50 protein-coding genes and 1 pseudogene (2 of these 51 only partly in view) are annotated in these 56456 nt (G+C 74.5%); 29 read left to right on the plus strand and 22 right to left on the minus strand.

The genetic code is table 11. The features are described 5' to 3' along the window. From ABIE39_RS11290 to ABIE39_RS11300, 3 genes are all read left to right on the plus strand, one after another. Nucleotides 1-135, plus strand: the 3' portion of a protein-coding gene (locus ABIE39_RS11290; RefSeq protein WP_354051779.1) for a hypothetical protein. Its footprint begins 561 nt before the window's first position; the window shows 135 of its 696 coding nt (coding positions 562-696); its start codon lies beyond the left edge, outside the window; the stop codon is at nucleotides 133-135. A 170-nt stretch (nucleotides 136-305) separates the two neighbouring features. Then, the gene (locus ABIE39_RS11295; protein ID WP_354051781.1) at nucleotides 306-2312 is read left to right on the plus strand and encodes a sensor histidine kinase; all 2007 of its coding nucleotides are present in this window, start codon (nucleotides 306-308) and stop codon (nucleotides 2310-2312) included. Beyond that, a complete protein-coding gene (locus tag ABIE39_RS11300; protein WP_354051783.1) occupies nucleotides 2309-2980 on the plus strand; it encodes a response regulator in 672 nt (223 codons plus the stop codon). The genes ABIE39_RS11295 and ABIE39_RS11300 overlap by 4 nt, the downstream gene beginning before the upstream one ends. A gap of 8 nt (nucleotides 2981-2988) precedes the next feature. Here ABIE39_RS11300 and ABIE39_RS11305 read toward each other — a convergent pair whose 3' ends face one another. Beyond that, the gene (locus tag ABIE39_RS11305) at nucleotides 2989-3366 is read right to left on the minus strand and encodes a VOC family protein (RefSeq protein WP_085386846.1); all 378 of its coding nucleotides are present in this window, start codon (nucleotides 3364-3366) and stop codon (nucleotides 2989-2991) included. 88 nt (nucleotides 3367-3454) lie between these two features. Beyond that, nucleotides 3455-3898, minus strand: a complete 444-nt coding sequence (locus ABIE39_RS11310; protein WP_354051785.1) for an acetyltransferase — start codon at nucleotides 3896-3898, stop codon at nucleotides 3455-3457. Between the two features lie 165 nt (nucleotides 3899-4063). Here ABIE39_RS11310 and arsB point away from each other — a divergent pair, with 165 nt between their 5' ends. The 3 genes from arsB to ABIE39_RS11325 are packed head-to-tail and all read left to right on the plus strand — an operon-like array spanning nucleotide 4064 to nucleotide 6634. Further along, nucleotides 4064-5170, plus strand: coding sequence for an ACR3 family arsenite efflux transporter (gene arsB / locus ABIE39_RS11315; RefSeq protein ID WP_175008840.1), 1107 nt, complete (start codon nucleotides 4064-4066; stop codon nucleotides 5168-5170). Continuing rightward, entirely contained in the window at nucleotides 5167-6183 is a 1017-nt protein-coding gene (locus ABIE39_RS11320; RefSeq protein ID WP_354051786.1) for a metalloregulator ArsR/SmtB family transcription factor, read from the plus strand. The genes arsB and ABIE39_RS11320 overlap by 4 nt, the downstream gene beginning before the upstream one ends. Nucleotides 6184-6199: 16 nt before the next feature. Further along, complete coding sequence (locus tag ABIE39_RS11325; protein ID WP_209827891.1) at nucleotides 6200-6634, plus strand: arsenate reductase ArsC; 435 nt, start codon at nucleotides 6200-6202, stop codon at nucleotides 6632-6634. A 50-nt stretch (nucleotides 6635-6684) separates the two neighbouring features. On the opposite strand, the gene ABIE39_RS11330 is transcribed toward ABIE39_RS11325, so the two are convergent. Next, the gene (locus ABIE39_RS11330) at nucleotides 6685-8103 is read right to left on the minus strand and encodes an FAD-dependent oxidoreductase (RefSeq protein ID WP_354051855.1); all 1419 of its coding nucleotides are present in this window, start codon (nucleotides 8101-8103) and stop codon (nucleotides 6685-6687) included. Between the two features lie 83 nt (nucleotides 8104-8186). On the opposite strand from ABIE39_RS11330, the gene ABIE39_RS11335 reads away from it, so the two are divergent. Then, nucleotides 8187-8552, plus strand: coding sequence for a metalloregulator ArsR/SmtB family transcription factor (locus tag ABIE39_RS11335; RefSeq protein WP_114552814.1), 366 nt, complete (start codon nucleotides 8187-8189; stop codon nucleotides 8550-8552). A 97-nt stretch (nucleotides 8553-8649) separates the two neighbouring features. Here ABIE39_RS11335 and ABIE39_RS11340 read toward each other — a convergent pair whose 3' ends face one another. Next, the gene (locus ABIE39_RS11340) at nucleotides 8650-8943 is read right to left on the minus strand and encodes a hypothetical protein (protein WP_175008842.1); all 294 of its coding nucleotides are present in this window, start codon (nucleotides 8941-8943) and stop codon (nucleotides 8650-8652) included. A 118-nt stretch (nucleotides 8944-9061) separates the two neighbouring features. Here ABIE39_RS11340 and ABIE39_RS11345 point away from each other — a divergent pair, with 118 nt between their 5' ends. The 3 genes from ABIE39_RS11345 to ABIE39_RS11355 all read left to right on the plus strand — a co-directional run bounded on the left by ABIE39_RS11345 (nucleotide 9062) and on the right by ABIE39_RS11355 (nucleotide 12506). Next, nucleotides 9062-10075: a 5'-3' exonuclease gene (locus ABIE39_RS11345; RefSeq protein ID WP_354051788.1), complete on the plus strand. Its 1014-nt coding sequence runs from the start codon at nucleotides 9062-9064 to the stop codon at nucleotides 10073-10075. A gap of 127 nt (nucleotides 10076-10202) precedes the next feature. Next, on the plus strand, nucleotides 10203-11000 hold the full coding sequence (locus ABIE39_RS11350; protein WP_354051790.1) for an alpha/beta hydrolase: 798 nt from the start codon (nucleotides 10203-10205) through the stop codon (nucleotides 10998-11000). A 120-nt stretch (nucleotides 11001-11120) separates the two neighbouring features. After that, complete coding sequence (locus tag ABIE39_RS11355) at nucleotides 11121-12506, plus strand: FAD-binding oxidoreductase (protein WP_209827885.1); 1386 nt, start codon at nucleotides 11121-11123, stop codon at nucleotides 12504-12506. 39 nt (nucleotides 12507-12545) lie between these two features. On the opposite strand, the gene ABIE39_RS11360 is transcribed toward ABIE39_RS11355, so the two are convergent. Further along, on the minus strand, nucleotides 12546-13121 hold the full coding sequence (locus ABIE39_RS11360) for a DUF4240 domain-containing protein (protein WP_175008845.1): 576 nt from the start codon (nucleotides 13119-13121) through the stop codon (nucleotides 12546-12548). A gap of 62 nt (nucleotides 13122-13183) precedes the next feature. Between ABIE39_RS11360 and ABIE39_RS11365 the strand changes: the two genes are divergently transcribed. After that, the gene (locus tag ABIE39_RS11365) at nucleotides 13184-13747 is read left to right on the plus strand and encodes a hypothetical protein (RefSeq protein WP_175008846.1); all 564 of its coding nucleotides are present in this window, start codon (nucleotides 13184-13186) and stop codon (nucleotides 13745-13747) included. Nucleotides 13748-13758: 11 nt separating this feature from the next. On the opposite strand, the gene ABIE39_RS11370 is transcribed toward ABIE39_RS11365, so the two are convergent. Continuing rightward, nucleotides 13759-15492, minus strand: coding sequence for an acyl-CoA dehydrogenase family protein (locus tag ABIE39_RS11370; protein WP_354051792.1), 1734 nt, complete (start codon nucleotides 15490-15492; stop codon nucleotides 13759-13761). A gap of 84 nt (nucleotides 15493-15576) precedes the next feature. After that, nucleotides 15577-16257 carry a TetR family transcriptional regulator gene (locus tag ABIE39_RS11375; RefSeq protein WP_175008847.1) on the minus strand — a complete coding sequence of 227 codons (681 nt, stop codon included), beginning with the start codon at nucleotides 16255-16257 and terminating at the stop codon, nucleotides 15577-15579. A 142-nt stretch (nucleotides 16258-16399) separates the two neighbouring features. Here ABIE39_RS11375 and ABIE39_RS11380 point away from each other — a divergent pair, with 142 nt between their 5' ends. Beyond that, a complete protein-coding gene (locus tag ABIE39_RS11380; protein ID WP_175008848.1) occupies nucleotides 16400-17965 on the plus strand; it encodes an AMP-binding protein in 1566 nt (521 codons plus the stop codon). 12 nt (nucleotides 17966-17977) lie between these two features. Here the strand turns inward: ABIE39_RS11380 and ABIE39_RS11385 are convergent, their stop codons facing one another. Further along, on the minus strand, nucleotides 17978-18439 hold the full coding sequence (locus tag ABIE39_RS11385; RefSeq protein WP_021482652.1) for an Lrp/AsnC family transcriptional regulator: 462 nt from the start codon (nucleotides 18437-18439) through the stop codon (nucleotides 17978-17980). A gap of 191 nt (nucleotides 18440-18630) precedes the next feature. Between ABIE39_RS11385 and ABIE39_RS11390 the strand changes: the two genes are divergently transcribed. From ABIE39_RS11390 to ABIE39_RS11400, 3 genes are all read left to right on the plus strand, one after another. Continuing rightward, nucleotides 18631-20067 (plus strand): NAD(P)/FAD-dependent oxidoreductase, encoded by a 1437-nt coding sequence (locus ABIE39_RS11390; RefSeq protein ID WP_354051794.1) that lies wholly within the window; start codon nucleotides 18631-18633, stop codon nucleotides 20065-20067. A 106-nt stretch (nucleotides 20068-20173) separates the two neighbouring features. Then, complete coding sequence (locus ABIE39_RS11395) at nucleotides 20174-20899, plus strand: HEAT repeat domain-containing protein (RefSeq protein ID WP_209827877.1); 726 nt, start codon at nucleotides 20174-20176, stop codon at nucleotides 20897-20899. Between the two features lie 120 nt (nucleotides 20900-21019). Continuing rightward, nucleotides 21020-21655 (plus strand): sugar O-acetyltransferase, encoded by a 636-nt coding sequence (locus tag ABIE39_RS11400; RefSeq protein WP_354051796.1) that lies wholly within the window; start codon nucleotides 21020-21022, stop codon nucleotides 21653-21655. A 423-nt stretch (nucleotides 21656-22078) separates the two neighbouring features. Here ABIE39_RS11400 and ABIE39_RS11405 read toward each other — a convergent pair whose 3' ends face one another. From ABIE39_RS11405 to ABIE39_RS11430, 6 genes are all read right to left on the minus strand, one after another. Next, nucleotides 22079-24982, minus strand: coding sequence for a hypothetical protein (locus ABIE39_RS11405; protein ID WP_354051798.1), 2904 nt, complete (start codon nucleotides 24980-24982; stop codon nucleotides 22079-22081). 102 nt (nucleotides 24983-25084) lie between these two features. Beyond that, entirely contained in the window at nucleotides 25085-26425 is a 1341-nt protein-coding gene (locus ABIE39_RS11410; RefSeq protein ID WP_175008855.1) for an extracellular solute-binding protein, read from the minus strand. 98 nt (nucleotides 26426-26523) lie between these two features. After that, nucleotides 26524-27477 (minus strand): carbohydrate ABC transporter permease, encoded by a 954-nt coding sequence (locus tag ABIE39_RS11415; protein WP_209827869.1) that lies wholly within the window; start codon nucleotides 27475-27477, stop codon nucleotides 26524-26526. Between the two features lie 7 nt (nucleotides 27478-27484). Continuing rightward, nucleotides 27485-28420 carry an ABC transporter permease subunit gene (locus ABIE39_RS11420; protein WP_175008856.1) on the minus strand — a complete coding sequence of 312 codons (936 nt, stop codon included), beginning with the start codon at nucleotides 28418-28420 and terminating at the stop codon, nucleotides 27485-27487. Then, nucleotides 28417-30603 (minus strand): alpha-galactosidase, encoded by a 2187-nt coding sequence (locus ABIE39_RS11425; RefSeq protein ID WP_502914858.1) that lies wholly within the window; start codon nucleotides 30601-30603, stop codon nucleotides 28417-28419. The genes ABIE39_RS11420 and ABIE39_RS11425 overlap by 4 nt, the downstream gene beginning before the upstream one ends. 280 nt (nucleotides 30604-30883) lie before the next feature. Next, nucleotides 30884-31900, minus strand: a complete 1017-nt coding sequence (locus tag ABIE39_RS11430; RefSeq protein WP_175008857.1) for a substrate-binding domain-containing protein — start codon at nucleotides 31898-31900, stop codon at nucleotides 30884-30886. Nucleotides 31901-31986: 86 nt separating this feature from the next. On the opposite strand from ABIE39_RS11430, the gene ABIE39_RS11435 reads away from it, so the two are divergent. Then, complete coding sequence (locus tag ABIE39_RS11435) at nucleotides 31987-32322, plus strand: YnfA family protein (RefSeq protein ID WP_053369133.1); 336 nt, start codon at nucleotides 31987-31989, stop codon at nucleotides 32320-32322. Between the two features lie 57 nt (nucleotides 32323-32379). Here ABIE39_RS11435 and ABIE39_RS11440 read toward each other — a convergent pair whose 3' ends face one another. After that, complete coding sequence (locus ABIE39_RS11440; protein ID WP_175008858.1) at nucleotides 32380-32811, minus strand: MerR family transcriptional regulator; 432 nt, start codon at nucleotides 32809-32811, stop codon at nucleotides 32380-32382. 66 nt (nucleotides 32812-32877) lie between these two features. Between ABIE39_RS11440 and ABIE39_RS11445 the strand changes: the two genes are divergently transcribed. From ABIE39_RS11445 to ABIE39_RS11465, 5 genes are all read left to right on the plus strand, one after another. After that, a complete protein-coding gene (locus tag ABIE39_RS11445) occupies nucleotides 32878-34122 on the plus strand; it encodes an MFS transporter (protein WP_175008859.1) in 1245 nt (414 codons plus the stop codon). A gap of 132 nt (nucleotides 34123-34254) precedes the next feature. After that, complete coding sequence (locus ABIE39_RS11450; RefSeq protein ID WP_354051802.1) at nucleotides 34255-35394, plus strand: RDD family protein; 1140 nt, start codon at nucleotides 34255-34257, stop codon at nucleotides 35392-35394. Nucleotides 35395-35640: 246 nt separating this feature from the next. Then, the gene (locus ABIE39_RS11455) at nucleotides 35641-35886 is read left to right on the plus strand and encodes a hypothetical protein (RefSeq protein WP_209827859.1); all 246 of its coding nucleotides are present in this window, start codon (nucleotides 35641-35643) and stop codon (nucleotides 35884-35886) included. A gap of 43 nt (nucleotides 35887-35929) precedes the next feature. Beyond that, the gene (locus ABIE39_RS11460; RefSeq protein WP_354051804.1) at nucleotides 35930-36712 is read left to right on the plus strand and encodes a deoxyribonuclease IV; all 783 of its coding nucleotides are present in this window, start codon (nucleotides 35930-35932) and stop codon (nucleotides 36710-36712) included. A 3-nt stretch (nucleotides 36713-36715) separates the two neighbouring features. After that, the gene (locus ABIE39_RS11465; protein ID WP_209827855.1) at nucleotides 36716-37129 is read left to right on the plus strand and encodes a VOC family protein; all 414 of its coding nucleotides are present in this window, start codon (nucleotides 36716-36718) and stop codon (nucleotides 37127-37129) included. Nucleotides 37130-37205: 76 nt separating this feature from the next. Here ABIE39_RS11465 and ABIE39_RS11470 read toward each other — a convergent pair whose 3' ends face one another. Then, nucleotides 37206-37772: a COG4315 family predicted lipoprotein gene (locus ABIE39_RS11470; protein WP_354051806.1), complete on the minus strand. Its 567-nt coding sequence runs from the start codon at nucleotides 37770-37772 to the stop codon at nucleotides 37206-37208. A gap of 246 nt (nucleotides 37773-38018) precedes the next feature. Between ABIE39_RS11470 and ABIE39_RS11475 the strand changes: the two genes are divergently transcribed. The 5 genes from ABIE39_RS11475 (at nucleotide 38019) to ABIE39_RS11495 (ending at nucleotide 41492) form a co-directional block, all read left to right on the plus strand. Then, nucleotides 38019-38705 (plus strand): YceI family protein, encoded by a 687-nt coding sequence (locus tag ABIE39_RS11475; RefSeq protein ID WP_354051808.1) that lies wholly within the window; start codon nucleotides 38019-38021, stop codon nucleotides 38703-38705. 20 nt (nucleotides 38706-38725) lie between these two features. After that, entirely contained in the window at nucleotides 38726-39232 is a 507-nt protein-coding gene (locus ABIE39_RS11480) for a sigma-70 family RNA polymerase sigma factor (protein ID WP_269467723.1), read from the plus strand. Next, a complete protein-coding gene (locus tag ABIE39_RS11485) occupies nucleotides 39229-39948 on the plus strand; it encodes an anti-sigma factor family protein (RefSeq protein WP_354051810.1) in 720 nt (239 codons plus the stop codon). Before ABIE39_RS11480 ends, ABIE39_RS11485 begins: the two co-directional genes overlap by 4 nt. A 176-nt stretch (nucleotides 39949-40124) precedes the next feature. Beyond that, a complete protein-coding gene (locus tag ABIE39_RS11490) occupies nucleotides 40125-41243 on the plus strand; it encodes a glycosyltransferase family 2 protein (protein WP_354051812.1) in 1119 nt (372 codons plus the stop codon). An 84-nt stretch (nucleotides 41244-41327) separates the two neighbouring features. Further along, a complete protein-coding gene (locus ABIE39_RS11495) occupies nucleotides 41328-41492 on the plus strand; it encodes a hypothetical protein (RefSeq protein WP_158097153.1) in 165 nt (54 codons plus the stop codon). A gap of 72 nt (nucleotides 41493-41564) precedes the next feature. Here ABIE39_RS11495 and ABIE39_RS11500 read toward each other — a convergent pair whose 3' ends face one another. Next, entirely contained in the window at nucleotides 41565-49148 is a 7584-nt protein-coding gene (locus ABIE39_RS11500) for a CLIPPER-2 domain-containing protein (protein WP_354051814.1), read from the minus strand. Nucleotides 49149-49538: 390 nt separating this feature from the next. Between ABIE39_RS11500 and ABIE39_RS11505 the strand changes: the two genes are divergently transcribed. Beyond that, nucleotides 49539-51272 (plus strand): helix-turn-helix transcriptional regulator, encoded by a 1734-nt coding sequence (locus ABIE39_RS11505; RefSeq protein WP_354051816.1) that lies wholly within the window; start codon nucleotides 49539-49541, stop codon nucleotides 51270-51272. Here the strand turns inward: ABIE39_RS11505 and ABIE39_RS11510 are convergent. Beyond that, on the minus strand, nucleotides 51188-52006 hold the full coding sequence (locus ABIE39_RS11510) for a MerR family transcriptional regulator (RefSeq protein ID WP_354051818.1): 819 nt from the start codon (nucleotides 52004-52006) through the stop codon (nucleotides 51188-51190). The two genes, ABIE39_RS11505 and ABIE39_RS11510, sit on opposite strands and share 85 nt — an antisense overlap. 47 nt (nucleotides 52007-52053) lie before the next feature. Further along, nucleotides 52054-53925, minus strand: a complete 1872-nt coding sequence (locus ABIE39_RS11515; protein WP_354051819.1) for a cation:proton antiporter — start codon at nucleotides 53923-53925, stop codon at nucleotides 52054-52056. A gap of 190 nt (nucleotides 53926-54115) precedes the next feature. Here ABIE39_RS11515 and ABIE39_RS11520 point away from each other — a divergent pair, with 190 nt between their 5' ends. After that, nucleotides 54116-54631: a mycothiol transferase gene (locus tag ABIE39_RS11520; RefSeq protein ID WP_354051821.1), complete on the plus strand. Its 516-nt coding sequence runs from the start codon at nucleotides 54116-54118 to the stop codon at nucleotides 54629-54631. Nucleotides 54632-54922: 291 nt separating this feature from the next. On the opposite strand, the gene ABIE39_RS11525 is transcribed toward ABIE39_RS11520, so the two are convergent. After that, nucleotides 54923-55222, minus strand: a complete 300-nt coding sequence (locus ABIE39_RS11525; RefSeq protein WP_354051823.1) for a hypothetical protein — start codon at nucleotides 55220-55222, stop codon at nucleotides 54923-54925. 30 nt (nucleotides 55223-55252) lie between these two features. After that, nucleotides 55253-55533, minus strand: a pseudogene (locus ABIE39_RS11530) (dsRBD fold-containing protein). Nucleotides 55534-55867: 334 nt separating this feature from the next. Between ABIE39_RS11530 and ABIE39_RS11535 the strand changes: the two are divergent. Beyond that, nucleotides 55868-56128, plus strand: coding sequence for a helix-turn-helix domain-containing protein (locus ABIE39_RS11535; RefSeq protein ID WP_354051825.1), 261 nt, complete (start codon nucleotides 55868-55870; stop codon nucleotides 56126-56128). Between the two features lie 60 nt (nucleotides 56129-56188). Here ABIE39_RS11535 and ABIE39_RS11540 read toward each other — a convergent pair whose 3' ends face one another. Next, a protein-coding gene (locus ABIE39_RS11540; RefSeq protein ID WP_354051826.1) for a hypothetical protein crosses the window boundary here: on the minus strand, nucleotides 56189-56456 show its 3' portion. The gene runs 191 nt beyond the window's last position; the window shows 268 of its 459 coding nt (coding positions 192-459); the start codon falls outside the window, past its right edge — the gene reads right to left on this strand; it ends in the stop codon at nucleotides 56189-56191.

Consider the following 56456-nt stretch of genomic DNA (forward strand, 5'->3'; position numbering starts at 1 on the left):
GGCGTCGTCGGGTTCGTGCTCGGCGGGCTCGCGCTCCTCACGGGCGTGTCGCCGCTGCAGTACATGGCGGGGTTCGTCGGCCCGATCTGGCTCCTCGTCACCGCGCTCGGCTTCGCCCTCGGGGACCGGCGCTGAGCGCGACGCGCGAGATCGGCGACGCGCGACGAGATCGGCGGGTCCGGTCGGGATCGGCGGTCTGGACCGCCGATCCGGTACGGGACCGCCGATCTCGCCGTCGTCCGCGGCCGGGTGATCTCCCGCCCGGGCCCTTCTCGCCGCGCGTGCCGCGGCCCTACCGTGGGCCCGTGGCCGAGCCCGGGCCCGGCCGCGCCGGGATGCCCCGCACGGGCTGGACGATCGGCGTCCTCGCCTGGGTGCTCGGCGTGTCCGCGCTCGCCCTCCAGCTCACGTCCGGCGTCCCGCTGCTGCTGGGCGACCTCCTGTTCGTCGTCGTCGACGCGACGGTCGCGCTCGTCTACGGCACGGTGGCTGCGGTGGTCCTCGTGCGGCGGCCGCACGTCGTCGGGTGGCTCGTGGCGCTCGCCGCGATCGGCGGCGGGGTCGCGGCCCTGGGCGGCGGGTGGCGCAGCTACGCGTCGACCCACCCCGGCCTGCCCCCGCTCACACCGCTCGCGGACGCCTACGGGTGGGCGTGGGTGCCGGGGACGGTCGGGCTCTTCGTCCTCGTGCCGTGGTTCGTGCGCGGCGGGCGGCTCGGCGCGGGCGCGTGGTGCGGGGTCGCGGGCGGCGTCGCGTCCGTCGCGTTCTTCCTCCTCGCTCCGTCCGACGACCCGCGCCCCGCGATCGGCGGCGTCGTCGTCATGGGGCTCGTCACCGCGGGCGCGACGGCGTGGCGCCGGCTCCGGGGGCCGGTCGAGGAGCGCCGCGGGCTGGGCCTCCTCGCGCTCGGGACCGCGCTCATGGCGCTGTCGTTCCTCCCGCTCCTCGGCACCTGGGCCAGCTCCGACGTGCTCCTCGCGCTCCCCCTCACGCACCTCGCGTGCCAGGCGCTGTTCCCCGCCGCGATCCTCGTGTGCGTGCTGCGCAACCGGCTGTGGGGCATCGACCTCGTGCTGTCGCGCGCGACCGTCGCCGCGATGCTCGCCGTCGGCCTCGCCGTCGTCTACGCGGTGGTGGTCGTGCTCGCGACGACCGTCGTCGACGGCCCCGCCGCGCAGGTCGTCGCGGCGGTCGGGGTCGCGCTCGCGGTGCAGCCCCTGCACACGTGGTTGCGGCACCGCGTGCGCACGCTCGTCTACGGGGAGGGCAACGACCCGGGCCGGGCGGCGCTGAGCGTCGGCCGGCACCTGTCGTCCGCGTCGACGGCCGACGACCTCGTCGTGAGCCTCGCCGTCGGCGTGCGCGAGGCGCTGCGCCTGGAGAGCGTGACGATCGAGCGGTCCGCGCCCGGCCCGACGGCGGACGGCACCCCCGCGGGCACCCCACCGTGGGCAGGCCCCGAGGACCGTCCGGCGGGGGACGCCGTCATGCTCCCCGTGGAGCACGGCGGCCGGGTGCTCGGCCGCGTCCACGTCGTCGCGCGGGCCGGCGAGCGGCTCGACGCCCGGACGCGCGACGCGCTCGAGCAGCTCCTGCCCGTGCTCGGTGCCGGTCTCGCGCTCGCCCGGGGCGCGCACGAGCTCGAGGAGGCGCGCGACGCCACGACCCGCGCGCGCCTCGCCGAGCGGCGCGTGATCCGCCGGGAGCTGCACGACGGCGTCGGGCCGTGGCTCGTGGGCCTGCGCCTCGGGCTCCAGGGCGCGCGGAACACGCTGCGGACCGACCCCGAGGCCGCGGCCGCGGTGCTGGACGCCCTGGGGGTCGAGGTCGCGCAGCGCGTCGACGACGTGCGCGCGCTGTCGCGCAGCCTCCTGCCGCCGTCGCTCGACGAGCACGGTCTGGAGGTCGCGCTCGGCGAGCTCGCGGGGCGGCAGGCCCTCGGCGGGTTCGTCGTGGACGTGCGCTGCGACCCGTGCGTCGGCCTCGACCCGCGCGTCGCCGCGGCCGCGTACGCCATCGCGAGCGAGAGCGTCGTCAACGCCGCCCGCCACTCCGGGGCACAGGAGTGCCGCCTGACGGTCCGGCTCGGGGACGGCGTGCTGGTCGTCACGTGCGAGGACGACGGGCGGGGCGTCGCGCCGGACGCGGTCGCCGGCGTCGGCTCCCGGTCGCTGCGGGAGCGGGCCGACGAGCTCGGCGGGCGGCTCGACGTCGCCGCGCTGCGGGCCGACGGCGAGCGCCCGGGCACGCGGGTCCGCGCCACCCTCCCGCTGGTCCCGGTCGGGGCGCTCGCGCGCGGGGCGGCGTCGTGATCCGGGTCGCGGTCGTCGACGACCACCCCGTGTTCCGGCTCGGCATGGCCGCGCTGCTCGACTCGTTCGACGGCGTGCGCGTCGTGGGGAGCGCGGCGTCGGCGGCCGAGGCGCGGTCGCTGCTCGGTCTCGGCCCCGGTGGCACCGGGGGCGCCGAGGCGCGGGCGGCCGACGTCGTGCTCCTGGACCTCGACCTCGGCGACGGGTCGGGCGTGGACGTGACCCGCGACCTCGTGCGCGCGGACCCGGCCGCGCGCGTGCTGGTCGTGACGATGCACGAGGACGCGGACGCCGTCGTCGCGGCCGTGCGCGCCGGGGCGCGCGGGTTCCTCGTGAAGTCCGCGAGCCCGGCGGAGGTCGAGCGCGCCGTCCGTGCGGTGGCCGACGGCGCGATGATCCTCTCCCCCTCCGTCGCGGACCGGGCGATGGCGTACGTCGTGGGCGGGCGCTCGGCCGTGCGCGCGCCGTTCCCGCAGCTCACCGACCGCGAGCGCGAGGTGCTCGACCTCGTCGCCGCCGGGCTCGACAACGCGTCGATCTCCCGGCGGCTCGTGCTCAGCCCCAAGACCGTGCGCAACCACGTCGCGAACGTCCTCGCCAAGCTCGCCGTCCGGGACCGCGCCGCCGCGATCGTGCGGGCACGCGAGGAGGGGCTGGGCGGCGGCTGACGCTGAGGTCAGGCCTCGTCGTCCTGGATGACCGACAGCACGTTGCCCGCCGGGTCGGTGAACCACGCGATGAGCGGGCCGCCGCCGCGGAAGACGAAGTCGTCGTCCGTCTCGACGGGCGTGCCCGCGTAGCGCTCGAACGGCACGCCGCGCTCGCGGAGCGCGGCGACCGTGCCCGGCACGTCGGCGACCGGGAAGTTCAGCACCGTGAACGACGCCGGGGTGTGGGCGTCGCCCTTCGGGTAGACGAGCACGCGCGCACCGCCGCCGATCTCGAGCCAGAGCATGTCGTCCCCGCTGACGGTGAGGCCGAGGTCGTCGGCGTAGAACCGCCGCGCCGCGTCGACGTCGTCGACCGAGAACCCGCTGAACGCCGTGTCGAGCATGTCTCCTCCTGGGGTCGCGCGGGCCGGTGCCCGCTCTCCCCAGGGTCGACCGCCCGCGGCCCGCGGGCTCATCGGTCGCGTGACGGCGTCAGGCCTCGCGACGCAGGTGCAGCAGCGGGAACGGGCGCCCCTGGTCGTCCGTCTCGGACCTCCCGGTGACCTCGAACCCGAGCGCCCGGTAGAAGGCCAGCGCGCCCGGGTTCTGCTCGTTGACGTCGAGCTCGACGACCGGGAGGCCGCGCCCGACCGCGTCGAGCAGCGCGCGGCCGGTCCCTCGCCCGTGCAGCGCGGGGTCCACGAACAGCATCTCGACCCGGTGCCCGACGGTCCCGGCGAACCCGACCACCCGGCCGTCGACCTCCGCGACCGTCAGGTCGACGGCGCCCAGGTACTCGTCCCGCACCGCGGTCTCGAGCTCGCGCACGTCGTCGGGTCCGAGGAAGTCGTGGGTCGCCTCGACGGCGCGCCGCCAGACGCCGACCAGCGCGTCCGTGTCGTCGGGGCGGGCGGGGCGGAGGACGTGGTCGGTCACGGCACGAGCATGCCAGTGCCACGGCGCAGGGTGCTCCGAGAGCTGAGCGAGCCCCTCCTGCGCAGGAGGGACGCTTGGCACCTGCATCGAGACCTGTCAATATAGAAGCATGTCGATGCAACCACGGTGCCTCCGGATCGCTGCCCCCGACGGTCCGGCACTCCCGTGAGCACCCCCGGCACGGCACCGCGGGCGCGGCTGTCGGCGCTCGACCGGTGGCTGCCGCTGTGGATCGGGCTGGCGATGCTCGTCGGCCTGGCCCTCGGCAGGTTCGTCCCCGCCGTGTCCGACGCGCTCGCCGCGCTGGAGGTCGGCGGGATCTCCCTCCCGATCGCCGTCGGCCTGCTGGTGATGATGTACCCGGTGCTGGCCAAGGTCCGCTACGAGCGGGTGGGTGCGGTCACCGGCGACAAGCGGCTCCTGGCGTCCTCGCTGGTCCTGAACTGGCTGGTCGGGCCGGCGCTGATGTTCGCCCTGGCGTGGGCCTTCCTGCCGGACCTGCCCGAGTACCGCACCGGGCTGATCGTCGTCGGCCTGGCCCGGTGCATCGCCATGGTCGTGATCTGGAACGACCTGGCGTGCGGGGACCGGGAGGCGGCGGCGGTGCTCGTCGCCATCAACTCCGTGTTCCAGGTCGTCGCCTTCTCGTTGCTCGGCTACTTCTACCTCACGGTGCTGCCCGCGTGGCTGGGCCTGGACACCCAGGGCCTGGACGTGTCGGTGGGGCAGATCGCGCTCAACGTGCTCGTGTTCCTCGGCGTTCCGCTGGCCGCCGGGTTCGCCTCGCGCCTGGTCGGGGAGCGCGCCCAGGGCCGCGCCTGGTACGAGGACCGGTTCCTCCCGGTGATCGGACCCTGGGCGTTGTACGGGCTGCTGTTCACGATCGTGCTGCTGTTCGCCCTGCAGGGCGAGGCCGTCACCTCCCACCCGCTCGACGTCGCCCGCATCGCGCTGCCGCTCCTGGTGTACTTCGCCGTCATGTGGGGCATCGGGGTCGTGACCGGCAAGGCCCTGGGCCTGGGGTACGCGCGCACCACGACGCTGGCGTTCACCGCGGCGGGCAACAACTTCGAGCTCGCGATCGCCGTCGCGATCGGCACCTTCGGCGCCACCTCGGGACAGGCCCTGGCGGGCGTCGTCGGCCCGCTCATCGAGGTCCCCGTCCTGGTCGGTCTCGTCTACGTCTCGCTGTGGGTCGCGCGCCGCTGGTTCGCCGTCGACCCCTCCGCCGCGGCGGATCGGGCACCCGAGCCGGAAGAGGTGCGGTCGTGACCGCTCGCAGCCTGCCCTTGACCGTCCGTGACCCCGACTGCACGCCGCAGGTCGACGCGCACGCGATCGGGGCCGAGGTCGCGGGCGCGGTCGCGGTCGCGCTCAAGGCCCTCGCCGAGCCGCTGCGGCTGCGGATGCTGTCGTTCGTGGCGACCTCGCCGACCGGGGAGGCGTGCGTGTGCGACCTCGCCGCCCTGACGGACGTGTCCCAGCCGACCGTGTCGCACCACCTGAAGGTGCTGCGCGACGTCGGCGTGCTGGCCTCGGAGCGGCGCGGCACCTGGGTCTGGTACCGCATCACGCCCGGGTACAAGGCCGCGGTGTCCACCCTGCTGGAGTCGTTCGCCCCGGCCGCGCTCGAGGCGCTCGTCGCCCCGCACGAGCTCACGGGCCTGGAGGACGTCGATGCCGCCCTCGACCACCTCGCGACCGACCTCACCGTCCGCCACCCCGACCTCGCGGCGGGCGTGGTGCTGGCCACCGTGCGCGAGTCCTACACGGCGCTGGCCCGCTCGGCCACGGTGTCCGCGCACCTGCTCACCCTGACCGACCGGTTCGCCCGCCAGCGCCTGGCCGACCTCACCCGCGAGGCCGGCGCACGCCCGCAGGTGCTGTTCGTCTGCGTCGCCAACGCCGGGCGCTCCCAGCTCGCCGCCGCCCTGGTCCGCCGCTACGCCGGCGACCGGGTCGTCGTGCGCTCGGCCGGCTCGACGCCGGCATCGGACGTGCACCCCGCCGTGCAACCCGAGCTCGCCGCGCTCGGCACCACCGAGGGCGAGGCCTACCCCAAGCCGCTGACCGACGACGCGGTCCGCGCAGCCGACGTCGTGATCACGATGGGCTGCGGCGACGTGTGCCCGGTCCTGCCCAGCACCCGGTACGAGGACTGGCTCGTGGGCGACCCGGCCCTGGCCTCCCCGGCCGGGGTCGCCGCGATCCGCGACGAGCTCGACACCCGCGTGCGCGCACTGCTCGCCGAGCTCATGCCCGACCTCGACCTGCCCGCACCCTGAGCCACCGGAGACCACCATGACCGACACCGCTTCGAAGCCGTCCGCCCTGTTCGTCTGCGTCCACAACGCCGGCCGCTCCCAGATGGCCGCCGGGTACCTGCGTGCCCTGTCCGGCGGCGCCGTTGAGGTCCGCTCTGCCGGGTCCGCCCCGGCCGACCAGGTCAACCCCGTCGCCGTCGAGGCCATGCTCGAGGAGGGCATCGACCTCCGCGCCGAGCAGCCCAAGGTCCTCACGACGGACGCGGTCCAGGCGTCCGACGTCGTGATCACCATGGGCTGCGGCGACGCGTGCCCGATCTTCCCCGGCAAGCGCTACGAGGACTGGGCCCTGGCCGACCCCGCCGGGCAGGGCATCGAGTCCGTGCGCCAGATCCGCGACGAGATCCGCAGGCGCGTGCTGACCCTGCTCGACGAGCTCGGTGTCGCCCCGGTCCGCCTCTCGCAGAGCTGAGGGGTCGGCCGAGCGCCGGTCCCGCACAGGAGCGACGCGAGGCCTGTCGCTCACGGGTGGTCTGCGTCGCCCGAGCGGCCGTGCACGACGCCGGTCGCGAACCCGACCCCGGCCGGTGCCCCGACCCCGAGGACGACCGGCTGCGGCGCCGCCGGCGCGGTGCCGCAGCACGACCCGCTCGTGCCCGCGCCGTCCGCCTCCAGGGCGAGGTCGGTCGAGCAGACCCCGGTCGCAGGGAGGTCCAGCTCGACCGCGTCGGCCGCAGCCCGGTCCCCTGCCAGCGCCGCCGCGATCGAGCGCACCTGCTCGTAGCCGGTGGCGAGCAGGAACGTCGGAGCGCGTCCGTAGGACTTCATGCCCGCGAGGTAGAACCCGTCGTCCGGGTGGGACAGCACCTGCTCGCCGTGCGGCGGCACGGTGCCGCAGGAGTGCTGGTTCGGGTCGACGAGCGGAGCGAGCGCCGCGGGTGCCTCCACGACCGGGTCCAGATCGAGGCGCACCTCGCGCAGCATGTCCAGGTCCGGCCGGAAGCCGGTCGCGTCGACGATCTGGTGCACCTCGAGGCTCAGCGCCCCGTCGCGCGCTGTCCCCAGCACCTGGACGGTTCCGGCACCGGGGACGAGCCGTTCGATCGAGACGCGCGTGAGCAGCGTCAGGCGCCCAGCCTCCACGGCGGCCCGCAGGCGCGTGCCGAGCATGCCTCGCGCGGGAAGCTCGTCGTCGGCGCCACCACCGAACAGGCGCCGCGCGGACCCACCGCGGATCGCCCACGTGATCGTGGTGCCCGGCTCGGACTCGGAGAGCTCGACGAGGTTCAGGAGCGTGTTCGCCGCGGAGTGGCCCATCCCGACGACGAGGGTGTCCCGGCCTGCGAACCGGTCGCGCCGGGCGCCGAGCACGTCCGGGAGAGGTCCGGTGACGAACGCAGCCGACTCCTCCTCGCCCACGGCCGGAAGACCCGAGACCCCCAGCGGGTTCGACCTCGAGAACGTCCCCGACGCGTCGATCACCGCGCGGGCCAGCACGTCGGTCACCGTGCCGCCACCGTCCACCGTCCGCACCCGGTACCCGCGCCGCTCCCGCCCGAGGGAGCGCGTCTTGTCCGCACCGTCGCGGGCGACCGACACCGCTCGCGTGCCGGTACGCAGGCGCGGCGCGATCTGCGGCGTCGCGGCCAGCGGAACCAGGTAGCGCCCCACGAGCTCCCCGCCGGTGGGGAGCGCGTCCGGATCCGGCTCCGCCCACCCCGTCGCCTCCAGCAGGCGCCGTGCGGCGGCGTCGACGTCATAGCGCCACGGCGAGAACAACCGCACGTGGCCCCACGACGCCACGGCCGCACCCGGCCCGTCGCCCGCCTCGAGCACGACCGTCTCCAGCCCGCGCTCCAGCAGGTGGGCCGCCGCGGCCAGTCCCACCGGACCCGCACCGATCACCACGACCGGGAGCTCGTCCCGCACCACCTCGACCATGACCACCCCTCGCATTGATGATTATCGATGCGAGCATCGTGGACCACCCATCGATGGGTGTCAATGTGTGGCAGGATGGGCCCATGACGACGGCCACGCTGCCCCCGGCGCTCCCGCGCGGCGCACCGGGCTGCTGCGGGCCGTCCGTCACCCGGGCGGCAGACCCCGACGCCGCGCGCGAGCTCGCGCGCACCTTCAAGGCCCTGGCGGACGCGACGCGAGTCCAGCTCCTCGCGATCGTCGCCGCCCAGGAGGGCCACGAGGCATGCGTGTGCGACCTCACCGAGCCGGTCGGCCTCTCCCAGCCGACCGTCAGCCACCACCTCAAGATCCTGGTCGACGCCGGTCTGCTGACCCGCGAGCAGCGCGGCCGCTGGGCGTACTACTCGCTCGTCCCGGGCGCCCTCGCCCGCGTCGCACGGTCGCTCACGGAGACCGCGGGGAGCTGAGCGCCGCTCTCGCCGCGCACTCCCGTCGTCCTGCGGACCGGGCGCTGGCGGCGTGAGGACGTCGGCCCGCAGCCGGTCGAGGGCTGACCGCCACCCGTCAGGACCGTCGCCCGCGCAGCGCGACGACGGGCCCCGAGAAGAGCGCGATGCCCAGGACGAACCCGACGTCGTACCAGTTCCCGTTGTTGTCGACCTCGTAGATGCTCACCGTGTCCGTGAAGAGGGACACGATGAACGTGACCGGCAGGATCGTCCCCTGCCACAGACCCCACCAGAAGCCGTAGCCGCCGGGGTTCGCCTCCAGGTTCGGCCCGGCCGCGCAGGCTCCCAGGAGCAGGAGCACCCCGAGAGCCAGGACCGCACCGGCACCCCGTCGTGTCGTCGTGGACATGACGCTCACCTCCGGCACCAGTGAACCGCGCGCGGGGAGGGACGGCGACAGCAGGGTCGGCGATGTGCCGCACCGCGCCCACGGGCGGCGCGTCGGTGGGGTGCGGCAGGATGAGGCCATGAGCCCGAGCACGGACGACGACGCCCCCTCGACCAGCACCGCGCCGGGCGGGGAGCTCCTGCTCCTCGACACCGCGAGCCTGTACTTCCGGGCGTTCTTCGGGGTGCCGGACTCGGTCAAGGCGCCGGACGGCACGCCCGTCAACGCGGTGCGCGGCCTTCTCGACATGATCGCGACGCTCGTCACCGACCGTCGTCCGACGCGCCTCGTCGCGTGCTGGGACGAGGACTGGCGGCCGGCCTTCCGGGTCGAGGCCATCCCGTCCTACAAGGCGCACCGTGTCGCGGAGCTCGTCCCGGGCACGACGGGCGTGGAGGAGGTCCCCGAGAAGCTCGTCGCCCAGGTGCCGGTGATCGTCGACGTGCTCGCGGCGCTGGGGATCGCGCGCGTCGGGGCGGCGGGCTACGAGGCGGACGACGTCATCGGCACGCTCACCGCGCGCGAGGTCGCACGCCGAGCAGCGGCGGGCGCCGCGCCGGACCCGTCGGGGCGGGCGGCGGTCGAGGTCGTCACGGGCGACCGCGACCTGTTCCAGCTCGTGGACGACGCCGCGGGCGTGCGCGTGCTCTACCCGACGAAGGGCGTGAAGAACCTCGACGTCGTCGACCAGGCGCGCCTGCGCGAGCGGTACGGCGTCGCGACGGGTGCGGCCTACGCGGACATGGCGGTGCTGCGCGGCGACCCGAGCGACGGCCTGCCGGGCGTCCCCGGCATCGGCGAGAAGACGGCGGTCGCCCTCCTCGAGAAGTACGGCGACCTCGCGGGCGTGCTCGCCGCGCGCGAGGCCGGCGACCCCGGGCTGACCGCGACCCAGCGCCGTCGGCTCGAGGAGGCGGCGTCCTACCTGAGGGTGGCCCCGCTCGTCGTGCGCGTCGCCCCCGACGCTCCGGTGGGCGAGGTCAGCGATGCCCTGCCCCGCACCCCCGCGGACCCCGACGCGCTCGCCGAGCTCACCGAGCGGTGGGGACTCGGGACGTCCGTCCGGCGGCTCGTGGACGCCCTGGGCGGCTGACGCCCGACGGCTGCTGACACCTGACGACGCCGCGCCGGGACGCAACGGACGAGGGCGCCACGACCGGGGCGGCAGACTGGGTGCGCCGCGGCACCGCGGCGCACCCGACCCCGCCTGGAGGCGATCCGTGGCTCTCGTCCGTTGCAGCTTCTACTCCGACGTGCTCGAGGTGAGCACGTCGATGACCGTCGTGCTCCCCCAGGCCACGTCGACCCAGATCGGCATGGCCGGGTCGGCGAGCGCCCGCGCCGAGGGCACCCCGGTGCTCTACCTGCTGCACGGCATGAGCGATGACGAGACCATCTGGACGCGCCGGACGTCGATCGAGCGGTACGTCGCCGACCGCGGGCTGGCCGTCGTGATGCCGCGCGTGGAGCGCAGCTTCTACGCCGACGAGGTCCACGGGCACCGGTACTGGACGTTCCTGTCCGAGGAGCTGCCGAGCCTCGTCGACCAGTTCTTCCGCGTGTCGACGCGCCGAGAGGACACGTTCGTCGCGGGGCTGTCGATGGGCGGGTACGGCGCGTTCCGCTGGGCGCTGCGGCACCCCGGGCGCTTCGCGGCGGCGGCGAGCCTGTCCGGGGTGCTCGACCTCGCCGACGAGTCGTACCGCGAGCGGCGGCTGCCGGACATCGAGCGCGTGTTCGGCGACCGCGAGATCGCGGGGTCGGACGACGACCTGCTGGCCCTGCTGCGCCGCGCCGCCGCCGAGGGCCGCACGGCCGACCTCCCCGACCTGTTCCTCGCGTGCGGGACGGAGGACTTCCTCGTCGACGGCAACCGGGCGTTCGAGCGGGTGGCCGATGAGTCCGGCGTGCCGCTGCGGTCGGAGTTCTCGCCCGGGACGCACGAGTGGGGCTTCTGGGACCGCACGATCCAGGTCGTCCTCGACTGGCTGCCGCTGGCCGGGACGCCACGAACCTGACGCGGCGCCCTCCCTACCCCTCGGGCATGTCACAGACCGTGCCCGCGCGTCGTCGTCCAGGTGACCTGACCGCACCTCCGGCCGTGCAGCGCGCACACCGCGACGAAGGGGACCAGCACCATGACCGCCTCCACCACGTTCTCGCCCACCGACGTCGCCGCGCTGCGGGACCGCGTCACGGGACGCGTCCTCGCGCGCGGCGACCTGCCCGACGGCGGCCCGACCGCCGCGGAGGCCGTCGCCGCGCACAGCACGCTCGTCGCGCACGACCCCGACGTCGCCGTGCTCGCGGAGACGGAGGCCGACGTCGTCGAGGCCGTGCGGTTCGCGGCCCACCACGGGTTGCCCGTGCGGTCGCACGCGACGGGCCACGGCGAGTCGTCTCCGATCACGGACGGCCTCGTGCTCGGGACGAGCGGCCTCGCAGGCGTCGAGGTCGACCCGGCGACGCGGATCGCGCGCATCGGTGCCGGGACGCGCTGGAGCGCGGTCGTCGACGCGGCGGCGGAGCACGGGCTCGCGCCCGTCACGGGGTCGTCGACCTCCGTCGGGGTCGTCGGGTACACGCTCGGCGGCGGGTACGGGCCCCTGACGCGCAGCCACGGCCTCACCTCGGACCGAGTGCGCGGCTTCCGGGTCGTGCTCGCCGACGGGTCCGTCGTCGAGGCGGGTCCGGACACCGAGCCGGACCTCTTCTGGGCGCTGCGCGGCGGGAAGGGCGGGCTCGGCGTCGTGACGCGGCTCGACCTCGAGCTCGTGCCGCTGCGCACGCTGTACGCGGGGTCGCTCACGTTCGACGCCCCGCACGTCGAGGAGGTCCTGCGCGGCTGGGCGGCATGGACCGCGACCGCGCCCGACGACGTCACCACCTCGGTCGCTGTGCTCGCCCTCCCGGACCTCCCGTTCGTCCCGGAGCACCTGCGCGGCCGCACGGTGCTCGCCCTGCGCTTCGCCTACCCGGGCGACGCCGCGGAGGGCGAGCGCCTCGCCGCGCCGCTGCGGGCCCTCGCGCCGGCCCTCGCCGACACGGTCGGCGAGCTGCCCGTGACGGCCGTCGCGACGATCCACGCGGACCCGGAGGACGCCGGGCCGTCGTGGGTCTACGGCGCGGGCCTGCGCGAGGTCGACGGCGAGTTCCTCGACCGGTTCCTCGCCGAGCTCGGGCCAGGCAGCGGGTCGCCGTTCGTCGCGGCCGAGCTGCGGCACGTCGGCGGCGCCGGGGCGCGCGACGTCGAGGGCGGGTCCGCCGCGGGCGGCCGCACCGCCGGGTTCCTGCTGAGCCTCGTGGGCGTCAACCCGCCGCGGCTGCCCGACATGGCCGCCGCCGCGGCCTCGTTCGCGCAGTGGTCGCAGCCGTGGGCCGCGACGGAGACGAACATCAACTTCCTGCCCGGGCCCTGGACGGACGAGACGCTCGCCCGCGCGTGGTCGCCCGAGACCGCGGGGCGCCTCGCGTCGGTCCGCTCGGCGTACGACCCGACGAGCCTGTTCGCCTGGCGCGTGTGACCCGGCCCGCCCCCGGCCCCCCGGGGGCGGACCCTCCCGTCACACGGCGAACAGGGCGGTGAGCCGCGGGAGGCGGCGCGCGTTCTCCTCGTCGTCGTCGAAGTCCCACTGCTCGCCGACGGGTTCGGCGAGGGCGCGGCCCGACGACGTCCGCTCCCGAGCCGTGTAGTACGCCTCGTCGTCCTCGCCGGTCGCGCGGGACCACGCGTCCCCCACGAGCGAGTCCAGCGACTCGAACCCGAACCAGGGCGACCCGGCGTCGGCCATCGCGGCGACGACGGGGTGGTCGGCGAGCGTGTCCGGGTCGGCCAGGGTGCGCTCGAACGTCGCGCGCCCCGCGAGGACGAGCCCGTCGCGGAAGTCCATGAAGGCGTCGTCGCTGCACCCGCCCTCGACGAGGTAGGCCGCGCCCCAGACCGGCCACGCGTAGGCGTCGCGCGCCACGGCCCCCGCGACGTCGGCGAACGCCAGGATCTCGTCGGCGGTGAGCCGCTCGACGAGGAGGTCGGTGAGGGCGCCGGGCAGCGGGTCGTCCTCCGCACCGCGGTCGTCGGCACCCGCGCCCGCCCGCTCGCGCGCCGTCTCGACGACGCTCCAGAAGGTCTCTCGGTCCATGGCGCGGACGGTACGGCGCGGCACCCACAGGCCCATCGCGGCCGATCCCCTAACCTCAGCCCATGACGACGCACAGCTCCGGGTCCGGCCGGGGCTCCGACCTGCCCCTTCCGTTCGCCGCGACCTCGACCGAGGGCATGGCCGCACGGTGGGTTCGGTGGGTCGCGGCGGCCGGGCCCTGGCGCACCCCCCTTGCCGATCCGACCGGCGAGGACGCCGCGAGGAACCAACCGCGCGACGTCTGGTTCCTCGCAGGCACGACCGGCGGCGTCGAACGCCGGCACATCACCGTGCCCGCACAGACGCCCCTCTTCGGGCCGGCGTTCTGCATGTGGTCGAGCGACGTGCTGGGCCGTGACGACCTGCCGGACGCCTACGGCTCCGTGACCGTGGACGGTGAGCCCCGTCCCACGACGCCCACCGGGACGCCGTCGCCCTTCGACGTCCGGGGCGTCTGGCTGAACCCGGTCACCCGGACGCGACGAACCGTCCCCCTGTCCGTGTGGGGCGTGTGGGCGGAGATCCCGCCGCTGGCGCCCGGGCGGCACGAGATCGTCCTCGACGGCGGCGACGGTCACGGGTTCACGGTCGGCGTGCACTTCACCGTCGACGTGACGCGCGACTGACCCCGTCCGGCTCACCTCCCGGTGTGCCGCGCGAGGATCGCGTGCGCGTCGGTGCCGCGGGGCAGGACGCCGTACCCGTGGCCGCGGTCCTCGCCGAGCCGCGCGGCGACGAACGCGTCGGCCATGCCCGACGGCGCGTGCCGCACCACGAGCGACGCCTGGAGCGCGAGGGCGAGCGACTCCACGACGCGGCGGGCCTGCGCCTGCTGCGCCCCGGCGTCGGCCCCCGCGACCTCCGCGAGCAGGCGGCGGGTGCGCACGACGTGCGCGTCGAGGACGGGGTGCGCGCCCGCCGTCGTGGCGAGCTCCGCCTCGAACGCCGCGACGGACGCGGGCTCGCGGCCCATGGCGCGGAGCACGTCGAGCGCGATGACGTTGCCCGACCCCTCCCAGATCGCCATGACCGGCTGCTCGCGGTAGCGGCGCGCGAGCGGGAACGCCTCGGTGTACCCGTTGCCGCCGAGGCACTCCATCGCCTCGTACGCGTGGTGCGGCCCGCGCTTGCACACCCAGTACTTGCTCACGGCCGTCGCGAGGCGGCGGAACGCGCGGTCGTGCTCGGACTCGCCGTCGTGCGCGGCGGCGAGGCGCACCGACGTGAGCGTCGCGGCCTCGGACTCGAGCGCGAGGTCCGCGAGCACCGCGGTCATCGCGGGCTGGTCCACGAGCGCCGCACCGAACGCGCTCCGGTGCCGCGCGTGCCACAGGGCCTCGGTGACCGCCTGGCGCATGCCCGCGGCCGAGCCGTGCACGCAGTCCAGCCGCGTGCGCGACACCATCTCGATGATCGTCCGCACACCCCGGCCCGGCTCCCCGACGAGGAACCCGACGGTGCCGTCGAGCTCGATCTCCGACGACGCGTTCGACCGGTTGCCCAGCTTCTCCTTGAGGCGCTGGATGCGAAAGACGTTGCGCGTGCCGTCCTCCAGCACGCGCGGCACGAGGAAGCACGACGGCGCCCCCTCGCCCGGTGCGCCCGGCACCTGCGCGAGCACGAGGAACGCGTCGGACATCGGCGCCGAGCAGAACCACTTGTGCCCGGTCAGCAGGTAGGCGCCGTCCGCCCCGGCGGGCACCGCCGTCGTCGCGTTCGCGCGCACGTCCGAGCCGCCCTGCTTCTCCGTCATCGCCATGCCGACGAGCACGCCGGGCTTGCTCCCCGGGGCTGCGAGGGCGCCGTCGTACCCGCGGGAGAGCAGGCGCGGCTCCCAGACCGCGGCGAGCGACGGCGCGTGCCGCAGCGAGGGCACCGCCGCGTGCGTCATGGAGACCGGGCACGCGTGGCCCGGCTCGACCTGCGCGAACAGCGAGAACACCGCACCCCGCACGACGTTCGCCCCCGGCCCGGGCTCCGCCCACGCGCTCGTGTGCGCGCCGTGCGCGACAGCCGCCCCGATCACCTCGTGGTACGCGGGGTGGTACTCGACCTCGTCGATGCGGTGGCCCCGGCGGTCGTGCGTGCGCAGCACGGGCTCGTGGACGTTCGCGAGCTCGGCCGCGCGCTGGAGGTCGCCCGTCCCGACGAGCGCGCCGACCTCGACGAGCCGGTCCTCGCCCCACGCGCCGCCGTACGCGTGCACCGCCTCGCGCAGCACGGGGTGTTCGAGGTACTCGTTGACCCCCTCGCGCTCGGGCGGCTGGTTGGTCACGCGGTGGGTCGTGCTGGGTGCCGGGCGCGAGACGGCGCCGGCGGCGGTCCCTGCGGCCCGGCTGGGGGCGTCGCTGCGGGTGTCGGTCGGGGTCACGGTGTCCTCCTGCGGCTCTGCGGGTGGCTCGGTCGGTGCGGCGGTGCTCGGGGTGCTCTCGGACGGGCGGGCGGGCGGGGCGGGTCAGGCGGGAGCGGGCGCCACCGCCCGCGCGCCCACGGCCCCCAGGCAGAAGCGCTGGATCGTGGCCACGACGGCGTCCCGCTCGCCCGAGGTCGGAGCGGGGCCCGCGGTCCGAACGTCGCGGGCCGCGGCGAGCGGGGACAGCGGGCCGGTGAGCGACTCGCCGATCGCGCCGACGAGCGCGGTCGCGACGACGTCGACGTCCTGGTCGGGGATCTCGCCCGCCGCGACGCCGTCGCGCACGACGTCCGCGAACGTCGTCGCGTAGGCGCGGCGGTACTCGAGGCGCGCGGCGTCCACGGCCGGGTCGACGGGCTCGAGCAGGAGCGCCCACGCGAGCGTCGGGCCGCGCAGCGCGCGCCGCGCGAACGTGTCGACGGCGCGGCCGAGGCGCGCCGCGGTGCCGCCGCCCGGCGGGTCGTCGGGGCGCGCGGCGGCGGCCGCGCGCACCGCGTCGAGCTCGACGTCGGCCGCCTGGCGGAACACCGCGACGAGCAGGTCGGCCTTCGTCGGGAAGTACGAGTAGACGCCGCCGGTGCTCACCCCGGCGCGCGCCGCGAGCGCCTGCACGCTCGCGCCGGCGAACCCGTGCGCGGCGACGATCGTCCGCGCCGCGTCCAGCAGGGCGTCACGCTTGCGCTCGCGCGCGGCGCGCGTCGCCGGGGTCTCGCGGTAGGCCACGGGCCCTCCCTCGCCGTCGGGTGAACCGCCTCGGGGCGGCTTCCACGAAGAATTGAAGCATGATTCAATTCATCGCGGTACCGGCCCGCCGGGCCGGGCGGGCGTCGACGAGGACGCCGCGCACGACGTCGAGGAGGACGACATGCACCTGGGCAGCATGCTCGAGAGCACGGCACGCAAGGTCCCGGCCAAGGAAGCGCTCGTGCTGGGCGAGCGCCGCCTCACGTACGCCGAGCTCGACGCGGCCGCACGCCGCGCCGCGGCGGTCTTCCGGGACGCCGGCGTGCGCCCCGGCGACCGGGTCACGGTGATGACCTACAACACGCCGGGCTTCGTCGTCGCGGCGTTCGGCCTGTGGCGCGCGGGCGCCGTGCTCGTCCCCGTCAACCACAAGCTCCAGGCTCCCGAGGTCGCGCGGCTCGTCGCCCACAGCGGCGCCGTGCTGGGCGTCGCGGACGCGACCCTCGCCCCCGTCGTCGCCGCCGCCGCGCCCCAGGTGCGCTGGCTGTGGACGGAGGCGAGCGCCGTCGCGCAGGACTCGGCGGATGCGGAGGGGACGCGGGAGCACGACGACTTCGACGCGCTCGTCGCGGCCGCCGAGCCGTGGGACGGCGTGCCGCCGGACCAGGACACCATCGCCCAGGTGCTCTACACGTCCGGCACGACGGCGGCCCCCAAGGGCTGCGAGCACACCCACCGCGGGCTGAGCTCGGTCGCGGCCTACACGACTGCGGCCGTCGGGCTGCGGGCGGACGACCGCTTCCTCCTCGCGATGCCGATCTGGCACGCCTCGCCGCTCAACAACTGGTTCCTCTCGATGGTGTTCCTCGGCGGCACGACCGTGCTGCTGCGCGAGTACCACCCGATCGAGATGCTGCGGACGGTCGCGGCCGAGCGCACGACCGCGTTCTTCGGCGCGCCCATCGCGTACGTCGCGCCGCTCCAGGTCGCCGCCGCGCAGGGCATCGACCTGTCGACGTTCGACCTGTCGAGCGCGCGCCTGTGGCTCGCGGGCGGCGCGCCCGTCGGCGCCGACACCGTGCGGGCGATCCGCGCCGCCTACCCGGGCGAGCTGCACCAGGTCTACGGCATGAGCGAGATGGGGCCGGTCGGCACCGCGCTCGGCCCGGCCGACCAGGAGCGCAAGGCGGGCTCGATCGGGGACGCGGGCATGCCCGGCGTCGACGTGCGGGTCGTGGACCTCGACGGGAACGACGTCGGCCCGGGCGGGACCGGGGAGATCTGGCTGCGGTCGGACACCCGGATGGTCGGCTACCTCGACGACCCGGAGGCGACCGAGGCCGTGCTCGTGGGCGACTGGTACCGCACGGGCGACGTCGTGCGCGTCGACGAGGACGGGTACCTGTTCATCGTCGACCGGCTCAAGGACGTCATCATCACGGGGGGCGAGAACGTCTACTCCCAGGAGGTCGAGGAGGCGCTGCGCGGGTCGCCGGAGGTCGCGGACGTCGCCGTCGTCGGGCGGCCGCACGCCGACTGGGGCGAGACGGTCGTCGCGTTCGTCGTCCCCGCACCCGGCGCCGAGCCGACGCTCGACTCGCTGCGCGCGTTCCTCGCCGACCGGCTCGCGCGCTACAAGGTGCCGCGCGACGTCGCGCTCGTGACCGAGCTCCCCCGCAACCCCTCCGGCAAGCTCACCAAGCACGTCCTGCGATCGCGCGTGCGGGAGGGGACGACGGTGGCCTGAGGCCGGGGAGCCTCAGGGGCGCGCGTGCTCGAAGATCACGGTCGTGCTCGTCCCGGCCACCTCGGGTCGCACGCTGAGCGTCCGGGACACCAGGTCGCGCAGCGCGTCCGAGTCGGCGACCGCGACGTGCAGCAGGAAGTCACGGTCGCCGGTGACGAAGAAGACGCCCTCGACGTCGGGCAGGGTCAGCAGGTAGTCGCGGAACGCCTCCAGGCCCTTGCGGGCCCCGGCCTGGAGGCGGATCGCGATGAGCGCCTCGAGCCCTCGGCCGAGCGCCGCGGGGTCGACGTCGGCCCGGAAGCCCCGGATCACGCCGCGGTCCACGAGGGCCCGGACGCGCGCGTGGCACGTCGAGGCGGCGATGCCGACGCGGGCGGCGACCGCCGCGTTCGTGGCGCGCGCGTCGGTCGCGAGCACGTCGAGGATGCGGCGGTCGACGTCGTCCAGCGCGGGCGGTCGAAGATCCTTCGGCACGGCGGGCCTCCCCTGGTGGACGGATGAACGTCGGGGCAGCGGCCGCCGCCCGGATCGACGATCCTTCGGCACATCTTGCCGCACACCGAAGGATCCACCACGCTGAGAGTCGTGCGGCACCATCCCGCCGCGCACCAGCCACGCGCCCGCCTCGCCACCCGCGGGGCGGGCGTCGGTCGAAGGAGCCCGGCGTGAGCACGACCTCTCGTCCCCGTCCCCGTTCCCACGACGCCCGGACGGCACCCCCCGGCCGCGCCCCGCGCACGGCCGTCGTCGTCGGCGCCGGCATGGTGGGGCTCGCCACCGCGTGGCACCTCCAGGAGCAGGGCGTCGAGGTGACCGTCGTCGACCGCGAGGGCGTCGCCGCGGGCTCCTCCTGGGGCAACGCCGGGTGGCTCACCCCCGGCATGGCGATGCCGCTCGCCGACCCGTCGCTGTGGACGTACGGGCCGCGCGCCCTCCTCGACCCCGCCGCTCCCCTGCACGTCCCGCTGCGGTTCGACCCGCGCCTGTGGACGTTCTTCGCGCGCTTCATGGCGCACGCGACGCAGGCGCGCTGGGACCGCGCGATGGCGGCCCTCACCCCGATCGACCGCGTCGCGCTCGACGCGTTCGACGAGCTCACCGCAGGCGGCAGCCTCGGCCACGGCGTCGAGGCCGGCACGACCCCCGGCCCGTTCACCGTCGCGTTCGAGCACGTCCGCGAGGCTCGGCCCTTCCTGCGCGAGCTCGAGCACGTCGCCGCCGCCGGGCAGACCGTCCCCGTCCGGCGCGTCGAGGCCGGGGAGCGCGCGCACCAGCTCACGGACCGCGTCTCCACCGTCTACGCGCTGGAGGGTCAGCGCTTCCTCGAGCCCGGACCGTACGTCCACGCGCTCGCCGACTCCGTGCGCGCCCGCGGCGGCACCATCCTCACCGGCCTCGACGTGCTCGACGTCGAGCCCGGCCGCCTCGGCGCGTGCGTCTTCGCGCGTGCGGTGCACCCCGACGCCGCCCGGCACCCCGCGCTCGTGGGCGCCGGGGCGAGCGACGGGTCCGGGGTGGCCGACGGCGTCGGGCCGGACGCCGGGGCGCCGCGCCGGGCCGCGTCCCCCGCCGACCGCGAGGAGGGCGTCGTGCTGCGCGGCGACGCCGTCGTGCTCGCGACCGGCGCGTGGCTGCCCTCGCTCGCGGCGCCGCTCGGCGTGCGCACGCGCGTGCAGGCCGGACGCGGCTACTCGTTCACCGTGAAGACCGACGAGCCCGTCGAGACGCCGATCTACCTGCCCGCGCGCCGCGTCGCGTGCACGCCCTACCAGGGCCGGTTCCGCATCGCGGGGACCATGGAGTTCCGCGGCCCGGACGAGCCGCTCCAGCCCCGGCGCATCGAGGCGATCCTCGCGTCCGTGCGGCACCTGTTCCAGGGCGTCGACCTCGACGAGCGTCACGACGAGTGGGTCGGCTCGCGCCCGGTCACGCCGGACGGCCTGCCGCTCGTCGGCGCGACGCGCACGCGCGGCGTCTACGTCGCGGGCGGCCACGGCATGTGGGGCATGGTGCTCGGGCCCGCGACCGGCCGGGCGCTCGCCCACCTCGTGACGACCGGCGAGACCCCCGACGAGATCCGCGCGTTCGACCCGCTGCGCTGAGCCCGACGGCGACGCCCCCGGACGGAATCGGCTCGGCGCGGCCGCTCCGGCAGCGCTGGCCGAAAGACCCTGTCGGACGGGGGCGCCGCGTCCTAGCGTGGTCGGTATGACCGTGCGGGAGGAGCACCGGGCCGCGCTGCGCGCGCTCGACGGCGACCCGGCGGCAGTGCGCGCGCACCTCACCGCGGGGTCGGGCCTGCCCGGGCCCCGGGCGAACCTCGAGCTCCTCGGCGCGTTCGCCGACGTCGCGCCCGCCGACCTCGTGCGCGCCCTGGCCGACGACCCCGACGAGTACCTCCGGTGCTGCGGGACGTGCGGGCTGGGCCGGCTCGTCGTCGAGGCCCCCGCCGACGCGCGCGCGGAGCCGACCGACCGGCTGCGCGCCCGCGCGTCGGACGGGTCCTGGCGCGTCCGCGAGGCCGCCGCGATGGCGCTCCAGCGCATCGGGGACGCCGAGCCCGCCACCCTGCGCGCGCTCGTCGCGTCGTGGGTCGCCGACCCCGACCCGCTTGTCCGTCGCGCCGCCGTCGCCGGGATCTGCGAACCGCGTCTCCTCCGCGACCCCGCGACCGCGACCGCCGCCCTGGACGCGTGCGCGGCCGCGACCGCCTCGATCGGCGCGCTCCCCGTTGACGCGCGCCGCGACCCCGACGTGCGCACGCTGCGCCAGGCCCTCGGGTACTGCTGGAGCGTCGCCGTCGTCGGCGACCCGGCCGCCGGTGTGCCGCGGTTCGCGACGCTGCGCGGGTCGTCGGACCCGGACGTGGCGTGGGTCGTGCGCGAGAACGAGAAGAAGGCCCGTCTGCGCCGCGTGCTCGACCGCACGCCGTGACCGCGCCGCGCGCGACCGTCCCGGCGACGGCGGCACGGAAGTCGTCCTCGAGGGGCCTTGCGTCGCGTGCCGGACGCTTATATGTTTAACCGAAATACTAATCGGCGACGAGGGAGTCCGATGAGCAGCACGACCGAGCCGACCACGAGGATGGCCGAGCTGGCCGCCACGGACGAGGACCTGCGCAGCCTGCTCTCCGGCGGGTGGCTGCGCTACCGCACGTCGCCGGCGCTGCAGGAGCTGACCCGCGACGCGCACGCGACGTGCGCCCGCATCGGGCGCGTGTACGACGAGGACGTCGACGAGGCGCGCCGCCTCTTCCACCGCCTCGTCCCCGGCGCCGAGGACGGGATCGACTTCCGCCCGCCGCTGACGATCGACTACGGCGACCGTCTGCTGATCGGCGCGCGGACCTTCGTCAACGCCGACTTCATGGTCATCGGCGGCGGCCTCGTCACGATCGGCCCGGACTGCCTCATCGGGCCGCGCTGCTCGATCTACACGCCGAACCACGCCGAGGACGTCGTCCGCCGCCGCGAGGGCTGGGAGCGCCCCGAGCCCGTCACGATCGGCAGCAACGTGTGGATCGGCGGCTCGGTCACCATCACGCCCGGCGTGACGATCGGCGACGACAGCATCATCGGGGCCGGCTCCGTGGTCACGCGAGACATCCCCGCGGGCGTCGTCGCGGTGGGGAACCCGTGCCGACCCGTCCGCGCGATCGCCACGGACCGCGCGGACAGCACCGCCCGCTGAACGGCACCCGCGCCCGGACGACGACGCCCGGCGCGCAGGACGACGGAGTCACCGAGCAGCCGGCGCCCGGCGCCGGCGGAGAGCAGGAGCCATGCAGTGTGCGGGACCACCCCCCGCGACGGCCGGGTCGCGACGGCCGTGTGCAGCGAGTGCGGCGCGGCCACGTGCGCGGAGCACACCCACGAGGTGAGGATCCGGATCCCCGCCACCTCCGTGGGAAACCCCGTCGTGCGGACGGCACGTCGCCTGCGGTGCAGCGAGTGCACCCGGCTCGCGGAGCCGCTGGAGCAGGTCCGGCGGTAGCCGCGCGGCGCTCCGCCTCGGGATCCTCGGCGCTCGTGCCCCCTGGGGAGCACGACGCTCGGGCCCCGCACGGTCCACTCCCGTGCGGGGCCCGAGCGACGTCGGTCGACCGTCAGGCGGTCAGCCGCAGTCGAGCGCGTCGTACGCGACGTCGTACCGGCCGTCGCGCCCGTCCGTCGACGCGGTCACCGTGACGGTCCCCGCCTCGAGCCGGGTCGCGCGCACGGCGAACGACTGGTAGCCGGAGCGCTCGGGTGCGACCGCCACGAAGTCGCGGCTGCCGTACGCCGTGACGACGCCGACGTCGACCGCGGACGGCTCCTCGTTCGTCGCCCGCACGGCGAGGTACGCGGTGCCCGCCAGGCAGCGCGGCTGCACCTGGACCTCCACCGCGACGCCCGGCGAGGACGTCCCGTTGCTCACGTCCAGCACGAGCGGTGCGAGGGCGAGGGTGTCCAGGTTCGGGGCCCAGCCCGTGGCGTTGCCCAGTGTCAGGGCGCCGTCGTCGGTGGTCAGGTCCAGCGCGACCGTGTGGGTCCAGAAGCCCTTCCACGAGTAGTTGTGCCGGAAGGCGCCGCGCGTGGTGCCGCCGCCGGCCTCGCTCACGTCGAGGAAACGCGTGATGACGTCGGTGTTGTAGGCGTGCCCGGTGTTCTTCTCCGCGTTCGCGTACCGCACCACGAGGTCGTACTGGCCCGCGCCCACACCCTCGGCGCGCGGCCACACCGCGACGCTCTGCTCGCTGCCGCCCAGCCAGGAGACCTGCCGTCCCGACACGTCGGTCGGCTGCGCGACCGACTCCAGCCGCGCGCCGCCCGAGAGCTGGAGCACGTCCTCGGCCTCGACCGTCTCGACCGACGCGTCCGACCCGGCCGCACGCGTGGTCGTCAGCGAACCCAGCGAGATGCCGCCCGGCGCGGTGACCGCGAGCTCCGTGATCCCCTGCGCGAGGTGCACCCGCGCCGACGAGGTGCGCGCACCGGCGGCGTCGGCCTCGAGGCCCACGACCTCCCGGCCGTTGAGCCGCAGGCCCACCGTGGTCGGTGCGCCCGCGGAGTAGTCGAGCGCGACGTCGTAGTACCCCGTCTCGCGCGCGGCCACGTAGAACGTCGCGGTGTCCTCGCCGCCGACGTGCACCCGCCCGGCCTCTCCGGCGTCGTAGGAGACCGACGCGCCCTGCAGGCGGGCGAGGTGGGCCGGATAGGTCGTCGTGTCCGGCCCGTCCACCCGCTCGAGGTCGAACCGGTCGAGGGTGACGTTCGCCCCGGGCAGCACGCTCGACCCGTCGGCGCTCGCGCGCACCGACAGCTCGCGCGCACCCGCCTCGAGCTCCACCAGGACCTCCGCCTTGCCGCGGTAGGAGTCCGAGAACCCCGCCTCGTAGCGGATCGTCCCCGCCGGAGCCCCGTCGACGAACAGCGCGTGCGAACCCGGCCCCACGTTCGGCCCGTTCACCCCCGCGATGACGCCCAGGCGGTAGGTGCCCGTCGTCGGGACGTCGACCGTCCACGACGCCGACGCGCCCGCCGTCGTGAACCCGCGCACGTCCTTGGCGCCCGAGGCCGCGAACGTCCACGCGTCACCGGCCGGTCGGTCCACGACCGTCAGCCCGGACAGCCGGGTCGACTCCGCCTCCACGCGCTGCCTCCACGTCGTGTCCGCCACGGGCGCCTCGTCGAGGGCCGGCGTCACCACGACCTGGTAGGCGGAGTGACGGTCGTCGTTCGGGACGACGACCTGCACCGCGCCGTCGACCACCGACGCGCGCTCGGCCACCACGACCGGCGGCGCCAGGGCCTCGCCCTCCTGCCCGGTGAACTCCGCCCGGCGCACCTGGACGTCGACCTCGTCGCCGAAGACCTCCGGGTCGACCCCCGACACGTCGACGCGGACGTCCTTCGAGCCGCCACCGAAGAGCACCGTCGCCTGACGCCTCTCGGCGTCCAGGGCGGCGAGCCCCTGCAGCGTGTCGACCTTGTCCAGGGCCGGCGGGGTGAGCTCCACGGTCTCCCCCGTGAGGTCGCCGTACCACTTGAGCAGCCACCACGCGCCGTTCGCGCCGTTGTTCTTGGCCATGTTGTCGTTGAGGTTGCCCGCGAAGGTCCAGTACGCCGTCTGGGCGTCGACCTTCTCGTCCTCGAACATCGAGATCCACTGCACCAGCTGACCCGGCACGCCCATGTCACGACGCATCGCGTACTCCGTGATGTTCACGGGCAGCGGGCCCACGCCGACCTCCTGCTCGATCCGGCGGAACTCGGCGAGGTGCGAGCGGAAGGTCGCGAGGTTCTCGACACCGAGCTCGTGCCACGTCCACATGTCCGGCAGGACGTCGTGGGCCTTGGCGTAGGTGAGGATCTGGCGGGTGCTCGTCCCGTGCCACCACGCGTCACCGGGGCCGGCGATCCTCGCCTCCGGGTAGACCTCCTTGATGGTCTCGTAGGCGGCCTTCCAGTCCGCGAGGAACGTGTCCCGCATCGCGTTCCAGTCGCCGTACCAGTTGATGCCGTCGGGCTCGTTGAACGGGGTGAAGACGTACCGCTCGGGGTGGTCGGACTCCTCGACGATGCTCGTCACCACGGTGCGGACGATGTCGAGGTACGTGTCGAAGTCCTCGGGACGCTTGCCGCCGTTGTAGGGCCAGTCGGGGTAGTAGTCCTGGATGTTCACCATCAGGTACTCGCCCCCGTTCTCGAAGAGCGAGCGCTCGACGTCGAGCGGGTCCCCGTTGGGGTGCTGCGCGCCGTGCGGCGCCTTCTGGGTGACGTTGGTCGGCCGGGCCCCCGCGATGATCGGGTCGGTGGGCACGCCGTCGTCGCCCAGCCCGTAGAGCATGCCCGAGGCTCCGCCCTGCACCGCGCCCGTCGACGCTGCCAGGTCGACGGCCAGGACCTCCACGTCCTCCGCGGCCGCCGCGCCGGGCAGCACGGTCACCGCGCCGGTCGCCGCGACCACGGACGCGGTCAGCCCTGCCGTGAGCCGGCGAAGCATCCTGCGCCCGCCGTCCGCTCTCCTGCCGTGCATCTGTCCACACTCCTTCGTGCTGTCGGGAAGCGGGGCGGCCGGGACGACCGCCCCGCCGACGGGATGCGGCCACTCCGCCGCACCCCGCCGTCGTGCTGGTGCTCAGTCCGCGAGGACCGCGTTGATCTGCTCGTTGGCCTCGGTCAGCGACGACGCGTCCTTGTTCCCGAGCGCGATGTCCTCGAAGGCGACCGACGCGATCGCGTTCACCTCGCCGGCCCGGACGGTGATCGGCGGGAGGAACGTGCGCCCGTCCTCGCGGTAGCTGAAGAACGCCGAGACGTCCCAGCCCTTCGCGTCGAAGGCCTCCAGCGCCTTGTCGGCCGAGCCGGGGATCGCGGGGAACACGACGGCGTGCTCGGCGACGACGTCCTGGCACGCGCTCGACCCGAGGTACTTGACCCACTCCCAGGCCGCGTCCTGCTTCTTCGACGACGCGCTGATCGAGTCGGCGACGCCGTTGAAGACCGAGGCGCGGTCACCCGTCGGCCCGACCGGCCCGGGCGCGATCCCGACGTCGACGCCCTCGAGCGCCTTGAAGGTTCCCGTCGCCCACGAGCCGTTGGTACCCATGGCGACCTTGCCGGAGCCCACCTGGGTGAGCGTCTCCTCGGAGAAGACCCCGGCGGCGGGCGCGTAGCCCTTGTCGGCGAGGCCGTAGAACCAGTCGACGGTCTTCTGGAACTCCGGGTCGTCGAAGTTGTAGCGCGTGCCCCACGGGTTCTGGTCGAGGTAGTCCCAGTCGAGCGACCCCGTGAAGTTCGCCCACTGCATCTGGCCCGTCTCCTCGAAGTTCGGGTTGATGCCCAGGCCGTAGACCGCGACGTTCGACGCGTCGAACCCGGCCTCGTCACCGCGCACGCCGTTCGCGTCCACCGTCAGGTGCGCGACGATCTGCTCGAACGTGCCGCCGTCGTCGGGGTTCCAGTCGGCGGCCCACAGGTCCTCCGCCGTGTAGCCCGCGTCGGCGACCAGCGCCTCGTTGTAGAAGAACGCGGTCGTGTCCCAGTCCTTCGGCAGGCCGTAGAGCGACCCGTCGGCGTACCGCCACGGGTCGACGAGGCCGTCGGCGTAGACCGACGTGTCGACCGAGTCCTCCTCCACGAGGTCGTCGAGCGGGACGATCTGGCCCTGCGCCGCGAACTCGCCGTACTTCGACAGGTGGTCGACGAACACGTCCGGGCCGGAGCCTCCCACGAAGGAGGCGGTGAGCTTCGTCCAGTAGTCGTCCCAGGCGAACTGCTCGATCTTGATCGTGATGTCCGGGTTCTGCTCCGTGAACGCGGCCGCGCACTCCTGGTAGGCGGGCACCTGGTTCGAGTCCCAGAGCCAGTACGAGACCTGCTCGCCCGACCCTCCCGAGCCCGAGCCGCCTCCCGACGAGCACGCACCGAGGGCCAGGACCAGGCATCCCGCCACCGCGACGTGGACAGACTTTCGCATCGTTGTTCCCTTTCGCAGACATCCGCGTCGATGGTGCGGAATGGTTGTCGGGTCCGACGGCCGCCGGCCCGTACCCCCTACCCCCTGGTGCCGAGCGGCTACTTGATCCCGGTGAAGCCGATCGAGTTGACGATCCTCTTCGCGAAGGCGAGGAAGAGCAGGAGCATCGGCAGCGCCGCGAGCAGCGTCGCCGCCATGAGCCCCGCCCAGTCCGGGGACGCCTGGGGGGACTGCGCCCGGAAGATCCCGAGCGCGAGGGTCAGGACTCGTGAGTCGTCGGACTGGCTCACGAGCAGAGGCCACAGGTAGTCGTTCCAGGCCGTGATGTACGTGAGGACCGCGAGCGTGACCACGGCGGGCGACGCCATGGGCAGCACGATGGTGAAGAACGTCCGGAACCGGCCGGCACCGTCGAGCTTCGCCGCCTCCTCGATCTCGAAGCTGATCCCGGCGAAGAACTGGCGGAGGAAGAACACGGCGAACGGCGTCATGAGCATCGTGGGGAGCGCGATGCCGGGCAGCGTGTCGAGCAGACCGAGGTCGCGCACGAGCAGGAAGTTCGGCAGCAGCGTGAAGATGGTCGGGATCATCAGGCCGGCGAGGAAGACCGCGTAGACGGCGTCGCGCCCCGGCCAGCGCAGCCGCGCGAACGCGTACGCCGCCATCGCCGAGAAGAACACCTGGCACACGGTGACGAGCGTCGCGACCACGACCGAGTTCAGCAGGTAGCGCGGGAAGTCCATCGAGGCGCCGGACCCGCCGTCCGCGAGCGACTCCTGTGCCGTGGCGAGCCCGAGCGCGCGGCGGAAGCCCTCCCCGCTGAACCCGACCGGCAGCGGGTCGGCCGCTCCTCCCGGCAGCGCGGCGTTCGTGGACAACGCGGTGCGGAGCATCCAGTAGAAGGGGAAGAGCGTCACGACCAGGAGGAGCGCGAGCACGACCCAGCCGAGGACCCGGCCCGGCGTGGTGCGACGTCGGCGCCGGCGGGGTGCCGGCTCGGGATGGGCGGGTCCGGTCGGCGTGGCGACGGGAGCGGGAGCTGTGGTGGTCATCGGTACCTCACGCCATGTCGTTCTGGTTCGCCCGGGTGAGCCGGAACTGGACGATCGCGATCGCGGCGAGCACCACGAGCAGCGCGACCGACATGGCCGACGCGTACCCGAAGTCGTACCCGCGGCTGAAGGCGACCTCGTAGATGTAGTACTGGATGACGTTCGAGGCGTTCGCCGGCCCGCCCTGGGTCGCGACGGAGACGGTGTCGAACACCTGGAACGAGCCGATCATCGTGACGATGAGCACGAGACCCAGGTACGGGCGCAGCAGCGGCATCGTGATCGACCGGAACATGCGCAGCTCGGACGCGCCGTCGACGCGGCCCGCCTCGTAGAGGTTCTCGGGGATCGTCTGAAGTCCCGCGAACAGCAGGAGCGCCGTGTAGCCGAGATGGCGCCACACGTTGACGAGGGCGATCGTCGGGATCACGAGCGACTGGTCGCCGAAGAACATGATGCGGTCGCCGCCGAGCGACTCGACCAGCTCGTTGACGAAGCCGAGCTGGTAGTCGAGCAGCATGAGGAAGAGCATCGCCGCGACGACGTTGGACACGAGGTACGGCGTGAGGATGATGCCGCGGACCACCAAGGACCGCGTGAGCCGGTGCATGAGCACCGCCACCACGACCGCGAGCACCGTCTGAAGGCCGATGTTGAGCAGCACGTACCAGACGGTCACCTTGAAGGCGTTCCAGAACACCGGGTCCGCGACCATCCGCTGGTAGTTCTCGAGCCCCACGAACCCGCCGGTGTTGAAGGCGGTCGAGTCGGTGAGGCTCAGCCAGATCCCCCGGAGCGCCGGCCACAGGAAGAAGACGACGAACCCGATCCCGGCAGGCAGCACGAACAGCAGGGCCGCCGGCAGGTTCCGCAGCTCCTGCGACCGTCGTCGCGCCGTCGGAGGGGCGGTCGTCCGCCGTGGACCCGTCGCCTGCGTGGTCATCGTTCCACCTCCACGTGGATCAGCACCGCCTGGTCCGGGTCGAGCGCGGGGACGCTCAGCCCGACGGACCCGAGGGCCGCTCCGCTCAGCCGGAGCCCGCCCGCCCACCACGCGGGCGCCGACCGCGGGTCGTCGGCGCGGACCATCGACGGCCCGGACGGGCGGACGACGTAGGTCGCGTCGGGGTCGAGACCGGGGAGCTGCACGCGCCCCGCGGGCCACGTCACGTGGCGCTCGCGCAGCGTGAGCCCGTACAGCGCCTCCGTGCGGTCCGGGCTCACGGCGCCGTGCAGCCACAGGTCTCCCCCCTCCAGCGACCGGCGCACGACCCGGCCCGTGTGCACGAGGTGGCGCACCTGCTTGTAGTGCTCCACCCAGTCGGCGAGCTCGCGCCGCTCCGCCTCCGTGGCCTCCGAGAGGTCCCACTCGATCCCGAAGTGGCCGAAGAGCGCCGTGGCCGCGCGGAACGACAGGTCGAGCCGGCGCCCGGTCGTGTGCGCCCGGTCGGCCCCCACGTGGCTGCCGACCAGCTCGGGCGGGAGGAGCTGCGCCGTCCAGCGCTGGATCTGCTGCCGCTCGTGGGCGTCGATGCAGTCCGACGCCCAGACCCGGTCGGTCCGCTCGAGGATCTCGAGGTCGACGCGCGCTCCGCCGGACGAGCAGGACTCGATCTCGAGCCCCGGGCACCGTTCGCGGACCTCGTCCAGGAGGCGGTACGTCGCGAGGGTCTGCTCGTGGACCCCTGCACGACCGGTGCGCGTCGAGCCCGCGTCGACGAGGTCGCGGTTGTGGTCCCACTTGACGAAGTCGACACCGTGCTCGCGGACGATCGCGACGATGCTCGAGAGCACGTGCTCGTACGCGCCCGGGTGCGAGAGGTCGAGCACCTGCTGGTGCCGCGCCTCGACGGGGAGCCGTCCCTCCACCTGGAGGATCCACTCGGGGTGCCGCCTGGCGAGGTCGGAGTCGAGGTTCACCATCTCGGGCTCGAACCAGAGGCCGAACTCCATCCCGCGCCGCTTGACGTGCCGGACGAGGTCGGCGAAGCGCCCGTCTCCCCAGACGTCGTCGGACACGGTCCAGTCGCCGAGGCCCGTGGCGTCGTCCCGACGCCCGCCGAACCAGCCGTCGTCGAGGACGAACCGCTCGGTCCCCACCTCGGCGGCGAGGTCGGCGAGCCCCTTGAGGCGGTCGAGGTCGTGGTCGAAGTACACGGCCTCCCACACGTTCATGACGACCGGTCGCGGGGTGCGCGGGTGGCCGGGTCGTGCGCGGAGGTGGTCGTGGAACCGCGCGGCGAGCGCGTCGAGACCGTCCGCGTGGCTCGCGTAGAGCCAGGGGCCCGTGTACGACTCCTCCGGGGCGAGCTCCACCTCGCCGGGGAGCAGCAGCTCGCCCCCGAGGAGGAGCCGACGCCCGTCGAAGGTCCGCTCGGCGGAGACGACGTGGTTGCCGCTGAAGGCCACGTGGACCCCCCACGTCTCCCCGGCGTCGAACCCGAACCCGGGCTCGCCCGCGACGAGCACGGTCGCGGCGTCCGCGCCGGTCCGGCCGTGCCGACCCTCGCGGACGTGGGAGCCGACGACGAAGGCGGAGCGCTGCGGGACCCGCTCCTTGGCCCAGCGACCGGCGAGGTCGAGGAGCTCGTCCGCCGTCGTGGGGACCGGCAGGGCGAGCCGCAGGCCGTCGAGCGTGTAGGGCCGGGCGGCGACGTTGGTGACGCGGCCGCGGAGGCGGAGCAGCCCCGACGGGAGCATCTCCAGCTCCAGCCCGAGGCGCAGCCCCGCGTCCGCGTCGCGCGCCTCGACGACGACCGCGCCGCCGTCCCGACGTTGGTCGACGTCGATCCGGACCGGGCGGAACCGGGGCGACCAGCTCGCGCCCGCGCGGTGCCCCGCGAGGCCCGGCGTGCCCGTCCAGCCGGTCCAGGACTCCGGCAGCAGGGAGACGCGCACCCCCTGGTCGACGCCGTTCGTGGCGAGGACGGGGCGGGTCGCGCGCTCGAGGGCCTCGAGGTCCTGCCGGCTCTCGCCGATGTCAGAGCCCCAGTGCAGGACCTCGGGGAGACCGTCCTCGGGGAGCAGCAGGACGACGGCGGCCCCCGCCGCCGCCAGACGCACCACCCGGGGCCAGACAGGGGTCCCGCCCGCGTCCCGGACGTCCTCGGCCATCGTTGTGCTCACCACGTACGCGCACTCCCTCGTCGCCCCGCACCGGTGCGGGTTCTGCAAACGTTGGTCAGAAGTTAGCGCACACATCCAAGGTTCTGCAAACGTCGGTCAGAAGAGCGGCGTCCGATCGGCCGTGGTCGCGGCGGAAGAAGAGGCCCCGGGACGGGGGCGGAGACGTCAGGCAAGGCCCGCGGTCGAGGACGAGCGCGTCGGGCCGAGCGCCACGGGAGCGCGTCAGGCACGCGGGGGCGTCCGACGCGCGACACCAGGCGCCGGGAGGTCAGGCGCGGGGTCAGACGCGCGGCGGCGCGGCGCTCTCCCGGACGACGAGCGTGGGCCGGGTCGCGCTGTCCTCCGGCGGCTCGCCCGTCTCGACCCAGCGCGCCAGCATCCCGAAGGTGCGCCGGCCGAGGTCCACGAAGTCCTGGGCGACCGTCGTCAGCGGCGGGCTCCACATGCGCGCGAACGGCTGGTCGTCGAACCCGACCACGCTGACGTCCTCCGGGACGCGGCGCCCGCGCTCGGCCAGCGCCCGCATGACGCCGATCGCCAGCTCGTCGTTTCCGCACAGGACGGCGGTGACGTCGGGGTCGTCGGCCAGGCGCAGCCCCGCCTCGTAGCCGGAGTCGGGGTCGTAGCTCGCCTGGACCACGTCCGGCCGCTCGACCCCGGCCGCCTCGAGCGCGCGCCGCCACCCCCAGCTGCGCCCGCTGCGCGGCCGGGTCGCGGGGATCGCGACGTGGTGGACGGTGCGGTGCCCCAGCCCCAGCAGGTAGCGCGTCGCCTCCTCGCCGCCGGCCTGGTCGTCGAGGAACGCGTGCGGTCGCGGCCCCTGCCGCCGTCGCGCACCCGCGGCCGCCACGACGGGCAGCGCCTCCGGCAGCGCCTCGAGCGTGCGCACGCCGAGCGAGTCGAACTCGACCACGATCGCTCCGGCGAGCGACTGCGACAGGACGAGGTCGACCGCCCGGCCCAGGTCGCGAGGGGCCTCCGACTCCACGACGGCGATCGAGACGACGTAGCCCGCGGCGCGCGCCGCCTCCTCGATCCCCTGGAGCGTGGCGGCGTAGCCGTAGCGCAGCGTGTTGCGCGCGAGCACCGCGACCGTCGACCTCCGCCCGCTGACGAGCGTCTGCGCAGCGGCGTTGGGGCGGTAGCCGAGCTGCGAGACGGCGGCCTGCACCTTGTCCCGCAGCCGCGGGCTCACCGGGGTGCGTCCGGTGAGGACGCGCGAGACCGTCGAGACGCTCACCCCGGCGAGCTCAGCCACGTCGGAGAGCACGGGCGGCTGGTGTCTGGGAGTCGTCACCCCGGAAGGCTACGCCGAATCCCGACCTACGTTTGCACGACGGGATCCTTCCTCGGGTGCGCGCCCACGCCCCTACGCTGGCGAGCATGGACCTCGCGCGCTCGATCCCGCTGTTCGTGCTCGCCGCGCTGCTCGAGATCGGCGGGGCGTGGCTCGTGTGGCAGGGGCTGCGCGAGCACCGGGGCTGGCTGTGGATCGGGGCGGGCGTCGTCGCGCTCGGGCTCTACGGCGTCGTCGCGACGCTCCAGCCGGACGCGAGCTTCGGCCGCATCCTCGCCGCGTACGGCGGGGTGTTCGTCGCCGGCTCGCTCGCGTGGGGCATGGTCGTGGACGGCTTCCGCCCGGACCGCTGGGACGTGGCCGGCGCGCTGCTGTGCCTCGCCGGCGTCGCCGTCATCATGTACGCCCCGCGCCCCGAGTGACCGAGGCCCCCCGCCCACACCCCTGCCCATCCCCCGCCGAGCACGACGTTGCCGTCGCTATCCGGCGGATGACGACAGCAACGTCGTGCTCGACGAGGCGCTCCCGGCGACGCGGTCCTCCGGCCGCTGCGCGTACGGGCGGATGCGGTCGAGGTAGTCGGCGATCGCCTCGCGGTTCTTCTCGAGGATGCGGATGCGGTCCTCCAGGCGCGCGAGCTCGGTCTCGAGGAGCGCGATCTTGTCCGGGTAGGCGTTGTGCAGGTGGATCTCCGGCGCGTTGCCGAGGCAGGGCAGGAACTCCTTGATGATCTTCGTCGTGAAGCCCACCTCGAGGAGCCCGCGGATCTGGAGCACGCGGTCGACGAGGTGCTCGCCGTACTCGCGGTAGCCGTTCTCGGCCCGCTCGGGCGTGAACAGGCCCTGCTCCTCGTAGTACCGCAGGAGTCGCGTCGGGGTCCCGGTGCGCCGGGACAGCTCGCCGATTCGCACGTGATCCACCTCACCGGGTCGTGGCGCTTGACCTTCACATCAATGTCAGACATCGATGCTAACCCCATGTCCACGACGAGCACACCCACCACCGTTCCCGCCGCCGTCACGGGCCCCACCTCGGTCGGCACTCCGGCACCCCCGCCGACCCCGGTGACCCCCAGCCCCGGCGTCCTGCCCGTCGGCGCGCTCGTCGCGCTCGCGGCGTCGGGGTTCCTCACGCTGCTCACCGAGATCCTCCCCGCGGGCGTGCTGCCCGCCATGGCCGCCGACCTCGGCGTCGGGGCCGGAGCGGCCGGGCAGACCGTCACCGCGTTCGCCGTCGGGGCGATCGTCGCCGCGATCCCGCTCACGCGTGCCACGGTGCGGTGGGACCGCCGCACGCTGCTCCTCGTGACGGTCGCGGGGTTCGTCGTCGCCAACACCGTGACCGCGGTGTCGTCGTCGTTCGCGCTGACGCTCGTCGCGCGCTTCGCCGCAGGGCTCGTCGCCGGTCTGACGTGGGCGCTCCTGCCCGGGTACGTGCGCCGGATCGTGCCGGCGGACCGCGTCGGCCGTGCGATGACGATCGCCATGGCCGGCGGCCCGCTCGCCCTCACGCTCGGCGTCCCCGCCGGGGCCGTGCTGGGCGCCGCCGTCGGGTGGCGCTGGACGTTCGGCGTCCTCTCCGTCGTCGGGGTCGCGCTGCTCGCCTGGATCCGGCTCGGCGTCCCCGGCGCGGCAGGCACCCCGCGCGGCGCACAGCTCGCGATCCGCGCCGTCCTCCCCCGTCCCGGGCTGCGGCCCGTGCTGCTCGTCACCGGGCTCAACGTGCTCGCCAACACGTCGCTCTACACGTACGTCGCGGTCCACCTCGCGCACCTCGGCCAGGGCTCGCGAACCAGCGCGCTCCTGCTCGTCCTCGGCGCCGCGTCCGCCGGGGCGCTCGTGCTCGTCGGCGCGCTCATCGACCACCGCCTGCGCGCCCTCACCCTCGGGTCAGTCGTCGTCTTCGCCCTCGCGATGCTCGTGCTCGGCCTCGCCCCGACGTCGACCGTCGTCGTCGTGCTCGCCGTCGCCGCCTGGGGCGCCGCGTTCGGTGGCGCCGGGACGCTCTACACGACCGCCGCCGCCCGGGCCGCGGGCGACGGCGCCGACGTCGCGCAGTCCGCGCTCGTCACCGTCTGGAACACGTCCGTCGCGCTCGGCGGGGCCGTCGGCGGCGCGGCGCTCGCCGTCGCGGGACCGGGCGGCCTCCCGTGGGTCTCCCTCGCGCTCATGGTCCCGGTGCTCGCGACCGTCGCCCGAGGTCGGCCGCACTCCTTCCGCTGAGACGACGGCCGAGCACGAGGCTGCTCCGCGTCGAGCACGAGGTTGCCGGCGTTCTCGCGCCGAGAACGCCGGCAACCTCGTGCTCGGCGAGAGGGTGTGTTCAGCGGGAGCAGGGTGTGCCAGGATGCGCGCGTGGCCATCGACGCCCCGACCGGCAGGGGGCCGACGGAATCCGTCGGAGCCGGGAACCTCGACGACGCGCTCCCGGAGCTCGGACCTGCGCCCGGCCCCTACGCGAGCTGGTCACGGCGGGTCGTGGCGTCGCTGCTCGACACCGCGATCGCCGCGACGGTGCTGTTCCTCGCCGTGGGGCCGGCCTACGAGGTCGCCTGGGTCCCGACGATCAGCTTCAGCACGAGCACGGAGACACCGGCGCCCGGCGGGACGTGGTGGGCCCTCGGGACCACGGCCGCGCTCCTCGCCCTCCAGGCCTGGACGGGCGCGACCCCCGGCAAGCGCACGGTGGGGATCGTCGTCGTGCACGACGCCACGGGCCGCCCCGCGGGACTCGTCCGTACCGTCCTGCGGGACGTGGCGCACATCCTCGACGCGCTGCTCTACATCGGTTTCCTCCGGCCCCTGTGGCACCCGCAGCGCCGCACGTTCGCCGACTCGCTGTGCAGCACCGTCGTGCTCCGGCGCGTCCGGCCGCCCGTCCCGTTCCTCGGCCCGGGCACCGGCGTGGGCGGCCCGACGCCGTCGCGCGTCGTGACCGGCGCGGCGACGCTCGCGGCGGTGGGCAGCGCCGTCTTCATGCTCGGCCCGACCACGCACAGCGGCGTGGACGTGGGGAGAACGTCGTGCACGCCGGAGGTGGCGGCCGAGTCGCCGCTGACGGTCGGCGACGTCGACGTCTCCGGCTGGTCGGTCCCGGGCACCGTGACGCGCTGGGGCGTCACCCGGACGGACCCCCTCCCCCCGTGGGCCGGGAACGAGCCGGGGCTCGAGGCGGCGTTCGCCGTCGACATCGACGCGGGGGCGACGCTCGACAGGCCGCTGGACGGCGCGCTCGTCCTGCGCCTCGCCACGTGGCAGGGCGACGAGCTGGGCGAGTTCCGGTCGTCCTTCCGCGTCGAGGAGACGCCGGGCAGCGGGCCGGGGTGGGAGCCGGTCGAGCCCACGTCGCCGGGCTCCGGTCTCGGCACGGTCCACGTCCCGGCGGGGACGGTCGACCTGCTGCCGCAGGCCTGGCGCTGGGAGGCCTCGGTGGTCGTCGACGGCGAGGAAGGTCCGCAGACGGTCGCCACCTGCGGAGCCCGCGGCCCGTCCTGACGCGGAAGTGCCCCCCACCCGCCCAGGCGTCGTCGAGCACGGGGTCGGCGACCGGGATCGGGCTCGGGCGGTCGGGAACCCCGTGCTCGGCGCCGGGGTGGGGGCGCAACATGGCCGAAACGTTCAGGACGACCGGGGGAAACGTCGCGGTCGCACGATGAGGGGGCGCCGGGCGGCGAGCCCGGCGCACCAGCATCGTCCCGACCCTCCGCCGCCCCGCGCGACGGAGTCCCCGAGGAGGCTCCCGTGCCGGACAACCGCCCGCTCTTCTCCGCCCCGCCCGCCCCGACGTCGGCCGGCCCGACCACGGCGGTGCACCGCACGGCCGACCACGGCGCCGCACCCGACCTGAACGTCCACGGCGAGCCGCGCCGTCGGGCGAACCCCGGCGACGAGCTCACGGTCGACCCGACCGACCGCCGTCGGCGCGCCCGCGCGGCGCTGCTCGACCTGCGCCGCGACGTCATCCGGAAGAGCTCGACCGGCTGGTGACGAGCGGCCGCGCCCGTGGGCGGCGCCGCGTAGGTTGGTCCCCATGCGGATCGGAGCCCACCTCGACCAGTCAGACGTCGTCGCGCAGGCAGCGAGCATCGGCGCGGACGTCGCCCAGATCTTCCTCGGGGACCCCCAGTCCTGGAAGGGACCGGAGTTCACGTTCCCGGGCGGTGCGGAGGCCCTGAAGGACGCCGCCGCGGCGGCGGACCTCGAGCTCGTCGTGCACGCGCCGTACGTCATCAACGTCGCGAGCCCCAACAACCGCATCCGCATCCCGAGCCGCAAGCTGCTCCAGCAGATCGTGGACGGCGCGGCGGCGGTCGGCGCGACGGGCGTCGTGGTCCACGGCGGGCACGTCACCGCGAACGAGGACCCGGCGAAGGGCTTCGACAACTGGCGCAAGGCGATCGACGCGCTCCAGACGGACGTCACCGTGTACATCGAGAACACCGCCGGGGGCGACTTCTCGATGGCCCGCCGCCTCGACCGCATCGAGGGCCTGTGGGCGGCCGTGCAGCAGGCCGACGGTGCCGAGAACGTCGGGTTCTGCCTCGACACGTGCCACGCGTGGGCGGGCGGCATCGACCTCACGACGGCGGTCGACGACGTGCGCGCGATCACCGGCCGCGTCGACCTCGTGCACCTCAACAACAGCCGCGACACCGCAGGCTCCGGCGCCGACCGCCACGCCGGCCTCACGGCGGGGACGATCGACCCGGAGCTCCTGCTCGGGGTCGTGCGCGCGGCGGGCACGTCGGTCGTCTGCGAGACGCACGCCGACGTCCCGGCCGACGTCGCGTGGGTGCGGGAGCAGGTCGGCTGAGCCGTGGGAGAACCGCGCCCGCTGCGGCTCCGCAACGTCACCGTCGACGCGCGCGACCCGCGCGCGCTCGCGGAGTTCTACCGGCGCCTGACCGGCTGGGCGTACACGCCCGGCCACGAGACCGTGGACCCGGCGGGCGACGACTGGCTCTCGCTCCAGGTCCCGGGCGGCGCGTCGCGCCTCGCGTTCCAGCGGTCCGACGCCGAGGTGCCGCCCTGGCCCGGCGGGGCGCGCGTGCACGTCGACCTGGACGTCCCCGACCTCGCCGCGGCGCACGAGCACGCGCTCGCGTGCGGCGCGCGCCCGCTCACGGGCACCCCGGAGGACGAGGGCCACCCCGACGACCTGTTCCGCGTCTACGCCGATCCGGAGGGCCACCCGTTCTGCCTGAGCTCGCCGCCGCTCGACCACCCGTGACCCACCCGCGCGAGGCGGGCACGCACGCGGCCGACCCCGCGGGACCAGCCCGCGCGAGGTCGGCCCCGCGCGCCGGTCAGTAGCCCGACCCGGCGGCGGGGGCCGCGTCCATGATCTCGGTGCCGTCCGGTGCCACCACGTGCCAGACGCCGTTCACGCCCTGGCCCGTGACGTCGCCGGGGCCGGTGTCGGCCGCGTACGTGTAGACCGGGCGGCCGTCGACGGTGACCTGGGGCTCGCCGTCGACCCCGGTGATGGTGCCGACCTCGCCCGTCACGCCGTCGACCTCGGGGTCCGCGCTCGCCGCGTGGACGGCGGGCCACGCGGCGGTGCACTCGCCCTCGCACGCGCTCGTGCCCGAGCCCTTCGTGTCCTTGTCGTAGTAGTAGACGGTCATGCCCTGGCCGTCGACCACGACGGTCCCGAGCGACGAGTCCGCCGTGCCGAGCGCGACGCCCGCCGAGCCGCCGCTTGCCGAACCGTCGGAGGTCGAGCCGTCGGACGTCGATCCCGACGGGCTGGGGCCACCGCCCCCGTAGAGGCCGCCTCCCCCGCCGGAGCACCCGGCGAGGGTGGCGGCGAGCAGGGCGGTGACGGCCCAGGTGGTGGCGGCCGGGACGCCGGTGGTCAGGGTGCGTCGCATGTCGACTCCTCGGAAGGACGGTCGGGGTCGCGAGCACGGCCCCTACTCTCACGACGGCGCGGCGCGCCGCGAGGTTCACCGGGCCCGCGCCCGCGCGTCGGGCCGCACGCCACCCGCCCGTCCGACGGCCCGTCCGCCCGCCGGGGCGATCCCGGGCCACCCGTCGACGGACCCGGGTGAACCGATCGGGCCGCTGCCTCGTCTCCCAGGTGACGGAGTCGCAGAGGATGATCGGAAGGGGCAGACGTGCGCAGGAGGACGAAGGTGCTCGTGGGGGTCGGGGTCGGTGTCGTGGTGCTCGGCGGTGCTGCCGTCGCGTTCGGCCCGGGCCTGTACGCGGACTGGTCCAACCGGGCGGCGGCCGAGGAGCCGACGCTCGACGCGTCGTCGGGCGACGGCGCCGCGCTCGACGCCGCCGACCTGGCCGGTGCGTGGACGGTCGGGGACGGCTCGTACGCCGGGTACCGCGTGCACGAGGTGCTGCAGGGCGAGGACGTCACGGTGACCGGCCGGACCGAGGAGGTCACGGGGACGTTCACCGTCGCGGACGGCGCGCTCACCGCGGCGTCGATCGAGGTCGACATGGCGAGCGTCGCGACGGACGAGCCGCCGCGCGACGCGTACTTCCGGGGCGACGCGCTCGAGGTCGGGACGTACCCGACCGCGACGTTCGAGCTCACCAGCCCGGTGGACCTGCCCACCGGCTCGGGCGACGTCGAGCTCGCGGGCGACCTGACGATCCACGGCGTGACGCAGGCCGTCACGGTCGAGGCGCAGGTCGGCCCGACCTCCGACGGCGTCCAGGTCGTCGGGAGCGTGCCGATCACGTTCTCCGACTTCGACGTGGAGGCACCGAGCCTCGGGTTCGTCACGGTCGACGACGCGGGCAGCGTCGAGTTCGGCCTCGACCTCGTGCGGTCGGCCGGGTCGTGACCGACGGGGAGGTGCCGCGCGTGCGCGCCGACGCCGACGACCTGCTGCGGGCGGTCCACGCCGCGCACGGGCCGGCGCTGGAGCGCTACGTCGCGCGCCTCACCGACGACCCGGCGCAGGCGCAGGACGTGGTGCAGGAGACGTTGCTGCGCGCGTGGCGCCACCCCGAGGTGCTGGAGCGGCCGGAGGGGTCGGTGCGCGCGTGGCTCTTCACGGTGGCGCGCAACCTCGTCGTGGACGAGCTGCGCAGCGCGCACCACCGCCGCGAGCTCGCGAGCGCCGACGTGCCCGACCGCGGCGAGGCGGACGCGACGCAGGCCGTGCTCGACGCGTGGCTCGTCGCGGACGCGCTCGTGTCGCTCTCGCCCGAGCACCGGGCGGTCGTCGTCGACGCGTACTACCACGGGCGGTCCGTGGCCGAGATGGCGTCGGCGCACGGCGTCCCGCCCGGGACGGTGAAGTCCCGCATGCACTACGCGCTCCGCGCGCTGAGGCTCGCGCTGCAGGAGAAGGGAGTCTCGTCATGACCGCCACCCCGGACCCGTACCGCGAGTGGGACGCCGCCTACGTGCTGGGCGCGCTCAGCCCGCGCGACCGGCGGGCGTTCGAGCAGCACCTCGCGACGTGCGCGGCGTGCCGCGAGGCCGTGGCGGAGCTCGCGGGCATGCCGGGCATCCTCGGGATGCTCACGGCCGAGCACGCGGACGCGCTCGTCGACGACGCGCGCTCCGACGTCCCGGCCGAGGCGTCCGACGGGGCGGGGGGCGCCGTCGTGCCGCTCGCGGTGGTCGCCGCGAGCGCCCGACGGCGCCGCACCCGACGGCGGTCGCTCCTCTCCGTCGCGGCGGTGGGCCTGGTCGTCGCGGGCGCGGCGGGCGGGGTGGCGGTGACGCGGTCGGACGACGCCGGGCCCCCCGCGACGTCCGCGACGACCCAGGTCGCGCTCGAGCCGGTCGGGGGCGCGGACGTGCGCGCCGAGCTCACGCTCACCCCGGCGTCGTGGGGCACGCGCCTCGACTGGTCGTGCTCGTACCCGGCCGGGGTGTGGGAGGACGGCGCGACGTACGAGCTCGTGCTCGTGGACGACGACGGCACCCGCTCGGTCGTGGCGACGTGGTCCTCGACGGAGGCGGGGAGCTCGTCGGGCCTGGGCGCGTCGTCGGCGGTGCCGGTGGACGGGATCGCCCGGCTCGAGCTCGGGGTCGTGGGGGTCGACGGCGCGCTCGCGGCCGCCGACGTCTGACCCAGGCCCGGCCCCCGGGGCGGCCGGACCCTCAGGAAATCCTCGGGTTGAACCACACCACCGGGCTTCCGCAACGCTGAGCCAGACCTCGCCGACCCCCGCGCCGGCCCCGCGGGAACGCTGAGGCGACCGCCGGAGGCTCCTTGTCGACAGCACTCGTCGACCTGGAGCCTCCGGTGAACACCACTGCCCCGCACACCCCCCGCCACCGCACCGAGGCGGCCGCCCGTCCCGCGGACGGGCCCGCCGTGCGCGTCGTCGTCGTCATCCCCGCCCACGACGAGGAGCAGGCGCTCCCCGCCACCGTCGCCTCGCTCGCGGCCCAGACGCGCCGCCCCGACCGGGTGCTCGTCGTCTCGGACAACAGCACGGACGCGACCGTCGCGGTCGCCCGCGCCGCCGGCGCGGACGTCATGGAGACCGTGGGCAACACGGCCCGCAAGGCGGGCGCGCTCAACCAGGCGATCGCGACCACGACGGAGGACGTCGTCATGGTCCTCGACGCGGACACCACGATCGCCCCCACGTTCGTCGAGGAGGGGCTCGCCGTCCTCGCCTCGGCGCCCGAGGTCGCCGCGGTCGGCGGCGTGTTCCGCGGTCGGCCGCCGCAGGGCTACCTGCAGCACTGCCAGGCCAACGAGTACACGCGCTACGGCGTGCAGGTGGACCTCACCGGCCGCACGGCCGTGCTCACCGGGACCGCCGCGCTCGTGCGCCGCACCGCGCTCCAGGAGGTCGCCGACGCCCGCGGCTCGGTCCTCCCCGGCGAGCGCGGCGACGTGTACGACCGGCACGCGATCACCGAGGACTCCGAGCTCACGCTCGCGCTGCGCACGATCGGCCACGAGCTGCGCTCGCCCGTCACCATGAGCTGCACGACCGAGCTCATGCCGACGGCCGGGGACCTGCACCGGCAGCGCGTCCGCTGGTACAAGGGGATGCTCGACAACCTCGCCGAGTACGGGCTCACGCGCACCACGTGGCGCTACGTCGGCCAGCAGGTGATGCTCGCCGTCGGCACGCTCATGATGGCGGCCTACCTGCTCCTCACGGCCGTCACCCTCGTGACGGGGACCTTCACGCTGTCCCCGCTGTGGGCGGCCGTCGGGCTCGTGTTCGCCGCGGAGCGCCTCGTCACCGTCTGGGGCGCCGGGCGGCGCGCGCGGCTCCTGGCCGCGCTCGTGCTGCCGGAGCTCCTCTACGACCTCGCCCTGCAGCGTGCGTTCCTGCACGCCGCAGCGCTGTTCGTCACGCGGCGCCAGACGACGTGGAACCACGTCGCCGCCACCGCCTGACCTCACCCCCGCCGACCCGCCCCGCCGCGCACGCGACCGGGACGTCCTCGGCATGCCCTCACCCGTCCCGGAAGGACAGCAGCCATGTACAACTCGACCCTCGCCCAGACCGCCCCCGTCCTCGCCGTCACCGGCGTCGCGACCGCGTTCCACGTCGTCGCGGCCTGGACGCTCCTCGTCGCCGGCCTCGCGCTCGTCACGACGGCACGCGTGCTGCGCCGTCGGGCCGCCGCCCGCGCGCAGCGCTGAGAGGCGGCCGACGAACAGCCCTGCCCACGACCGGTGGGGACGGTCGTGGGCAGGGCCTTCCTCGTCGCGCCGTCAGTCGACGGCGTGCCGACGCCGGGCCGCGGCCAGGGCCAGGAGGCCGAGGAGCAGCAGGAGCGCCGCCCCGCCGGCGACCCACGCCAGCGTCGCGCCGGTCGTGGCCAGCGGGCCGCCGGGCTTGCCCGGCGTGCCCGGGTCGCCGGGTCGGTCAGGCGTCGCGCACGCCTGGGCGGCGTCGGTCAGCCCGTTGTGCCCGATCCCGGCAGTGTTCGCGAACCCGCCGCTGCCGTCGGTGCCCGGCTCGGGACAGGTGAACGTGGTGTCGTCCGCCTGCTCCGTGTCGAGGGTCGCGACGACCTCCACCCGGTAGGTGTGGACCGCCCCCGCGGCGAGGCTCACGCCGGTCGCCACGACGTTGGCCGGGTCGCCTTCCGCGCCCTGGCCCGTCCACGAGCCCGACGGCGTGACACCGTCGGGCGCCGCGGTGACCTTCGCGGTCCGGACCTCGATGCCGGCGCCGTAGCGCAGGCGGTCGGTGAGGTCGTAGACCCCGGCGGCCGCGCCGTCGTTCGTGGCGGTGACGGTGTAGGCCACCGTCCACGACCCGTCGGCACCCGCGACCGGCGTGCCGTCCATCGTCTTGGTGATGTCGATGGAGGGCACGGGGGCGCAGTCGGTGTCGGTCTGCGTCCCGCCGGTCTCGTCCGTGAGCGTCGCCGCGTTGTTCAGCCCCTGCTCGGTGAGGTTCCCCCCGGGGGCCGCGGTGCACGCGGGCGAGCCCGTGCCGTCGTCCTCCACGTCCGTGAAGTGCAGCGGCACGGAGGCGACCACGGTGACGCGGTAGACGTGCGGGGCGTACCCCTCGTCGTCCAGGCCGCCGATCACGACGTCGGTCGCGATCCGCCGGTCGGCGTCCCCGTCGAACCCGTCGTTCAGGGTGACGCCGTCCGGACCGGTCACCGCGACCGAGTCGACGGTGACGACCGGGGCGAAGAGCAGCTCGTCGTCCAGGTCGTAGGTCGTGGCCTCCCCGCCGACGTTGCCGACGGTGAGGTCGTAGACGACCTCCCACGTCCCGTCGCCGGCCGGTCGCGCGGAGACCAGCGCCTTGTCGAGGGTGGGCTTGCCCGGACGCACGCACTCGTCGTCGCTGCCCTCGTTCCCGTTCCAGTCCACCGTCGCGACGTTGTTCAGGCCGCCCGGCACGGTGCCCTCCTCCGTGGTGCACACGTCGGTGTCCGGGATCGTGACGTCCGTCAGGTCGGCGGCGTACCGCACCGTGACGGTGTAGGTGTGCACCACGGGGGCTGTGGTGGCACCGCTGATGGCCTGGCCCGTGACGATCCGGGTGTCGTCGAGGCCGTCGAAAGCCTCGTTGACACCGACCGATCCGGGGGTGTCGGTGACGACGCCCTGGACGCCCACGACCGTCACGCCCTCGCCCGGCGCGAGCGCGTCGTCGAGGTCGTACGTGCCGGCTCCGGGACCCCGGTTGGTCACCGTGACCTCGTAGACCACGTCGTACACGCCGTCCTCGCCCTCGACCGGCGTCACCGCGCCCGCGAGGGACTTGGTGATGTCGATCAGCGGCAGGGTGGCGCACACGTCGTCGTCCTGCGTCTCGCCGTTGTGCGTCAGCGCGCCGGCGTTGGCGAGACCGCCGGTCTCACCTGACCCCGGCTCGGGGCACGCGAGCGTGTCCGGCGTGACCGTCGCGGCATCGAGCGAGACCACGACCTGCACCTGATAGGTGTGCGTGGCACCGGCCTCGAGCGTGGCCGCCGTGGCGACCACGTTCTCCTGCGAGCCCGCAGCGCCCTGACCGGTCCAGCCCGCGTTCGTCTCGACGCCCTCGGGCGCCGTGGCGACCGACGCCGACTCGACGACGATCCCCTCGCCGTAGAGCAGCTGGTCCACGAGGTCGTAGTCGCCCGCGGCCTGGCCGGTGTTGGTGGCGACCAGGTCGTAGGTGATCGTCCACGTCCCGTCACCGTTGCCCGTCGGGCCCGCCGAGATCGACTTGTCGAACTCGATCAGCGGCAGCGACGCGCACGCCTCGTCCTCGACGACGACCCCGTTGTGGTCCAGGCCGGTCGAGTTCGCCAGGCCGCCGTTCCCGCCCGACCCGGGCGGCGGGCACTGCAGGTTCACCGGGTCGATCGTGGCCTCGTCCATCTGGACCGTGACCTCGACCTGGTAGGTGTGCGTCGCGCCCGCGGCGAGCTCGACGCCGGACGCGACGAGGTTCTCCGGGTCGGACGTCTCAGCGCCCCGGCCGGTCCAGCCCGCGTTCGTCTCGACCCCGTCGGGGGCCGTGGTGACCGCGGCGTCGAGGATCTCGATGCCGTCGCCGTAGTGCAGGCGGTCGAACACGTCGTACTCGCCCGCCGCGCCACCGACGTTCTCGGCCACGACGTCGTAGACGATCGTCCACGTGCCGTCCCCGTTCGGCGTGGGACCGGCCGACACGGTCTTGTCGACCGTGATCGCCGAGATCGTCACGCACGCCTCGTCCGAGTCCGGGATGCCGTTGTGGTCGATCCCGGCGGAGTTCGACAGGCCGCCGTCCTCCCCCGTGCCGGGGGCGGCGCAGTCGGTGACCGCGGGAGCGCCCTCCGTACCCTCGGCCAGCGCGATGACGACCTGCACCTGGTACGTGTGGGCCGCGCCGGCGGGCAGGTTCACCCCGGTGGCGATGACGTTCTCCGGCGCGCCCTCGGCGCCCAGACCCGTCCACGAGCCGTTCGGCTCGACACCCTCCGGCGTCGAGACGATCGCGCCGGAGACGACGGTGATGTCGCCGTCGGCCGTCATGCGGTCGGTGACGTCGTAGATGCCGTCGGCCGCGCCGGAGTTCGTCGCGACGACGTCGTAGGTCACCGTCCACGTCCCGTCACCGTTCGGCGTCGGGCCCGCGGAGACCGTCTTGGTGACGTCGACGAGCGGCAGGGTGGCGCACACGTCGTCGCCCCGGGTCTCACCGTTGTGCGTGAGCTCGGTGGCGTTCGCCAGCCCGCCGTTCTCGCCCGAGCCGGGCTCCGGGCACTGCAACGCCTCCGGGGTCACGACCTCCCGGTCGAGGGAGACGACGACCTGCACCTGGTACGTGTGCGTCGCGCCCGCGTCCAGCGTGACGCCCGCCGCGACCAGGTTGTCGGCCGAACCGGCCGCTCCTTGACCGGTCCAGCCTGTCTCGGGCTCGACACCGTCAGGTGCCGAGGTGATGGCGGCCGACTCCACGACGACGCCCTCGCCGTACAGCAGCCGGTCGACCACGTCGTAGTCACCGGCGGCCTGCCCGGTGTTGGCGGCGACCAGGTCGTAGGTGATCGTCCAGGTCCCGTCGCCGTTCGGCGTCGGACCCGCCGAGATCGACTTCTCGATGCCGATCAGCGGCAGCGACGCGCACACGCCGTCCTCGGCCACGATCCCGTTGTGGTCCAGGCTCGCCGAGTTCGCCAGGCCACCGTTCGCACCCGACCCGGGCGGCGGGCACTGCAGGTCCGCCGGGTCGATCGTGGCCTCGTCCATCTGGACCGTGACCTCGACCTGGTAGGTGTGCGTCGCCCCCGCGGCGAGCTCGACGCCGGACGCGACGAGGTTCTCCGGGTCGGACGTCTCAGCGCCCCGGCCGGTCCAGCCCGCGTTCGTCTCGACCCCGTCGGGGGCCGTGGTGACCGCGGCGTCGAGGATCTCGATGCCGTCGCCGTAGTGCAGGCGGTCGAACACGTCGTACTCGCCCGACTCGCCGCCGACGTTCTCGGCCACGACGTCGTAGACGATCGTCCAGGTCCCGTCGCCGTTCGGTGTCGGGCCCGCGCTGATCGACTTGTCGACGACGATGTACGCGATCGCCACGCACGCCGTCGCGTCGTCGGTCAGGTCGTTGTGCTCGACCGTCGCCGCGTTCGAGAGACCGCCCGGAGAGGCGCCGGGCTCGGCCGAGCACGGCGTGATCACCGGCACGCCCTCGACGCCCTCGGCGATCCCCAGCACGACCTCGACCTGGTAGGTGTGCGTCCCGCCCGCGGGCAGGACGACGCCGGAGGCGATGACGTTCTCCGGGGCGCCCTCGGCACCCAGGCCCGTCCACGCCGCGTTCGGCGTCACACCGTCCGGGGCGGTGACGACGGCGCCCGAGCGGACCTCGAGGTCACCGTCGGCCGTCATCCGGTCCGTCACCTCGTAGGTGCCGTCGGCAGCGCCCGCGTTCGTCGCGACGACGTCGTACGTCACCGTCCACGTCCCGTCACCGTTCGGCGTCGGGCCCGCGGAGACCGTCTTCGCGATGTCGATCGACGGGATCGGCGCGCACGCCTGGTCCTCCTCCGTCTCCCCCTCGGGGCCGGTCAGCCCGGAGGTGTTGTTGAACCCCTGGTCCGCGTCCGACCCCTCGGCGGGGCAGGCGGTCGGGGCGTCGGCGCCGGAGCCGGCACCGTCGAGCTGCAGCGGCACGTCGGCGAGGACGGTGACGCGGTAGACGTGCGGGGCGTAGCCCTCGTCGTCGTTCCCGGCCAGCGGTACGTCTGCCGCGACCAGGGTGTTGCCCTGGCCGTCCCACGCCGGGTCGGCGAGGACGACGCCGTCGGGCGCCTGCGTCACCGTCGCGGAGACGATCGTCGCCTGGTCGGTGAAGTGCAGCGCGTCCGTCAGGGAGTAGGTCGTCGACGGGGTCTGCGTGTTCGACACGACGACCTCGTACACGACCTCCCACCGGCCGTCGCCGACCGGTGTGGCCGAGACGACCTCCTTGGTGTGCGTCGGCGTGCCGACGACGACGAACCCGGCCGGGTCGCAGTTGATCGTGGGCTCGACGCCCGAGTCCGCCGGCACGTCCGCGTCCGCGCACGCCGTGTTGACGACGGAGTCGGCGACGGGCTCGGTGAGCTCGATCTCGAACTCGTGGCTCTCGGTCGCTCCCGGGGCGAGGGACTCGATCGTGAACGACCCGAGCTCCGGCTGCAGGTCGTCGGAGACCGCGACGTTCGTCAGGGTGCCCTGACCCGTGTTCTCCACGACGATCCGGTAGCGGACCGTGTCGCCGACGCGGAACCGCGGGTAGTCCAGCGGGTCGTTCGCGTCGCGCCACTCGCCGTCCGCGTCCTGCACGTACTTCTTCAGCGACGCCGAGTAGTAGTTCGCGATCGAGGTCGACGCCGACGTGCGCATGACGAGGCGCGTGTTCTCCGCACGGCCCTGCGCGCGGTTCACGAGGACGTCGCCACCGACCATGCCGTCGGTCACGACCGGGACGTCGAGCGTCAGCTCGCCCCGCGCCGCGAGGGCGCCGGTGATGACGCGCACCGCGGTGGCGTCGGGGGTGTACGTGGTGCTCCACCCCACGGTGTTGCCGGTGGTGCTGCCCGCCGAGCCGTTCGTGGCGTCGGCCGGGTCGTCGGTGAGCGTCGCGGGGTCGGCGGTCGTGTAGTAGACGGTCCCCCCGACCGAGGAGGTCACCGGGCCGTCGAGCCGGTACGAGCCCGAGAACGCGGTCCCGCGGCCGTCACCCACGTACGGGAGGATGTCGATCACGTCGACGAACTCCTGCGGGAGGGGATCCTCGGAGCGCACCAGCACGGTCCACGAGCCCGCGCCCGCGCCGTCGCCGGCGAGGTTGGGGATGAACGCCTGGTCCGCGGTCTTGATGATCCTGGTCAGCCCGGACTCGTTGACCACGACCGTCGCGGTCGCGGAGTCCGACTGCACGCCCTCGGCCGAGGCGGTGACGGTGTTGACCAGCCGCTCGCCGCCCTCGACGTCGTCGGCGTACTCCACGTCGTAGGTCAGCGACTGGGGAGCGTTCGTGGGCACCCCGTCCAGGGTCCAGGTGAGGACCTGCTGGCCGGAGCCGTTCGTCGTGGCGACCGGCTCGGGGCTCGCGGAGCCCGCGACGTACGTCGCGCCGAGCGGCAGCGTGTCCACGAGCTGGTAGTCGTCCACGGTCGGAGCGACCGCCCCGGTCCCGTTCGCGGAGTAGCTCAGCGTGTACGTCGCCTGCCCGCCCGGGTCGACCGTCGTCGGGAGCACCGACTTCGCCACGTCCGGCGTGACGCCGACGATCCGCACGATGTCACGCCCGCCCACCGCGTACGGGTAGCGCGCGTCCGGGGTCAGCGTCGCGGACGGCCCGGCGTCGGCAGGTGAGGTCGAACGGGCCGGGTTCGCCCAGGCGTTCGTGGCGGACGAGGGGTTGATGTACGACCCCCAGCTCCACACGTCCTGGCCGACCTCGGCGCTGGGCAGGAGCTGCTGCGTCACCTGCAGGACGAGGGTGCGCTGCCAGCGAGCGGCCGTCATCGAGTAGGTGGCCCGGACAGCCTTGACGGTCGACAGGTCCGCAGGGCGGGTCGTGGTCCATCCGGTCGTCCCGTCGCACGTGAACGCGTTCGGGTTGTAGGACCCGCTCGCGGGGTTCACCAGCGCCGAGGTGCCGACGTAGTAGGCCACGGGCAGGCCGGCCGGCTCACCCGTCGTCCCGTCGTCGAAGCGCGTGAGGGCGCCCGTGAACTCGACGTACCGCGTGTCCAGCACCTGGCACAGACCGCCCTGGGTGGAGTTCTGGTTCTGGACGTTCGGGTAGAGCACGCGGACCGCCGAGCCGAGCTCCGACTCCGGGGCGACCCGGTAGGTGTCGGTCCACACGCTCGCGCTCGACCCCGTGTAGGAGGGCTGCCACGCGTGCGACCAGATGCCCGTCGTCCAGTTCTTCGCCGTGGTGTTGTTCGCGGGGTCGTCGTTCGCCGACTGCCCGTCGACCGCGGTGTAGGTCGGTGCGCTGGACGTGACCGAGATCTGCCCCGAGCCCGCCGTCGTGACGACCCGCAGCTGGATCTGCCCGGACGCGACCGCCACGCGGTCCGTCGGCAGCGGGTTCCCGGCAGAGTCCGTCGTCGGCACCTGCGTGTGGCTGTAGTCGATCCCGGCCAGCGTCAGCGTGTACGACGTCGAGCTGTTGCGCGTGAGCGTGCAGGATCCGACCGACGGCGCCACCTGGCTCGCGTCGTGCGTCCCGCCCGACCACGGGTGACCGCTCGCCGCCCCGCTCGTGAACGCCGAGCACGCCTGCGGCCCGACCTGCGTGACCGCGCCCAGGCTGTTGGACACCGTGAGGTCGTAGCTGACGGGGTCCTGGCCGGCGGGGCTGTTCGCGCCGTGGAACAGCGTCCAGTTGAACGTGAAGTCGCGGGACGTGTCGTTGCGCGTGCTCCCGAAGACGCTCTCCACCCAGTGGATGTCCTGCACGAACCCGTTCTGCACGGGCAGCTCGGGCAGCGACGTCTGCTGGTCGGCGATCGTCGCGCCCGCGCTCACGGTCTCCCCGGTCACGGCCGTCACACGCATCGGCGTCGTCAGCGAGAACGCCGTGCCCTCGGTCTGCGTCCCGACGTTGCACACGAGCGTCGAACCGTCCTCGGAGACGCTCGACGCGGGGTCCGCGCCGTCCACCAGGCACGCGGGCGGGAGCGCGTCGAACACCGCGCCCTGAGCCGTGATCGTCACCGTGACGTTCTCCACCGGCGCGTTGCCGGGGGCCGCCGCGTCGTCGTTGAGGTTGAACCACCACGTCGGTGACACCGCGTCACCGGTCTCGAGCGTGGCGGGCGTGCTCTCCGCCCAGGACCCCTCGAGCTCGTACACGGTCGCCGCCGTCGCGGGCAGCGCCGCGGCCGTGAGCCCCGCGCCTCCAAGGACCAGGGCCGTGACGCCACCGATCAGGCGTCGTGCACGCGCTCCTCGCCACCACGAACCGGTGCGGGCGTGCCGGGCGCCGCGGGGTGCCGCGTGCCTGGCGGGTCGCCCGCCTGCCGCGGCCGCGGCGTCTCGCTCGAAACCTTGCATGGGGTCCCCTTCGTCGTGCGCACGCGCCCCTCGCGTGCACGGTCGTCACCCCATAGGACCCGTGCCACCGAGGCCCATGACGAGCGTGACCTGGGAAATCACCCATCCCATCACCAGTTCCGTGAAGGAATTCACCCGGCGCCGCGAGACGCGCTTGCAGAACTCGGCACGTCCGTCAGGATCACGGCTATGACAGGCGCCAGAGATGTCCCGTGGAGCAGCGAGGAGATCCTCCGGGCGCTCGACGCGGGCGACCTCGACGGCGTGGAGACCGCGTTCGACGTGCTCTGGTACGAGCTCCCCGACCGCTTCGCGCGCGAGCTCCTGACAGCGCTCGCACGCGTCCCTCCCGAGGTGCTCGACCGCCGCCCGCGCCTCGCGCACCTCGTGCTCCTCGCCCAGAGACGCCGCGACCACCAGCGCGACGACGAGCGCAGCATGTCGCGCCTGCTGCGGCACTACTCCCGGGCCGGACTCCGCCACAGCAGGCGGCTCAACGGGTTCACCCGCCTGCACGACGTCCTCTCGGCCGGCACCGCGGCCGTCGTGGGCCTGCGGCACCGCCGCGACCACGACGCCTCGACGCGGATCGGCACGTGGGTCGAGCAGCGCACGACGCTCCTCATGGCGGGAGGCCCGCTGCCCTGGACAGCGGGGCGCCCGGACGCGCGGCCGGGCTGGCTGAGCGCGCAGCGCGGGATCACCGCGATGCTGTCCGGCGCGACCGACCCGGCGATCCAGCACCTGCGTCGCGCGGCCGACGAGGCGGGCGACGAGCCCCACGGCCACTTCGCGCGGGTGAGCGCGGCATCGAACCTGGCGCTCCTGTCCGCCTACCGGGGGCACCACGACCTCGCGCGCGAGCAGCTCGCCGTGGTCCGCGACGCCGCACCGTTCCCCTCGTGGATCGCGGCGGCGCACGTGCACGGCGAGGCGCTCGCGCGGGCGCACCTCGCGATCCACGAGGGCGACGCGGCGACGGCGCAGAGGATCCTGCGGGCCACCGACCCGACCTCGCCGGCCGTCGGTGAGCTCTGGGCGTTCCTGGCGTCCGCGCGTGCCAGCCACGCGGCCTTCTACGGCGATCCCCTCCACGGCTTGCGGGAGCTGGACCAGGTGCGCCTCGTGCACGGCATGGTCGACCCCGACCCGGGGTCGTTCGTCGGGCGGCTGCTCCTGCGGGCCGAGGCGAAGCTGCTCCTGCGCGCCGGCGGCGCGGGCCGCGTGCTGCACCTGGCGCACGGGTCCGAGGACGATACGACCGAGTGGCTGGCGAACCACCACGCCTGGGCCCACCTGTCGGTGGGCGAGCACTACGAGGCGATCGGGGTCGCCTCGTCCGCCATCCACCAGACGTCGCTGTCACCGGCCGACGCGCTCGACCTGCACGTCGTCCTCGCCGTCGCCCACCTGCGCGCCGGGCGCGAGGACCGCGCGCGGAGCTGGTTCCAGAAGGCCCTGCGGTTGCGGTCCTCCCCCGAGCACGCCGCCCCGTTCCTCGCGCTCGAGCCGGACGAGCGGCGCGCGCTCGCCGAGCTCGCGGACACCGCGGACGTGCTGCCCCGGGGCGCCGTCGAGGCGCGCAACACTCCCCCGGTCACGCTGGCGAGCCGGCTCTCCCCCCGCGAGCGGAAGGTGCTGCGGTCGCTCAGCGAGGGCTACACGGCCGAGCAGACGGCGGCGCGGTTCAACGTGTCGGTGAACACCATCCGCACCCAGATCCGCACGCTGTACCGCAAGCTCGGGGTGTCGAGCCGACGCGAGGCCGTCGCGGTCGCGCAGGAGGCAGGGATCCTCGCCGCGGCCCGGGGGGAGGCCGTCGGGCGGTCGGAGCGGCGCTACGCCCCGGGTCGGCGTCCCGCGACCGGGACTGCGACCTCCATCACCGGGCCGGGACCGCCCGCCTCCCAGGTCGGCAGGTAGACCTCCCGGTCGTCTCCCGCGGGCGCACCGCCCGCGAGCGCCCGCCCGGACGCCAGGTAGTCGTGCACGAGCACCAGGCGCTCCTGGTCGCGGGCCTCCGCGGCCGTCAGCGCGACGTACGCCTCCTCGTGCGCGTCGTCCGTCGTGAGGGCGAAGCCCGACGGCGGTCGCACGGCCGCGGGGACCGGCACCCGCAGCGTGAGGCGGGCGGCGTACCCCTCGGTCGCGCGCTCGTGCAACTCAACGTACGGGTGCCCGGCGAGGGGGACGTCGGCCGCGCGCAGCACGGCGAAGAGCGCTCCGGTCGCCTCGGGCAGCACGGTCGGCAGCTCGGCGAGCGTCGCGCGGCGCTCGGTCCCGAGCACGAGGCGCTCGGGCACGTGGCGCCGCCGCACGAGGACGTCCAGGTGCGGCTCCCCGACGAGCGCGGACCGCACGTACTCCCCCGCGGTCAGCGACGCCGCGAGCGCCGAGCGGCGGGCGCTCCACACGGCGTCGAACGCGGGGACGGGGTCGGGCGCGGCGAGCACGTCGCCCACCTCGGCGAGCGACAGCCCGACGCCCCGCAGGAGCCGGACCAGGCGGGCACGCTCCACCTGGCCGCCGTCGAGCAGCCGCGGTCCGTCCGCGGTCGTGCGGCGAGCGTCGAGCAGCCCCCGGTCCGCGTACAGGCGGACCGCCTTCTCGCTCAGCCCCGTGGCGCGCGCCACCTGACCCGTCGTGTACTCGTCCATGCCCGCGACGCTAGGGCCTTCCCCAGGGGCAGCCGCAAGGGGTCGGCTTAGTCGTCGTCGCCGGGCACGTACGGGCCACGGCGGAGCTCGAGGTCGATCTGCTCGGCGTCCAGCAGGTCGAGCGCGTGCCGCAGCGCCTGCGAGCTGTACGCGCCCGACGTGCGCGCGTCGAGCAGCGCGACGCGCTGCGCCGCGATCGCCCGGAGCCGCAGCTCCTTGTACTGCGCGAACAGGTCGGCCGACGTCGCGGCGTCGGTGTCTCGGTTCTCGAGCTCGCGCACGACGTCGCGGCGCACGCGGGCGACGACGTCACCGTCGTAGGTGGTGCCGTCGGCACGGCGGAGGTCGGGCGCGTCGATCACGGCCACGGCAGCGCCGTCGAGCTCGGCGCGCACGGCGCCGCGGTCCTCGTCGGCACGCGTGGACCCGCCCGAGAGGCCGAGGCGACGCACGACCCACGGGAGCGTGCCGCCCTGCACGACGAGCGTCCCGGCCGCGACCCCGAACGCGACGAGCACGAGGAACGAGCGCTGCGGGGTGTCGAGCGGCAGGGTCTGCGCCGCGGCGAGCGTCACGACGCCGCGCATGCCTGCCCACACGAGGAGCGTGCCCTCGCGCCACCCGAGCCGCTCGGCCGTCAGGTAGTCGATGTCGGCGGCACGACGACGCAGCGACGACCGCAGCCGGCCCACCCGCTCCGGGGGCGCCTTGGCGACCATCTCGGCGCCGCGACGCTCCGGCGTCCCGGGCGCCGGCTTGGCCGCCGCGGGCACGGTCGGCGCGACGGGCGTGCCGTCGGCCGCGAAGCGCGCGTCGAGCTTCTCCTGCATGCCCGCGATGACGCCGCGCATCGACTCCCCCCGCCGCGCGCGCCGCGCGAGGGAGCGCAGGAGCGTCGCGACGTACGCGGAGCGCACGACGAGGATGACGACGGCCGCGAGCGCCGCGATGCCGACCGCGCGCCACAGGCTGCCGTGCGCCTCCTGGACGTCGGTGACGAGCGCGAACAGCTCGAGCCCCATGAGGAGGAAGACGGTGCCCTCGAGCAGGAGCTCGACGGTCCGCCAGTTCGACTCCTCGGCGAGCCGGTGCTGGGGGCGCAGGTACTTCGCAGCGCCGTTGCCGGTGACGAGGCCCGCGGTGACGACCGCGACGAGGCCCGACGCGCCGAGCTCCTCCGACGGCAGGTAGGCGAGGAACGGCACGACGAAGGACACCGCGGTGCTCAGCGCAGGGTTGGCGAGGCGGCGCCGGACGAACAGGCCGAGGAAGCCGACGAGGAACCCGACGAGCACGGCGACGACGACGGCGAGCACGAAGTCGCCCGCGACCGACCACAGCGACACCCGCGTGGCGGACTCCCCGGTCGCGACGGCGATCCCGATCCCGGCGATGGCGGAGCGCAGGAGCACGAGAGCGGACGCGTCGTTGAGCAGGCTCTCGCCCTCGAGCAGCGTCACGACGCGTGGTGACGCGCCGAGCCGTTTGACGATGGACGTCGCGACGGCGTCGGTCGGGCTGACGATGGCGCCGAGCGCGAAGCCCGCCGCGAGCGGGATGCCCGGGATGAGCCAGGTGAAGAGGTAGCCGAGGAGCGCGGTGCTCAGCAGGACGAGCACGACGGACAGGCCGCTGATCGCGGTGAAGTCCCGCCGGAAGTCCATCGTGGGCAGGCCGACGGCCGCCGAGTAGAGGAGCGGTGGCAGGATCCCGGCGAGGATCCACTCGGGCTCGAACTCGATCTCGGGGACGGCGGGCACGAAGCTCACGACGACGCCGACCGCGACGAGCACGAGCGGCGCGGCGACGCCGGCCTTCGGGGCAAGCGCGTTGACCCCGACGATCGCGACGACCGCGAGCGTCCCGACGACGATGAGGGAGAGGATCTGCTCCTCGGTCAGGCTGAACGGGAACTCCATCTGCACCTCCGGGAACCGGCGCCGCGCCCGGGTCGGCGCGCGCGGGACGCCCCCACGCTAGCCGCCGGGACGCCGTCGGGCCGTGCAGGTCCGGTGGAGCCGTCTCTGCGCCTCCGGTCGCGAGCATCCTGCTGTCCGGAGACGCTGCCAGGGGCGGCAGACCGCCCGGCACCCGAGGAGAGGGAGGACCGTGGACGCGATCACCGTGCTGGAGGACCTGTTCGGGAGGATCGGGCCGACCGCGACGCGCGCGGTCGACGGCCTCGGCGAGGACGCGCTCACCGCGCGCGTCGACCCGGGCGCCAACACGATCGCGTGGCTCGCGTGGCACCTCGCGCGCGGGCAGGACGCCCAGGTCGCGAGCGCCGTCGGGCGGGACCAGGTGTGGACGCGCGACGGGTGGGCCCGCCGGTTCGACCTGCCGTTCGACGACGGCGCGACCGGCTACGGGCAGTCGGCCGACGACGTCGCCCGTGTCCGTGCGCGCGACGACCTGCTGCTCGGCTACGTCCACGCGGTCCAGGTCGAGTCCCGCGACGTGCTCGCGTCCCTCACCGCCGACGACCTCGACCGGGTCGTCGACGAGGCGTGGGACCCGCCCGTGACGCTGGGCGTCCGGCTCGTGAGCGTCGCGGTGGACGCCCTCGAGCATGCGGGCCAGGCCGCCTACCTCCGAGGGGTGCTCGACCGCACCGGGCGCGCCTGACGCAGCGCCGGATCGCCGAGCGAGTCGCGGGACCATGGCGAAGTCTGCGAAAGCCCTCGAAGTCCACGCTGCCCGAGACGGGCACGACGTTCGCGAGCAACTCTCGAACAAGTCAGCAAAGCCGAGAGCCGCATCAACGCTCGACAACGGCTGGATCGGTGTGCGGGCGACCGCTCGCACACCATCCGCCGAGTACGACGTGGGTGTCCGGCGCGGCCGTCCAGATGGCGGAGGACGACCGTTTGCGCCGCCGAGGCTACGAGCCCGCCGGCCAGATGAGCAGTGCCGCTGTCAGGATCTGCGACCGCCGATCGCGATCGCAGGTCCGGAGAACATCGCGATGCCCAGAACGAAACCGAAGTCGTACCAGCCTCCGTTGTTGTCGACCTCGTAGATGCTCACCGTGTCGGTGAAGAGCGAGACGATGAACGTGACCGGCAGGATGATGCCTTGCCACAGGCCCCACCAGAAGCCGTAGCCACCGGGGTTCGCCACGACGTTGGGACCGGCCGCGCAGGCTCCGAGAAGGAGGAGGACTGCTACGAGGAGGGCTGCACCGGGGCCGTGCCACCGTCTGGTGCGGGCGGTCATGACGGTCACCTCTCCGTTCCCGGCGGGCAGTCAACCCATGAGCTGGATCGGTTGATGCTCGATCGCTGCGATGCCGTTCGAGGTCGCTCGCAGCCGCCGGTCTGCGAGATCTCGTAGTGCGCGCGCCGTGGCGAGTTCCTCCCGACCGCCCTGACGGGGGTGTCGCCGGGGCTGCGACGAGCTCGACCGTGCACCTTGAGCGTGGACCCGCTCGAGGTCGTCAGAACGGCATGAGCAGTCGTCATCGCGCCTTGGGGTTCGATGTCGTCGGCGTCGAACAGGTGGACGGTGATGCTCCAGGTGTGACTCATGACCACTTCTACCTCTCTGTGATCGTCCGTGGACCGGTGCGCTGTCTCGTCTCAGGCTCGCGCCGGTCGCGTTCGCGCCGTAGGGAAGAAGGTCACACCTGGCGGCAGTCCTCAGGCACCTCAGCGGCACGGGACGTGGTTGCTCCGAGCGATGGGGTCGTCCACCCTGCGACGGGCGCACTCCTCGCCGTCCCGGGAGTGGAAGGACCTCAGGAGCAGGAGTACGACAGAACGACGGAGCAGGTACGCGTGTACCTTCTTGATGATCACGAGGTTGTGTCATCACCGGATCGGACATGGTGGATGCCGTGCGGAGGGTGGCCGCGGGCCAGCGTTGATCGACCCCGCCCTGACGTCGCGCGTTCTCGAGCGACTGAGGGCCGGCCCTGCACAGGAGCCGGCATTGGCGGCGCTGAGCGAGCAGGAGCTCAACGTCCTGACGGCGATCGCCGAGGGTCCGACGAACCGCCAGACCGCGAGCAAGCTGTTCTTGTCCGAGAAGACGGTGAAGAACTACGTCTCCAACCTCCTGACGAAGCTTGATCTCGAGTCCCGGACCCAGGCGGCGGTGCTAGCCACGAGGCTCCTCGGGTAGCGTCCCGGGTGAGCGGCCTCGGTCCGCGAAGGCCCGGGCGCGGCATCGGGGCGCTGCCCTTCAGCGGAGCACCGGCCCAGGTCTGTCGGCATCGGTCGTGGTGGGCCGCAGGAGTTCCACCGTCGAGACGATCATGGCGACCACACTCCCCAGGACGCCGAGCGCCAGCATGACGCGAACCACGAGCGTCCAGTCGAAGCCCTCCTCGGAGAAGACGAACGGGAAGACGCGCCACAACGTCACGAGGGCGACGACCCCGACGCCGGTGACGATGATGTCACCAAGCGCGCGCAGCCACGGCGGGTCGGCCAGGACGTATACCGTGTGG

It is taken from the genome of Cellulosimicrobium sp. 4261, assembly GCF_040546915.1.
Classification (GTDB): domain Bacteria; phylum Actinomycetota; class Actinomycetes; order Actinomycetales; family Cellulomonadaceae; genus Cellulosimicrobium; species Cellulosimicrobium cinnabarinum.

What these genes read in the sequence shown, in the direction of transcription:
- ABIE39_RS11305 (WP_085386846.1), bottom strand. Translation starts at nt 3,366, where the DNA reads ATGCTCGACACGGCGTTCAGCGGGTTCTCGGTCGACGACGTCGACGCG.
- ABIE39_RS11325 (WP_209827891.1), top strand. Translation starts at nt 6,200, where the DNA reads ATGACCGACACCGCTTCGAAGCCGTCCGCCCTGTTCGTCTGCGTCCAC.
- ABIE39_RS11330 (WP_354051855.1), bottom strand. Translation starts at nt 8,103, where the DNA reads ATGGTCGAGGTGGTGCGGGACGAGCTCCCGGTCGTGGTGATCGGTGCG.
- ABIE39_RS11335 (WP_114552814.1), top strand. Translation starts at nt 8,187, where the DNA reads ATGACGACGGCCACGCTGCCCCCGGCGCTCCCGCGCGGCGCACCGGGC.
- ABIE39_RS11340 (WP_175008842.1), bottom strand. Translation starts at nt 8,943, where the DNA reads ATGTCCACGACGACACGACGGGGTGCCGGTGCGGTCCTGGCTCTCGGG.
- ABIE39_RS11345 (WP_354051788.1), top strand. Translation starts at nt 9,062, where the DNA reads ATGAGCCCGAGCACGGACGACGACGCCCCCTCGACCAGCACCGCGCCG.
- ABIE39_RS11355 (WP_209827885.1), top strand. Translation starts at nt 11,121, where the DNA reads ATGACCGCCTCCACCACGTTCTCGCCCACCGACGTCGCCGCGCTGCGG.
- ABIE39_RS11360 (WP_175008845.1), bottom strand. Translation starts at nt 13,121, where the DNA reads ATGGACCGAGAGACCTTCTGGAGCGTCGTCGAGACGGCGCGCGAGCGG.
- ABIE39_RS11365 (WP_175008846.1), top strand. Translation starts at nt 13,184, where the DNA reads ATGACGACGCACAGCTCCGGGTCCGGCCGGGGCTCCGACCTGCCCCTT.
- ABIE39_RS11380 (WP_175008848.1), top strand. Translation starts at nt 16,400, where the DNA reads ATGCACCTGGGCAGCATGCTCGAGAGCACGGCACGCAAGGTCCCGGCC.
- ABIE39_RS11395 (WP_209827877.1), top strand. Translation starts at nt 20,174, where the DNA reads ATGACCGTGCGGGAGGAGCACCGGGCCGCGCTGCGCGCGCTCGACGGC.
- ABIE39_RS11400 (WP_354051796.1), top strand. Translation starts at nt 21,020, where the DNA reads ATGAGCAGCACGACCGAGCCGACCACGAGGATGGCCGAGCTGGCCGCC.
- ABIE39_RS11405 (WP_354051798.1), bottom strand. Translation starts at nt 24,982, where the DNA reads ATGCACGGCAGGAGAGCGGACGGCGGGCGCAGGATGCTTCGCCGGCTC.
- ABIE39_RS11410 (WP_175008855.1), bottom strand. Translation starts at nt 26,425, where the DNA reads ATGCGAAAGTCTGTCCACGTCGCGGTGGCGGGATGCCTGGTCCTGGCC.
- ABIE39_RS11415 (WP_209827869.1), bottom strand. Translation starts at nt 27,477, where the DNA reads ATGACCACCACAGCTCCCGCTCCCGTCGCCACGCCGACCGGACCCGCC.
- ABIE39_RS11420 (WP_175008856.1), bottom strand. Translation starts at nt 28,420, where the DNA reads ATGACCACGCAGGCGACGGGTCCACGGCGGACGACCGCCCCTCCGACG.
- ABIE39_RS11435 (WP_053369133.1), top strand. Translation starts at nt 31,987, where the DNA reads ATGGACCTCGCGCGCTCGATCCCGCTGTTCGTGCTCGCCGCGCTGCTC.
- ABIE39_RS11445 (WP_175008859.1), top strand. Translation starts at nt 32,878, where the DNA reads ATGTCCACGACGAGCACACCCACCACCGTTCCCGCCGCCGTCACGGGC.
- ABIE39_RS11460 (WP_354051804.1), top strand. Translation starts at nt 35,930, where the DNA reads ATGCGGATCGGAGCCCACCTCGACCAGTCAGACGTCGTCGCGCAGGCA.
- ABIE39_RS11470 (WP_354051806.1), bottom strand. Translation starts at nt 37,772, where the DNA reads ATGCGACGCACCCTGACCACCGGCGTCCCGGCCGCCACCACCTGGGCC.
- ABIE39_RS11485 (WP_354051810.1), top strand. Translation starts at nt 39,229, where the DNA reads ATGACCGCCACCCCGGACCCGTACCGCGAGTGGGACGCCGCCTACGTG.
- ABIE39_RS11495 (WP_158097153.1), top strand. Translation starts at nt 41,328, where the DNA reads ATGTACAACTCGACCCTCGCCCAGACCGCCCCCGTCCTCGCCGTCACC.
- ABIE39_RS11505 (WP_354051816.1), top strand. Translation starts at nt 49,539, where the DNA reads ATGACAGGCGCCAGAGATGTCCCGTGGAGCAGCGAGGAGATCCTCCGG.
- ABIE39_RS11510 (WP_354051818.1), bottom strand. Translation starts at nt 52,006, where the DNA reads ATGGACGAGTACACGACGGGTCAGGTGGCGCGCGCCACGGGGCTGAGC.
- ABIE39_RS11515 (WP_354051819.1), bottom strand. Translation starts at nt 53,925, where the DNA reads ATGGAGTTCCCGTTCAGCCTGACCGAGGAGCAGATCCTCTCCCTCATC.
- ABIE39_RS11525 (WP_354051823.1), bottom strand. Translation starts at nt 55,222, where the DNA reads ATGACCGCCCGCACCAGACGGTGGCACGGCCCCGGTGCAGCCCTCCTC.